Annotated in this window: 45 protein-coding genes and 1 pseudogene (1 of these 46 cut by a window edge); 41 read left to right on the forward strand and 5 right to left on the reverse strand. The window is 46.4% G+C overall.

Annotated features, from left to right (window positions below; all coding sequences use genetic code 11):
* From nrfD to flhB, 32 genes and pseudogenes are all read left to right on the forward strand, one after another.
* On the forward strand, positions 1–796 hold the 3' portion of the coding sequence (gene nrfD / locus ACQEXT_RS11085) for a cytochrome c nitrite reductase subunit NrfD (protein ID WP_426952042.1). The gene continues 176 nt to the left of window position 1, outside the view; 796 of the gene's 972 nt are visible here — the last part of the coding sequence; the start codon falls outside the window, past its left edge; it ends in the stop codon at positions 794–796.
* A gap of 2 nt (positions 797–798) precedes the next feature.
* A complete protein-coding gene (locus ACQEXT_RS11090; RefSeq protein WP_426952043.1) occupies positions 799–2,694 on the forward strand; it encodes a heme lyase CcmF/NrfE family subunit in 1,896 nt (631 codons plus the stop codon).
* The gene (locus ACQEXT_RS11095; RefSeq protein WP_426952044.1) at positions 2,672–3,208 is read left to right on the forward strand and encodes a DsbE family thiol:disulfide interchange protein; all 537 of its coding nucleotides are present in this window, start codon (positions 2,672–2,674) and stop codon (positions 3,206–3,208) included. The genes ACQEXT_RS11090 and ACQEXT_RS11095 overlap by 23 nt, the downstream gene beginning before the upstream one ends.
* Positions 3,209–3,261: 53 nt before the next feature.
* On the forward strand, positions 3,262–3,675 hold the full coding sequence (nrfF, locus tag ACQEXT_RS11100) for a heme lyase NrfEFG subunit NrfF (protein ID WP_426952046.1): 414 nt from the start codon (positions 3,262–3,264) through the stop codon (positions 3,673–3,675).
* Between the two features lie 108 nt (positions 3,676–3,783).
* Entirely contained in the window at positions 3,784–4,242 is a 459-nt protein-coding gene (locus tag ACQEXT_RS11105; RefSeq protein ID WP_426952047.1) for a DUF2919 domain-containing protein, read from the forward strand.
* 82 nt (positions 4,243–4,324) lie between these two features.
* The gene (locus tag ACQEXT_RS11110; protein WP_426952048.1) at positions 4,325–5,227 is read left to right on the forward strand and encodes a Dyp-type peroxidase; all 903 of its coding nucleotides are present in this window, start codon (positions 4,325–4,327) and stop codon (positions 5,225–5,227) included.
* 179 nt (positions 5,228–5,406) lie between these two features.
* A pseudogene (tnpA, locus tag ACQEXT_RS11115) lies at positions 5,407–5,841 on the forward strand (IS200/IS605 family transposase).
* Between the two features lie 128 nt (positions 5,842–5,969).
* Entirely contained in the window at positions 5,970–7,103 is a 1,134-nt protein-coding gene (locus ACQEXT_RS11120; RefSeq protein WP_331427361.1) for a flagellin, read from the forward strand.
* Between the two features lie 251 nt (positions 7,104–7,354).
* The gene (locus tag ACQEXT_RS11125; RefSeq protein WP_426952050.1) at positions 7,355–8,488 is read left to right on the forward strand and encodes a flagellin; all 1,134 of its coding nucleotides are present in this window, start codon (positions 7,355–7,357) and stop codon (positions 8,486–8,488) included.
* 227 nt (positions 8,489–8,715) lie between these two features.
* On the forward strand, positions 8,716–9,849 hold the full coding sequence (locus ACQEXT_RS11130) for a flagellin (RefSeq protein WP_331416432.1): 1,134 nt from the start codon (positions 8,716–8,718) through the stop codon (positions 9,847–9,849).
* 71 nt (positions 9,850–9,920) lie between these two features.
* A complete protein-coding gene (gene flaG, locus ACQEXT_RS11135; protein WP_138973734.1) occupies positions 9,921–10,349 on the forward strand; it encodes a flagellar protein FlaG in 429 nt (142 codons plus the stop codon).
* Between the two features lie 19 nt (positions 10,350–10,368).
* The gene (gene fliD / locus ACQEXT_RS11140) at positions 10,369–12,390 is read left to right on the forward strand and encodes a flagellar filament capping protein FliD (RefSeq protein WP_138973735.1); all 2,022 of its coding nucleotides are present in this window, start codon (positions 10,369–10,371) and stop codon (positions 12,388–12,390) included.
* Positions 12,377–12,700, forward strand: coding sequence for a flagellar protein FliT (locus tag ACQEXT_RS11145; protein ID WP_426952053.1), 324 nt, complete (start codon positions 12,377–12,379; stop codon positions 12,698–12,700). Before fliD ends, ACQEXT_RS11145 begins: the two co-directional genes overlap by 14 nt.
* 16 nt (positions 12,701–12,716) lie before the next feature.
* Complete coding sequence (gene fliS, locus ACQEXT_RS11150) at positions 12,717–13,127, forward strand: flagellar export chaperone FliS (RefSeq protein WP_138973737.1); 411 nt, start codon at positions 12,717–12,719, stop codon at positions 13,125–13,127.
* A gap of 271 nt (positions 13,128–13,398) precedes the next feature.
* Positions 13,399–14,865 (forward strand): sigma-54 dependent transcriptional regulator, encoded by a 1,467-nt coding sequence (locus tag ACQEXT_RS11155; protein ID WP_426952054.1) that lies wholly within the window; start codon positions 13,399–13,401, stop codon positions 14,863–14,865.
* A 122-nt stretch (positions 14,866–14,987) separates the two neighbouring features.
* A complete protein-coding gene (locus tag ACQEXT_RS11160) occupies positions 14,988–16,049 on the forward strand; it encodes a sensor histidine kinase (RefSeq protein ID WP_138973739.1) in 1,062 nt (353 codons plus the stop codon).
* Complete coding sequence (locus ACQEXT_RS11165) at positions 16,049–17,449, forward strand: sigma-54-dependent transcriptional regulator (protein WP_426952055.1); 1,401 nt, start codon at positions 16,049–16,051, stop codon at positions 17,447–17,449. Before ACQEXT_RS11160 ends, ACQEXT_RS11165 begins: the two co-directional genes overlap by 1 nt.
* Before the next feature lie 98 nt (positions 17,450–17,547).
* A complete protein-coding gene (fliE, locus tag ACQEXT_RS11170) occupies positions 17,548–17,859 on the forward strand; it encodes a flagellar hook-basal body complex protein FliE (RefSeq protein WP_269377868.1) in 312 nt (103 codons plus the stop codon).
* Between the two features lie 16 nt (positions 17,860–17,875).
* Positions 17,876–19,621, forward strand: coding sequence for a flagellar basal-body MS-ring/collar protein FliF (gene fliF / locus ACQEXT_RS11175; RefSeq protein WP_426952057.1), 1,746 nt, complete (start codon positions 17,876–17,878; stop codon positions 19,619–19,621).
* Positions 19,614–20,669 carry a flagellar motor switch protein FliG gene (gene fliG / locus ACQEXT_RS11180; protein ID WP_269377866.1) on the forward strand — a complete coding sequence of 352 codons (1,056 nt, stop codon included), beginning with the start codon at positions 19,614–19,616 and terminating at the stop codon, positions 20,667–20,669. The genes fliF and fliG overlap by 8 nt, the downstream gene beginning before the upstream one ends.
* A gap of 20 nt (positions 20,670–20,689) precedes the next feature.
* Positions 20,690–21,490 (forward strand): flagellar assembly protein FliH, encoded by an 801-nt coding sequence (fliH, locus tag ACQEXT_RS11185; protein ID WP_426952059.1) that lies wholly within the window; start codon positions 20,690–20,692, stop codon positions 21,488–21,490.
* Positions 21,490–22,812: a flagellar protein export ATPase FliI gene (gene fliI / locus ACQEXT_RS11190; RefSeq protein WP_138973745.1), complete on the forward strand. Its 1,323-nt coding sequence runs from the start codon at positions 21,490–21,492 to the stop codon at positions 22,810–22,812. The genes fliH and fliI overlap by 1 nt, the downstream gene beginning before the upstream one ends.
* Before the next feature lie 5 nt (positions 22,813–22,817).
* Positions 22,818–23,258: a flagellar export protein FliJ gene (gene fliJ, locus ACQEXT_RS11195; RefSeq protein WP_138973746.1), complete on the forward strand. Its 441-nt coding sequence runs from the start codon at positions 22,818–22,820 to the stop codon at positions 23,256–23,258.
* Between the two features lie 143 nt (positions 23,259–23,401).
* Positions 23,402–25,432: a flagellar hook-length control protein FliK gene (locus ACQEXT_RS11200; RefSeq protein ID WP_426952060.1), complete on the forward strand. Its 2,031-nt coding sequence runs from the start codon at positions 23,402–23,404 to the stop codon at positions 25,430–25,432.
* A gap of 35 nt (positions 25,433–25,467) precedes the next feature.
* Complete coding sequence (gene fliL / locus ACQEXT_RS11205; RefSeq protein ID WP_426952061.1) at positions 25,468–25,965, forward strand: flagellar basal body-associated protein FliL; 498 nt, start codon at positions 25,468–25,470, stop codon at positions 25,963–25,965.
* A gap of 7 nt (positions 25,966–25,972) precedes the next feature.
* Complete coding sequence (gene fliM, locus ACQEXT_RS11210; RefSeq protein ID WP_269377860.1) at positions 25,973–27,022, forward strand: flagellar motor switch protein FliM; 1,050 nt, start codon at positions 25,973–25,975, stop codon at positions 27,020–27,022.
* A gap of 21 nt (positions 27,023–27,043) precedes the next feature.
* On the forward strand, positions 27,044–27,454 hold the full coding sequence (gene fliN / locus ACQEXT_RS11215) for a flagellar motor switch protein FliN (RefSeq protein WP_138973750.1): 411 nt from the start codon (positions 27,044–27,046) through the stop codon (positions 27,452–27,454).
* A 13-nt stretch (positions 27,455–27,467) separates the two neighbouring features.
* A complete protein-coding gene (gene fliO / locus ACQEXT_RS11220; RefSeq protein WP_138973751.1) occupies positions 27,468–27,872 on the forward strand; it encodes a flagellar biosynthetic protein FliO in 405 nt (134 codons plus the stop codon).
* Positions 27,856–28,731: a flagellar type III secretion system pore protein FliP gene (fliP, locus tag ACQEXT_RS11225; RefSeq protein ID WP_331416419.1), complete on the forward strand. Its 876-nt coding sequence runs from the start codon at positions 27,856–27,858 to the stop codon at positions 28,729–28,731. The genes fliO and fliP overlap by 17 nt, the downstream gene beginning before the upstream one ends.
* 13 nt (positions 28,732–28,744) lie before the next feature.
* The gene (gene fliQ / locus ACQEXT_RS11230) at positions 28,745–29,014 is read left to right on the forward strand and encodes a flagellar biosynthesis protein FliQ (RefSeq protein WP_138973753.1); all 270 of its coding nucleotides are present in this window, start codon (positions 28,745–28,747) and stop codon (positions 29,012–29,014) included.
* Between the two features lie 8 nt (positions 29,015–29,022).
* Positions 29,023–29,805 carry a flagellar biosynthetic protein FliR gene (gene fliR / locus ACQEXT_RS11235; protein ID WP_426952062.1) on the forward strand — a complete coding sequence of 261 codons (783 nt, stop codon included), beginning with the start codon at positions 29,023–29,025 and terminating at the stop codon, positions 29,803–29,805.
* An 8-nt stretch (positions 29,806–29,813) separates the two neighbouring features.
* Positions 29,814–30,944, forward strand: coding sequence for a flagellar biosynthesis protein FlhB (flhB, locus tag ACQEXT_RS11240; protein ID WP_426952064.1), 1,131 nt, complete (start codon positions 29,814–29,816; stop codon positions 30,942–30,944).
* 18 nt (positions 30,945–30,962) lie between these two features.
* Here flhB and smrB read toward each other — a convergent pair whose 3' ends face one another.
* The gene (gene smrB / locus ACQEXT_RS11245) at positions 30,963–31,493 is read right to left on the reverse strand and encodes an endonuclease SmrB (protein WP_269377856.1); all 531 of its coding nucleotides are present in this window, start codon (positions 31,491–31,493) and stop codon (positions 30,963–30,965) included.
* A gap of 63 nt (positions 31,494–31,556) precedes the next feature.
* Between smrB and prmB the strand changes: the two genes are divergently transcribed.
* Both prmB and aroC read left to right on the forward strand, forming a co-directional pair.
* Positions 31,557–32,489: a 50S ribosomal protein L3 N(5)-glutamine methyltransferase gene (gene prmB, locus ACQEXT_RS11250; RefSeq protein WP_138973757.1), complete on the forward strand. Its 933-nt coding sequence runs from the start codon at positions 31,557–31,559 to the stop codon at positions 32,487–32,489.
* A 189-nt stretch (positions 32,490–32,678) separates the two neighbouring features.
* Positions 32,679–33,764, forward strand: coding sequence for a chorismate synthase (aroC, locus tag ACQEXT_RS11255; RefSeq protein ID WP_138973758.1), 1,086 nt, complete (start codon positions 32,679–32,681; stop codon positions 33,762–33,764).
* A gap of 108 nt (positions 33,765–33,872) precedes the next feature.
* Here aroC and ACQEXT_RS11260 read toward each other — a convergent pair whose 3' ends face one another.
* Positions 33,873–34,496 (reverse strand): trimeric intracellular cation channel family protein, encoded by a 624-nt coding sequence (locus ACQEXT_RS11260; protein ID WP_269377853.1) that lies wholly within the window; start codon positions 34,494–34,496, stop codon positions 33,873–33,875.
* Positions 34,497–34,716: 220 nt separating this feature from the next.
* Here ACQEXT_RS11260 and ACQEXT_RS11265 point away from each other — a divergent pair, with 220 nt between their 5' ends.
* Complete coding sequence (locus ACQEXT_RS11265) at positions 34,717–35,247, forward strand: elongation factor P hydroxylase (protein ID WP_138973760.1); 531 nt, start codon at positions 34,717–34,719, stop codon at positions 35,245–35,247.
* A gap of 7 nt (positions 35,248–35,254) precedes the next feature.
* On the opposite strand, the gene ACQEXT_RS11270 is transcribed toward ACQEXT_RS11265, so the two are convergent.
* Both ACQEXT_RS11270 and ACQEXT_RS11275 read right to left on the reverse strand, forming a co-directional pair.
* Positions 35,255–35,755: a hypothetical protein gene (locus tag ACQEXT_RS11270; protein WP_426952066.1), complete on the reverse strand. Its 501-nt coding sequence runs from the start codon at positions 35,753–35,755 to the stop codon at positions 35,255–35,257.
* A gap of 13 nt (positions 35,756–35,768) precedes the next feature.
* Complete coding sequence (locus ACQEXT_RS11275) at positions 35,769–37,991, reverse strand: LruC domain-containing protein (protein ID WP_426952067.1); 2,223 nt, start codon at positions 37,989–37,991, stop codon at positions 35,769–35,771.
* A 155-nt stretch (positions 37,992–38,146) separates the two neighbouring features.
* Between ACQEXT_RS11275 and ACQEXT_RS11280 the strand changes: the two genes are divergently transcribed.
* On the forward strand, positions 38,147–38,410 hold the full coding sequence (locus ACQEXT_RS11280) for a YfcL family protein (RefSeq protein WP_138973761.1): 264 nt from the start codon (positions 38,147–38,149) through the stop codon (positions 38,408–38,410).
* 135 nt (positions 38,411–38,545) lie between these two features.
* Complete coding sequence (locus tag ACQEXT_RS11285; protein WP_426952069.1) at positions 38,546–39,070, forward strand: NADPH-dependent FMN reductase; 525 nt, start codon at positions 38,546–38,548, stop codon at positions 39,068–39,070.
* A 66-nt stretch (positions 39,071–39,136) separates the two neighbouring features.
* Here the strand turns inward: ACQEXT_RS11285 and mnmC are convergent, their stop codons facing one another.
* Positions 39,137–41,155 (reverse strand): bifunctional tRNA (5-methylaminomethyl-2-thiouridine)(34)-methyltransferase MnmD/FAD-dependent 5-carboxymethylaminomethyl-2-thiouridine(34) oxidoreductase MnmC, encoded by a 2,019-nt coding sequence (gene mnmC, locus ACQEXT_RS11290; RefSeq protein WP_426952071.1) that lies wholly within the window; start codon positions 41,153–41,155, stop codon positions 39,137–39,139.
* A 129-nt stretch (positions 41,156–41,284) separates the two neighbouring features.
* Between mnmC and fabB the strand changes: the two genes are divergently transcribed.
* The 4 genes from fabB to ACQEXT_RS11310 all read left to right on the forward strand — a co-directional run.
* A complete protein-coding gene (gene fabB, locus ACQEXT_RS11295; protein ID WP_426952072.1) occupies positions 41,285–42,496 on the forward strand; it encodes a beta-ketoacyl-ACP synthase I in 1,212 nt (403 codons plus the stop codon).
* 264 nt (positions 42,497–42,760) lie between these two features.
* Positions 42,761–43,894: a 4-phosphoerythronate dehydrogenase gene (locus ACQEXT_RS11300; RefSeq protein ID WP_426952074.1), complete on the forward strand. Its 1,134-nt coding sequence runs from the start codon at positions 42,761–42,763 to the stop codon at positions 43,892–43,894.
* Positions 43,891–44,904, forward strand: a complete 1,014-nt coding sequence (locus tag ACQEXT_RS11305) for an aspartate-semialdehyde dehydrogenase (protein ID WP_138973766.1) — start codon at positions 43,891–43,893, stop codon at positions 44,902–44,904. The genes ACQEXT_RS11300 and ACQEXT_RS11305 overlap by 4 nt, the downstream gene beginning before the upstream one ends.
* 200 nt (positions 44,905–45,104) lie before the next feature.
* The coding region (locus ACQEXT_RS11310; protein WP_426952076.1) for a FimV/HubP family polar landmark protein at positions 45,105–47,901 on the forward strand (2,797 nt) is incomplete at its 3' end.

The raw sequence follows: 47,901 nt of genomic DNA on the forward strand, positions 1-47,901 counted from the left end.
GCTGGCACCATTTGGCATTATCTCGGGACTGACAATTTTGATTTTCCACTTAACCAAGCCTTTGTCGTTTTGGAAAATCATGATTTTCTACAACCCAAGTTCGGTAATGTCGATGGGTGTAATTCTCTTCCAGGTCTACATGATCGTATTGTTCATTTGGATTGGGATCATATTCCGTCACCAAGTTATCCAATTCTGTGATGGTAAGCTGCCGAGTAAATTGCTTGATTTTGCCGATGGCTTCTTGATTAAATCAGGTAAGTTCTCTAACGCTATTGAGCTATTTTTGGGCTTCCTAGCGATTGTTCTAGCGGCGTATACAGGCTTCCTGTTGTCTGCTCTGAAAACCTATCCAATGCTTAATAACCCTGTGTTGCCGATACTGTTCTTGTTCTCAAGTCTGTCATCTGGTGCTGCGGCGTGTTTGATGTTTGGCATCTTAGTCTTTAAAGAGTCTGCAACAAGCCCAAGTGTTTCGTGGGTACATAGCTTTGAGCGTCCTGTTGTGATGTTTGAGCTTTTTGTACTGGTTACTTTCTTTACTGGCCTAATTTTTAGTGGTGGCCAAAATGAAGTAGCGGCTTGGAATGCAATTGGTGGCGGTTTTTGGTCCAACTGGTTCTGGTTTGGTGTCGTGCTGATTGGTATGGTTCTGCCGCTAACCCTTAATGCGGTGACACCAAAAGAAACACGTCACAATGGTGGTTATATCCTGATGGTAACAACATTGAGTTTGGTTGGCGTACTGATGTTACGTACGTTTATTCTCTATGCTGGTCAAATGACGGTTGTATAAATATGGTAGGAGAGTTGGGCCATTTGGCACTGGTTTTGGTAACGCTTGCCAGTACGGCAGCTAGTGTTCAATATGCATTGCAAAAGTGGCTTCGCCATGGCAACACACTCTCTTTATCATTCCTTGCAAGGTTCAATGGCGTGGCTGCGTCATTGAGCCTTGTTTTGTTAGCTTACTTATTTATTAGCGACCAGTTTCAGTTTCAGTATGTTGCGTCTCACTCAAATACCGCGCTCCCGCAGTTTTTCAAGGTTGCGGCGGTTTGGGGTGGTCATGAAGGGTCAATGCTGTTCTGGGTGTTCACCCTAGCGGTATGGGCTGGCTGTATTTCATTTATTCGTTCTGCACCCCATGCGTATTTACAGGATGTACTGTGGATTATGGGGTTGTTTGTTGCCGCTTTTGGTTGGTTTACTCTGATAGCGTCTAACCCATTTAGCTATGCGGAGAACTGGCTTGAACAGGGCCGAGATTTAAACCCAATGCTGCAAGATGTTGGGCTTATTTTTCATCCTCCTTTGCTCTATTTAGGCTATATCGGATTTTCGACGGTTCTAGCGTTTGCGCTTGCCGCTTTGATGCAGCCAAGCTTTTTCCAAAACTGGGTTGAGTTGGCAAAACCTTGGCTTATCTCGGCGTGGGCATTTTTAACCCTTGGCATTGTGGTCGGCTCTTGGTGGGCTTATAACGAATTGGGGTGGGGCGGCTGGTGGTTCTGGGATCCCGTCGAAAATGCCTCTCTACTGCCATGGTTAACTGGGACTGGATTGCTCCATGCTATGTTAGCGGCGCGTCGTTATGAGCAGCAGAAACGTGCCGCCTTGATTCTTGCGCTTATCACTTTTAGTCTCAGTATCCTCGGAACCTTTATTGTTCGTTCTGGTGTACTGACGTCTGTTCATGCATTCGCTGTCGATCCGAGTAAAGGTATCGCTTTACTGGCTATTTTGGCCGTGACATTAATTTGCTCATTCTCACTGCTGTTTGAACGCGGCGAGGTGGTCAAAAGCAAAACTATCAAAGCGATATTCAGTCGTAGTTACTTGGCTACTGCCTCGGTAGGGTTGTTAGCTGTCGCAAGTTTCACCGTGTTTCTCGGCACCTTTTACCCAATGATTTATGAGTTGACTGGCTTAGGTTCCGTTTCGGTAGGTGCACCTTATTTTAATACTTTATTTCTCCCACTGACGGTCATTGCATTGTTGCTCATGGGTTTTGTTCCGCTTTTGAAATGGCATCATGGTGCCTACTACTCTGTTACTCAGTTGCTGTTAATGCTGACCGGGGCAATGTTGGTTGGCTGTGTGGCGTATTGGGTGCAGGTCGATCAACCTTCACCTTTACTGTTTATTATATGGGGACTTGGCGTTTGGGTCGTATTGAGTCATGTGCTTTTTTGGCTGCAACAATCTCGCAGCCTATTTATGGTACTTGCCCATATCGGACTTGCGATAAGTGCGGTCGGCGCGGTCATGAATGCCGAGCACTCCTATCAAGCGAGTTTTAAGATGGCGGATGGTTCATCAATAACATTTTCCGATTGGAAGGTTGATTACATTGAGACTCGTTGGGCTATTGGCCCCAATTATACGGCGGAGCAAGCATGGTTGCGCTTTTCTAATCAGGACAACAGCTTCGATTTGATTCCGGAGCGTCGCCATTATCCCGTGCGCGTAATGAATATGAGTGAGCCCGCTATTCGATCTTTTTGGTATGGCGACTACTATGTTACGCTCGGTAGCAAAGTAGATTCTCGCGCCTATGCGGTGAAAATTCAGTACAAAGCTTACATTGGTTGGATATGGGGTGGGGCTTTGGTGGCAATGTTGGGGGCGGTTTTCCCACTGTTATCTCTAAGACGCAAAGAGGCAGTACATGGCGTTATCAAGCAGGCATAAAATCGCCGTATTCATTGCAGTTTTAGTTGGTTTTATCGGCTTTCTTATCGCGGGGCTAAACTCGCAACAGCTTGGCTCACAAACCAGCCCTGTTGTACGTGCGTTTCCCAGTATGCCAGTGGAACTGTTAATCAGTGAACAAATCAAACAGAGTCCTGAGCTGTTTAGTGACGAATATCAACTGGTGAATGTCTGGGCTTCATGGTGTGGGATATGTCGTCAAGAACATGACTATCTCAATCAGTTGCAAAAGCAAGGTGTACCGATTGTTGGGCTTAACTATCGAGACAATCGTTCGGGAGCCGTTAACTATCTGGCTCAACTCGGCAATCCATACACTGATGTTATTTTTGATCCAAAGGGAAAGTTATCCTTGGATCTTGGTGTGATAGGCACACCAGAGACGTACCTCGTCACACGCCGCGGTGAGATTGTTTACAAGCATTCCGGACTATTAAGCGAACAAGCTTGGCGCAAACATTTTTCCCCTTATTTCGATCAGAGTAACAGTTAATGCCCGTTCGGTATCTGCCACTATTTCGTCTGTTATGTTTAACGTTGTGCTCAATGCTGAGTTTTCATGCGTCTGCGCAAGAGCAAGCCTTTTTTGTAGCAGCGACTCATGAGCAAAATGTTCAGGTTGAGCTGTTTGAGTTTAAGACACCTCAATTGCAAAAGACCGCCATTGAGCTAGCGAAATCACTGCGCTGTCCACAGTGTCAGAATCAGAATTTGGTAGAGTCTAATTCGCCAATTGCCAAAGATTTAAGGCTGATTGTGTTTCAAAAAATCAACCAAGGCGAGAGTGAGCAGGAAGTAGTGAACTTTATGACCGCCCGGTACGGTGAGTTTGTTTTATATAAACCATCATTCAGTTGGTCGAACGCACTCTTGTGGCTTGCGCCAGTCCTATTGCTGGTTCTATTTCTCGTTGTATCTATGATACGTGTCCGCCGTTCATCAGCGAGTGGTGAGAGTTAAAACGAAGCTCTGGTGTAAGACGACGAGTAAAGATGACAATTTACTGATAGAAAATTCTGCTCATTGGTATAGAGTGGAGTTTGTATTTATAGCAGTAGTTAGATATCAGTGCGTTACGCAATCGAACAATATGACCAACACGGTTTTCTCAAAGCCCCAAGACTTCTTTGGTTAGGCTGGTTGTTTATGGCCAAGGCTTGGGTGGTATTTGTGGTAGCCGGAGCCAGCCGTGACAGTGGCAGTAAGATTCTATCCATCGTTTATCCTGATCACAGCATGCTTTATCTCGGACTTGCGATGGGTGTTCCTAGCATAGCCCTGATGTGGATGATTAGCTTACGTAGTCCAGAGCGGAGTTGGGTCAACCAAATCGTCTCATGGGGAAAAAGTGTGACTTTGGTGACAGCAAGTGCGCAGTTGGCACAAACGTTCTATCACGTCTACCTCACTCACGGGGCCTTCAGCTGGGCTAATGGTGCCGTGATGCTACTCCTGCTATGGTTTATTCTCTACGTAGCGAAAAGCCGTAGTGTAAGAGACTGCTTTCACAACCCTGCTACACGGTGATCGTTCGAAGCGATGATCGTTGTCAATATATTGAAATCAAAACGAAATACACTGAGCAAAAAATATTAGTGAGGAAATAAAAATGTCATACCCTCAAAGTGCTATCCTTCCTGAAGCTGGACCATTCGCACAATACACCTTGCTCAAGGTGACTCAAAATCCACAACACGTTTTAGAGCAGTTAAAAGCGCTCCCAGCATTGGTTGAACAGCTTAACGACCAGCAACCTGGTGCGGAACTGACACTTTCCATTGGTTTCACTAAAGCGTTCTGGAGCAAGCTAGATGTTGCCATGCCAGCGGAACTGATCGATTTCCCACAACTAGGTGAAGGGGATGTCGTCGCACCAAGCTCAGACGTTGATGTGTTGATTCATTGTCACTCAAACCGTCATGATCTGCATTTTTACCTACTTCGTAAGTTCTTCGCTGAAGTGTCTGAACAGGTTTCGGTTGTTGATGAGACCTACGGTTACCGCTATCTAGATTCTCGTGATATGACCGAGTTCGTTGATGGAACCGAAAACCCGAAACAGGCTCAGCGAGAAGAAGTGGCTATCATTCCACAAGGTGAGTTTGCGGGTGGTAGTTACGTAATGGTGCAGCGCTTTATCCATAACCTTCCTTCGTGGAACCGCCTCAATGTGTCGGCACAAGAGAAGGTGATTGGCAGAACTAAGCCTGACTCCGTTGAGTTAGATGATGTGCCAGTGGCATCACACGTTGGTCGTGTCGATATCAAAGAAGAAGGCAAAGGGCTTAAAATTGTTCGCCACAGCTTGCCATACGGTAGTGTTTCTGGTGAGCATGGATTGCTATTTATTGCCTACTGCAACACCTTACACAACTTCAAAGCTATGCTAGAAAGTATGTATGGCGTAACGGATGGCAAAACAGACCAACTGCTGCGCTTTACTCATGCCGTGACAGGTGCTTACTTCTTTGCTCCTTCAGCTCAAATGCTGGCAGATCTCAAGTTAAAGTAGTCAGGCGTAAGCCGTTATTAGTTAATCAGTTAAAGCCGAACCCAAGGGTTCGGCTTTTTATTTTCAGCCCTAAACCACCTACTTCAGTAGGTGGTTATCATTCAGTGAGGCTTTGCCTGTAGTTCTACCCATGTTAAATGCTCCCTTGATTTTTAGCGAAGTCAAAGAGGACAAATAACATGAGTAGATACAATCAAGCTTCCCACGTATTTTGGAGATGTCAATATCACATAGTGTGGACGCCAAAATACAGATTTAGGATCTTGAAGAACAATGTAGGCAAAGAAGTTTATCGGTGTATAAATGTTTACTGTAATCAACTTGGATGCGAAGTTGTTGAGCTGAACGTCCAAGTTGACCACGTGCACTTAGTCGTAAAGGTTCCACCCAAGCTATCAATATCCAAGTTGATGGGCGTATTGAAAGGCAAAATAGCCTTAAAGCTCTTCAGTAAGTTTCCATATTTGAGGAAAAATAAGCTTTGGGGTAATCACTTTTGGCAAAGGGGCTATTTTGTCGATAGTGTATGAATTAATGAAGAAATCATTCGACGTTATGTAAGACATCAGGAGAAGAAAGAGCGCGTGGAACAGCAACAATTAGCGCTGGACTAAACAAAGGCCCCCTTTTAGGGGGCTCACACAAAGCCACCTTCTTTAGAAGGTGGTAATTTACTTTTTTGTTAAAGAAAACCTCAGATTGCCGATAAAGAGAGTAACCAGAAAGAGGACAACGCAACTTTATGACAATCACGGTGAATACGAACGTCTCGGCAATGACAGCGCAACGACACTTGTCGAAGGCGACCGATCTGCTGAATCAATCTCTGGAGAGACTCTCTTCAGGGAATCGTATTAATAGCGCTAAAGATGATGCAGCAGGGTTGCAGATTTCCAATCGCCTTGAGTCACAGATGAGAGGGTTAGATGTCGCTATGCGTAATGCCAATGACGGTATTTCGATTATGCAGACAGCAGAAGGTGCGATGAACGAAACCACCAACTTGCTTCAGCGTATGCGTGACCTCTCCCTTCAATCTGCGAATGGTTCAAACAGTCGAGCTGAGCGAGATGCCTTGCAAGAGGAAATGAGCGCTTTAAACGATGAATTGAACAGAATCGCCGAAACCACCTCTTTTGGTGGTCGAAAATTACTCAATGGTTCGTTTTCGTCTTCTTCTTTTCAAATTGGTGCCAGTTCAGGTGAAGCGGTACAAGTTTCACTCAAAAACATGCGTTCAGACAGTTTGGACATGGGTGGCTTCAGTTACATCGCAGCAGGTAAAGCAGACAGTAACTGGCAAGTGGCTCAGGGCAACAATAAATTGGTAATGCAATACACCAATGCTCAAGGTAAGCAAGAGACCATCAATATTACCGCTAAAGTGGGTGATGATATCGAGGAACTTGCCACTTATATCAATGGGCAAACCGATAAAGTCTCCGCGTCAGTCAATGAAGAAGGCCAACTGCAAATCTTTATGGCAGGTAAGCAAACTTCAGGAACCGTTTCTTTCTCAGGCAGCTTGGCAAACCAACTCAGCATGAATCTGGCTGGTTATGAAGCGGTTGATAATATTGATATCTCACAAGCAGGCGGTGCCCAACGCGCGGTATCGATTATTGATACCGCTTTAAAGTATGTTGATAGTCACCGTGCCGAACTCGGTGCCATGCAGAACCGTTTCAACCATGCGATTAATAATCTTTCCAACGTCAACGAGAATCTATCGGCTTCCAATAGCCGAATAAAAGATACTGACTACGCGAAAGAGACAACTCAAATGGTCAAGCAACAGATTTTACAACAAGTCAGTACGTCAATACTGGCTCAAGCTAAACAGCAGCCAAACTTGGCGCTGACGCTACTAGGCTGATTCTCAAAAAAAGAGAATATTATCGACAGACCTAAATGAAGCTTTAGCGAAAAAATGACTTTTTTTACTCTTTTTATCTCTTAGTCACGTTTTTATTGCCAAATGTATTTTTTTTAAGAAAAAACCAAAAAAATACTCAAGGTTTTCGAAACCGCGCCGTTAATAAAAGTAACTTTTGAGAGAACTACAAACTTTGGTTTTCCGAGACGTCGGAAACCGGATACATCGGAAAATCAAACGGAGAAATCACCATGGCAGTGAATGTAAACACTAACGTAGCAGCAATGACAGCACAGCGTTACCTAAACAGCGCAAACAACGCACAACAAGTTTCAATGGAGCGTTTGTCATCTGGCTCAAAGATCAACAGCGCTAAAGACGACGCAGCGGGTCTACAAATTTCGAACCGCTTAAACGTTCAAAGCCGTGGTCTTGATGTTGCAGTACGTAACGCTAACGACGGTATCTCTATCGCACAAACGGCTGAAGGTGCGATGAACGAGACAACGAACATCCTGCAACGTATGCGTGACCTATCGCTACAATCTGCGAACGGTTCAAACTCGAAATCAGAGCGTGTTGCAATTCAAGAAGAAGTAACAGCACTTAACGATGAACTAAATCGTATCGCTGAAACCACTTCATTCGGTGGTAACAAGCTACTAAACGGCACTTACGCGACTAAGTCATTCCAAATCGGTGCTGACAACGGTGAAGCAGTAATGCTAACTCTGAACGACATGCGCAGTGACAACATCGGCATGGGCGGTACTAGCTACCAAGCGGCGAACAGCAAGGATAAAGATTGGACTGTTCAAGCGGGTGCTAATGACCTAACAATCACACTGACTGAAAAAGACGGTGCTGAGCAGACAATCAACATTTCTGCTAAAGCTGGCGACGACATCGAAGAGCTAGCGACTTACATCAACGGTCAAACTGACATGATTAAAGCGTCAGTAAACGAAGATGGTCAGTTACAAGTGTTCGCTGGTAACAACAAAGTTGAAGGCGCAGTAAGCTTTTCTGGCGGTCTAGCGGGTGAACTAAGCATGGGTGAAGGCAAAGCAGTAACTGTTGATACTATTGACGTAACATCTGTAGGTGGCGCGCAAGAATCTGTAGCGATTGTTGATGCAGCCCTGAAATACGTAGATAGCCACCGTGCAGAACTTGGTGCGTTCCAAAACCGTTTCAACCACGCGATTAACAACTTAGACAACATCAACGAAAACGTGAATGCGTCTAAGAGCCGTATCAAAGATACAGACTTCGCGAAAGAGACAACTGCACTAACCAAGACTCAAATTCTGTCTCAAGCTTCAAGTTCTATCCTTGCACAAGCAAAACAGGCGCCAAACTCGGCACTAAGCCTACTAGGTTAATTGAGACCTTGATCAAAAAATCCAGCTTCGGCTGGATTTTTTTGTTTCTACTAACTCATTGATCTCTAAAGTAAATATTACGCCGTGCGTTAAAAATTAAAAAAAAGCGAAATTTATTACTAAAGGTATTTTTTAGTGGGCCGTTAAAGGATTGAGAGAAATGAGATGTATCAAAGCGAGGTGAGAGACGCTGAGATACATCGCCCTAATGCCTAAGGAGATCAAATATGGCAATTAACGTAAACACGAACGTGTCTGCGATGACTGCTCAGCGCTACCTTAATGGTGCGACTGATGGCATGCAGAAATCGATGGAGCGTCTATCTTCGGGGTACAAAATTAACAGTGCCCGTGATGATGCTGCTGGACTACAAATCTCAAACCGCTTGAACTCGCAAAGCCGTGGCTTAGACATGGCCGTAAAAAATGCTAATGACGGTATCTCTATTGCACAGACAGCTGAAGGTGCGATGAATGAGACAACCAACATTCTGCAACGTATGCGTGATTTGGCACTTCAATCTTCGAATGGTTCTAACTCTCGTTCAGAGCGTATTGCTATTCAAGAAGAAGTAACCGCTCTTAACGACGAATTAAACCGAATTGCAGAAACGACCTCTTTTGGTGGTAATAAACTGCTTAACGGTACATTCGGCAGTCAATCTTTCCAAATTGGTGCGAGCTCAGGTGAAGCTGTTCAACTATCGATGGGGAATATGCGTTCTGACACCATAGATATGGGTGGTAAAGCGTACATTGCTCAAGATGGCAAAGCATCGGATTGGACCGTCTCTTCAGGAGCGACTGATCTTACCCTAGGCTATACTGATGTACATGGTGAGGCAAAAGAGCTCACGATTAATGCTAAAGCTGGCGACGATATGGAGCAGTTGGCAACATACATTAATGGTCAGAGTGAAGATGTAAAAGCTTCGGTAGGTGAAGAAGGTAAACTACAACTGTTTGCTGCTTCGAATAAGGTTGCTACAGATGTCACTATCGGTGGTGGTTTAGGTTCAGAAATCGGTTTCGGTGCTGCTCAAGAGAGAACAGTTGCCGATGTTGACGTTACTTCAGTAGCAGGTTCTCAGCTTGCTGTTTCTGTTATTGATGGCGCTTTGAAAACGGTTGACAGCCAACGTGCTGAACTGGGTGCATTCCAGAACCGTTTTGGACACGCGATCAGTAACCTAGACAACATCAATGAGAACGTTAATGCTTCTCGTAGCCGGATTGTTGATACAGACTATGCGAGAGAAACTACTGCGATGACTAAATCGCAAATTCTTCAGCAAGCGAGTACATCTGTCCTAGCGCAAGCTAAGCAGTCCCCGTCGGCAGCACTTAGCTTATTAGGTTAATCGATAGGTTCGACAGGAGCTTATTGGTACAACATTATGTTGTGACCTGCTAAGGTGGAAGGGAGATCGTTATGGAAATACCATCCTACACATCGAACATCCAGCCTTATGGCTCAGAAAGTGGCACTAAACTTGCTTCTAAGTACGATGGTGTACAGCAAGTTTCCTCGCGAAAGGAGCAGGTCTCTACAACTGAGGTAAGCGAAAAAGCGTCTCAAACTGTTGAAAAAGCCATCGAAGCCTCGCAAGAGAGGGAGAAGCTAAACAGGGCGGAGCGTGAAAGGATTGTTGAGCAGATGAATGATTTCATATCATCTATCAATAAGGGCTTATCCTTTAGGGTGGACGAAGAGTCCGGTAGAGATGTTGTAACGATATATGAAGCGGATACTGGTGATATTATTCGTCAGATACCCGATGAGGAAATGTTAGAGATCTTACGACGCCTAAGGGAACAGACGGCCCGATATTCATCGGGACTTGTTAACCAAACGGTGTAATCGTACTTGAGGTGAGTGAATGAGTTTTGGCCCTATAGGCATGAATTCTGGCATGGATATCAATTCTATGGTCAGCAAAATTGTGGATTCGGAGCGTGTTCCTAAACAGCAACGTATCGACAGTGAGCGGACCCAAATTGATTCCAGTATCAGTGCTTATGGCCGGCTCAGAGAGTCGCTGGATACGATGAAAAACTTGATGGCGAGCTTTCGTCAAGAGAAAGCTTTCGCCGCAAGAACAGTGGCGTCAACAGACGACACTGTTGTATCCGCGACGGCAACCACTGATGCTATCGCTGGTCGATATGCTATCGATGTGTTGCAACTTGCCCAAAGTCACAAAATTGCGTCTGATGTTTTGCCAGAAGATGCGAAATTTGGACCGGGCAAGTTGCAGATTTCACTGGGTGAAAAAAAATTCTCTATTGATGTACAAGAGAATTCTAAGCTCGTTGATATCGTTCGCGGTATCAACGGCAGTAAATCTAATCCAGGTGTCCGTGCGGCAATCATTAACGATGTCGATGGTCCCCGTCTTATTGTTGCCTCGAACGTATCCGGTGGCGACAATGAAATCTCAATGCAAGTGGATGCCCAGCCGGGTAACTCGCTCAAACAACTCGAATACAAAACGCTAGAGCAACGAGTCAAAGATCTTGAACGCGCACGTGCTGCGGCTCAGGAATTGATTGCCCCTCTCACCCCTGCAGAGAAAAAAGTTGCCGATAAAGTCGCTCAAAAAATCATCGACGCGGCAAAACTTGTCGATCAAGAGATTGCCGATACTACAAAGCAAGCGGCAATTAATGCAGATCCCAACGCAGCCAAAGAGGCCACGCCCGATAATGAAATGTCTAAAGCTGCAACGACAGCGGCAGCAAATGCGGGGATTGAGGCAAACAAGTATCTTAAACCAGAAGAGCGTATTCCTGGTTGGAGTGAAACCGCTTCGGGCACTTTGCTCGATTCTTACTGGGAACCAGAACCTCAACTAGATGCGAAAGCGAAAGAGAAAGCGCCAGACGTACCAGGCTGGTCAAACACGGCATCAGGAACCCTAACGGATTCGTACGTCACACCCAAAGAAGCGCAAGCTAAACTGGATGCAGAAAAAGCCCGTATAGAGAAAAAAGTGGCCGATGAACAGTCTGCACTGGCTCAGCGTGTTGCTTCTGGTGAGTTGACGCCTGAACAAGCAAAACAGATGGAACGCGCCAAGTTGCCGCAGGAAGAGCGTGAGTACCTTGAGCGTATCGATCAAGCACAAGCCGATCTCGAGGCAGCGCAACGTTCATTTGATACTTATCGTGGTATGACGGAAGTACAGTCTGCGCAAGATGCAAAAGTGTTACTTGATGGCGTTGCTCAACTTTCCAGCAACAACAACATTATTGAAGATGCAATTGATGGTGTTGACCTGACTCTAAAAGGGCGAACTGAAAAAGGTAAGCCGATTTCCGAAATCGATATTGAGTATGACCGACAAGGCGTACGTGAAGATATTGAACAGTTCGTCGCTGCTTACAATCAGTTCTATCAAGTGACGAAGGAGTTATCGGGTGTTGATCCTCGCACTGGAATGGCAGGGCCGCTGGCCGGCGACAGCATTGTGCGCAGTGCAGATTCGCGTTTGAAAGCCGTATTCTCTTCACGTGTCGAGCCTGCCCCAGAGGATTTAAAAACCCTTACCGAATTTGGTATTACGACGACCAGACAGGGTAATTTGGAAATCAACTACGATATGTTAGATCGTCAGTTGAACAATAACTTTAATAAGCTCGAAGAATTTTTTGGCGGTAATCAGGGATTCGCTAAGAAAGTTGAGGATGCGATTCAAGGTCTGACAGGCGTTACTGGTTCGATTCGTAACCGCGAGCGCAGTATGGTTGAGCGTACTTACCGACTACAAGATGACCAAGCGGCACTTGACCGTCGAATGGATAACTTGGAAAAACGCACTCACGCCAAATTTACGGCAATGCAAGATGCGACCAGTAAGATGCAGTCTCAATTAGCGGGGATGATGAATGCCCTCGGATAGAGACTTTGAGCAACGTCTCAATGAATTATGTGAAGTTGATCAAATAATTAGTGAAGCCCTTACAGCGATTGAACTATCGACTGAAGAAATCGTTAAGCTGGTCGATACAAGGGAACAGATATTGCAAAGTTTATTGGCAGCGATTCATTCGTCTCCAGAACTTGCCAAGTTACAACAGTGGCACGACGCGGTTGAAAGAACGCAAACTGTTGTAGAGTTAATGAGTAGTAAAACTGCTGAACTAGGTGTGGCGCTGCAAAAGTATCGTCACGGTAAACGATCAGTTCAGCAGTATCAAAAATTTTTATAAATTTAAGAGGGTTGTTATGCGTGGTTCACTACAGGCTTACAAGAAGGTATCGGTTGATAGCCAGCTCAGTGCGGCCTCCCCGCATAAAATTGTTCAAATGCTAATGGCTGGCGCTATTGAACGTTTGATTCAAGGCAAAGCGGCGATGCAAGCGGGCAATATTCCTGTCAAAGGCGAGCGCCTAGGTAAAGCGCTGGACATTATTATCAGCCTGCGTAGCTGTCTTTCTATGGATGACGGTGGGGACATTGCTCAAAACTTAGATCAGCTCTATGAGTTTATGATCACTCAGATTACAGATGCGAATCATCGCAATGATCCACAGCCGATTGATGATGTGATTGAAATCATAAGAGAAATTAAGTCCGCATGGGATCAGATTCCAAACGAATATCACAACCTTACCGCGGGTGACGTCGGAATCTAGCGTTAAGCGAATGTTTGCATACGTTTTGTATAGAAATGTGTGATGAATGAAATAATATGACTTATTAGCTTTTGGCTGAACGTCACATCAAGTAATTGCTTGGTTGCCTTATTTTTTTTATCAAATAGAATAGAAGCCACTAACGGACCAGTGGCTTTTTTTGTTGCTGATATTTGTCAATTGTCTGATGTATCTGATCTATAGTTACAAATGGCGTTAGAAATAATTATCCAGCCACAACGTTTTACAATAAAGGCAAACAATCTCACCTATGCAAGGTTTAGCGAAACTACTTGTGATTGAAGATGATGTGCAAGCACGTATCAATCTAAGTAATATTTTAGAATTTGTTGGAGAACAGTGTGAGGCCATCAGTTCTGATCAACTCGATGATCTGGATTGGTCACAAGTGTGGGCCGGCTGTATTCTAGGTTCTCTTAACGACAAAAAGTTATCTACCAAGCTGAGTGACAAGCTATCCAAGGCCAACCATATACCGTTGCTGATTGCAGGAAAGCATTCCTATCCAGTAGAAGATCTGACAAATTATGTCGGCGATCTGGAGTATCCCCTAAATTATCCGCAATTAAGTGAAGCCCTGCGCCACTGTAAAGATTTTCTTGGTCGTAAAGGGGTTAATGTACCTTCTTCGTCACGTAAAAATACACTTTTCCGCAGTTTGGTCGGCCAAAGTCATGGCATCAAAGAGGTTAGACACCTTATCGAGCAAGTCTCAGGGACTGAAGCCAACGTATTGATCCTCGGTGAGTCTGGTACTGGCAAAGAGGTGGTGGCGCGCAATATTCATTACCATTCAGCACGTAGAAACGGACCATTTGTACCGATTAACTGTGGTGCTATTCCGCCAGACTTATTGGAAAGCGAATTATTCGGTCATGAGAAAGGGGCATTTACGGGGGCGATTACATCACGTAAAGGCCGTTTTGAACTTGCTGAAGGCGGAACCCTGTTTTTGGATGAAATTGGCGATATGCCAATGCCTATGCAGGTTAAGCTGTTACGTGTACTTCAAGAGCGTTGTTTCGAGCGCGTTGGCGGTAACACGACAATTCGTGTGGATGTGCGCGTTATTGCTGCAACTCATCGTGATCTCGATACGATGATCAATGATGAGTCTTTCCGTGAAGACCTCTACTACCGACTCAATGTTTTCCCTATTGAGATGCCAGCGTTACGCGACAGAAAAGATGACATTCCGCTGTTGTTGCAAGAGTTGATGACTCGAATGGAGTCTGAAGGTGCTCAGCCTATCTGCTTTACGCCTCGTTCGATTAATTCACTAATGGAACATGAGTGGCCAGGTAACGTACGCGAATTGGCGAATCTGGTTGAACGTATGATTATCCTCTATCCAAATAGTCTGGTTGATGTGAATCATTTACCAACTAAATATCGATACAGCGATATTCCAGAGTTCCAGCCAGAGTACAACAAGATGGATTCGGTTGAAGAGCTAGAACGCGATGCGTTACAGGATATCTTTGCTGAAGATTTTAGCTTTGAATCCAATGACTTATTCCATGACCACGAAAACGCGCCACAAAGTTTACCGCCAGAAGGTGTGAACTTGAAAGAGATGCTTGCAGATCTTGAAGTTAATATGATTAACCAAGCGTTAGAAGCACAAGGTGGTGTGGTGGCACGAGCTGCGGATATGCTCGGCATGCGTCGCACGACTTTGGTTGAGAAAATGAGAAAGTACAATCTACAGCGTTAGTAACGTTTAACTATTGACTGTCAAATTTTCGACCTGACATTAAGGTGTTGAAAAATATATAAAATAGCCTGGCTTGCTTTTTGCATGGCAGGCTATTGTAGTTTTTAAGGCAGAAATACGTCATGCATCCAACTTCTTCAACGGACAATCCAATGCCGTTGGGCACATTAGAACAACAAGTCGAACGCTATCAGCAGGTACTCGATGTTATGCCGGCGGGCGTGATCTTGCTCGATACTCAGGGCGTGGTTCAGGAAGCTAACCCTGAAGCGCAAAGATTGCTAGAGCTTTCACTGGTTGGTGACAAGTGGTTTGAAGTCATTCAACAGGCGTTTGCGCCACGCGAAGATGATGGTCATGAAATATCGCTGCGAAACGGGCGCAAAGTGAGATTAGCGATCTCCGCATCCGCAACGGGGCAGCTCATTCTGATCACTGATTTGACTGAAACGCGTTTATTGCAGGCGCGCGTCAGTGATCTACAACGACTCTCTTCTTTGGGACGTATGGTTGCATCTCTGGCACATCAGGTTCGGACACCACTTTCCAGCGCGATGCTCTATGCCTCTAACCTAGCGGCGCCCAATTTGCCACCAGCAACCAAAGAACGCTTTCAAAGCAAGCTGATGGACAGGCTTCATGACTTAGAAAAACAAGTCAACGATATGTTGCTGTTTGCAAAAGGTGGAGACAATAAGGTTGTTAAACCGTTTACGATTGAACAACTTGTTAGCGAGTTCTCACCTATGGTTGAGACTGCACTTAAAAACAACCAAATCGATTATTATCTTGAAGTCGAGCAAGAGCAGACTCAGTTGCTGGGGAATGCGAACGCGATTGCATCCGCGCTGAGCAATTTGGTCATGAATGCGATTCAGATTGCCGGAAAACAGTCACAGGTCGATGTATTTTTCAGACCAGTGAATGGTGAGCTCAAAATTTCAGTTCAGGACAGTGGACCTGGAGTGCCGAAAGAGCTGCAAAACAAGATAATGGAACCTTTCTTCACTACTCGTTCTCAGGGAACGGGACTTGGGTTAGCTGTCGTACAAATGGTATGTCGTGCTCATGATGGAAGGTTAGAACTCATTTCAGAACAGGGTGACGGGGCGTGTTTTACTATGTGTATCCCGCTTAACGAAAACTCGAATGCTGACCAACAAGCTATGACTGGAGAAAGATAATGGCTCAAAGTAAGGTACTGATTGTAGAAGATGATGAAGGCCTACGCGAAGCACTGGTCGATACGCTAGCTTTAGCTGGCTATGAGTGGCTTGAAGCGGACAGCGCCGAGGATGCCCTAGTTAAGCTCAAATCTAATAATGTCGACATTGTTGTCTCTGATGTTCAAATGGCTGGCATGGGTGGCTTGGCTTTGTTAAGAAGCATTAAGCAGCACTGGCCAAATCTTCCTGTGTTGTTGATGACGGCTTATGCCAACATTGAAGATGCCGTTTCAGCGATGAAAGACGGTGCGATCGACTACATGGCGAAACCTTTTGCGCCAGAGGTACTACTTAATATGGTCAGCCGTTACGCGCCGGTTAAATCCGACGATAACGGTGATGCCGTGGTGGCTGACGAGAAAAGCATCAAGCTGCTGGCATTAGCCGATAAAGTTGCTAAAACCGATGCAAGTGTGATGGTTCTGGGGCCAAGTGGCTCAGGTAAAGAAGTCATGTCACGCTATATTCACAATGCTTCTCTTCGTAAAGATGGCCCTTTTGTCGCAATAAACTGTGCGGCTATTCCAGATAACATGCTGGAAGCGACCCTTTTTGGTTATGAAAAAGGCGCGTTTACTGGGGCGGTACAGGCGTGCCCGGGCAAATTCGAACAGGCGCAAGGTGGAACCATTTTACTTGATGAAATCAGCGAAATGGATCTTAGCCTGCAAGCGAAGCTATTGCGTGTTCTTCAAGAAAGAGAAGTTGAACGTCTGGGTAGCCGCAAGAGCATAAAGCTGGATGTTCGTGTGCTGGCAACCAGTAACCGAGATTTAAAAAGCTACGTCCAAGAAGGCAACTTCCGTGAAGATTTATACTACCGTCTTAACGTGTTCCCAATCGCATGGCCAGCACTGTGCGAACGTCCGGGAGATATCGAGCCGTTGTCAAAGCATCTGATTGAGCGACATTGCCAGAAATTGGGTATGCCAGTACCGACTTTGACTGCAAGCGCGACGGATAAATTGATGTCTTATTCATGGCCAGGGAATGTTCGTGAACTGGATAACGTGATGCAGCGAGCTTTGATATTAAGCGACAACGCTGTCATCGACAGTGAACAAATTCTGTTAGAAGGGCTTGATTGGCAAGATGCGTCGAGTCTGCAAGTGGCCGTTGAAACAGGTGTGTGTCAAGTTCCAGATGTTAAACCGGTTGCAGAAGCGACCAGCAGTTTGGCGTCTGGCTCTGGTTTAGGTGGCGAACTGCGTGATCAGGAATATGCGATTATTCTTGAGGTATTAGAAGAGTGTAACGGCCGTCGAAAAGAAATGGCTGAAAAATTAGGCATTAGTCCACGAACTTTGCGCTACAAGTTAGCAAAAATGCGTGATGCCGGGATTGATATTCCGAACTAACGTGCTATTTTTTGTCAGTCGAATTGACGTGGCACGAGGATTGCAGCGTCATAAGTCCAGCACTATGTTTAGTCAAAGAGTTGACTACTGAGGTTTTGATGAGAATTGATGGTTTTCAAAGCGAAATGCAAGCGATGATGTTTGAAGCGGGCGGCACAAAGCCAGCGGCGACAGGGCAAACTGTAAGCGCAGACTTTGGGCAAATGCTGAATAGTGCCATCAATAACGTCAATGGCCTTTCTAAGACATCTAGTGATTTGCAAATGCGATTTGATCGCGGTGACGCAGATGTGTCTTTGTCTGATGTAATGATCGCTAGAAACAAATCTAGCGTTGCATTCGATGCGACAATTCAAGTACGCAACAAGCTGGTTGAAGCGTACAAAGAATTGATGAATATGCCGGTTTAAGTTTTAGGTAAAGTCTGTGGCAGAGCAAAATCAATCAACCGATCTGGCGTTATCTGATAGCAGTGCTGACAGCACTATGTTAAGTACGTCTGATCTCGATACGGGCATTCAAAACCCCGATTTGGATGAGAAAAGCAGTTCTAAATTTGACATGGCTGTCGGTGATTTAGACCTGCTTCGTCAAGTTGTTCTCGTTCTGTCGATATCGATCTGTGTCGCTTTGATTGTGATGCTGTTTTTCTGGGTTAAAGAGCCAGAAATGCGTCCATTAGGCGTTTATGAAACGGAAGAACTGATCCCAATTCTTGACTACCTAGATCAGCAGAAACTCGATTACCAATTAGATGGCAACACCATTTTAGTTCCTACGAGTGATTTTAACTCGCTTAAACTGGGTATGGTCAGAGCCGGTCTTAACCAAGAGAAACATGCAGGCGATGATATCCTACTGCAAGACATGGGTTTTGGGGTTTCTCAGCGCTTAGAACAAGAACGCTTAAAGCTAAGCCGTGAACGTCAGCTATCTAAGGCGATAGAAGAGATGAAACAAGTGCGTAAAGCACGAGTTCTATTGGCATTACCGAAACAAAGCGTATTTGTTCGACACAATCAAGAAGCGTCAGCTTCAGTATTCCTTACTCTCAAAACCGGAGCTAACCTCAAGCAAGAAGAGGTAGATTCTGTGGTAGACATGGTTTCAAGTGCCGTTCCTGGTATGAAACCGAACCGCATTACGGTTACCGATCAACATGGCCGCCTGCTAAGTTCGGGTAGCCAAGACCCTGCCTCGTCTGCGCGTCGCAAAGAACATGAACTTGAGCGTAAACAAGAACAGGCTCTGCGCGATAAAATTGATTCGATTCTTATCCCAATTCTTGGTTTTGGTAACTATACCGCCCAAGTGGATATCGAGCTGGATTTCAGTGCTGTAGAGCAGACTCGTAAGAGCTTTGACCCTAATACCCCATCGACTCGTAGCGAGTACACACTTGAAGACTACAATAATGGCAACGTCGTCGCGGGTGTGCCTGGTGCTTTAAGTAATCAGCCGCCAGCGGATGCATCAATTCCTCAAGATGTAGCCCAGATGAAAGATGGCACAACACTTGGTCAAGGGTCAGTCCACAAAGAAGCAACTCGTAACTTTGAACTGGATACCACCATAAGTCATGAACGTCGTCAGACTGGAGTGGTCAATCGTCAGACAGTTGCTGTGGCGGTTAAAAATCGCTCAGTGGTCAATCCTGAAACAGGGGAAACCAGTTACCAACCAATCTCAGAGGCTGAGCTAAACTCTATTAGACAGATGCTGATAGGTACGGTTGGCTATAGCGAGGCTCGTGGAGACTTGTTAAATGTCTTGAGTATGCAGTTTGCTGAACCAGAAACAGAAACCATCGCAGATGTGCCAATTTGGGAACATCCTAACTTTAATGACTGGATTCGTTGGTTCGCAAGTGCGTTGGTTATCATTGTGGTGGTGTTAGTCCTTGTCCGCCCGGCAATGAAAAAACTGCTCAACCCTGCGTCTGATGATGACGATCAACTGTACGGACCGGATGGTCTACCTATTGGGGTTGATGGCGAAACCAGCTTAATCGGCGGTGACTTAGATGGTGGTGAGTTGTTTGAGTTTGGCTCAAGCATAGACTTACCTAACCTACACAAAGATGAAGATGTGCTGAAAGCGGTACGTGCTCTAGTAGCAAACGAGCCTGAGCTAGCGGCACAAGTAGTGAAGAATTGGATGCAGGATGCCTAACGAAATAGTTCCACAGGAAGCGGGCGGTGAGGTAGCAGAAAACACCGTGGATATATCAACCATCCCGGGCGAAGAGCGCGCGGCGATTCTATTACTCAGTCTCAATGAGGAAGACGCTGCGGGTATTATTCGCCATCTAGAACCAAAGCAAGTTCAACGAGTGGGTAGCGCTATGGCGCGAGCTTCCGACCTAAGTCAAGAGAAGGTGGGTGCCGTTCACCGCGCTTTCTTGGAAGACATTCAGAAGTACACCAACATTGGTATGGGCAGCGAAGACTTCATGCGTAATGCATTAGTGGCCGCCTTAGGTGAAGACAAAGCGAATAACCTTGTTGACCAAATCCTGTTGGGTACCGGTTCTAAAGGTCTTGATTCATTGAAATGGATGGACCCACGTCAGGTGGCGAGCATTATTATCAATGAGCACCCTCAGATTCAAACGATTGTACTTTCATATCTTGAGCCAGATCAGTCCGCTGAAATTCTTTCTCAGTTTGCAGAGCGTGACCGCCTAGACCTAATGATGCGTATCGCCAACCTTGAAGAAGTTCAGCCTTCCGCACTAGCAGAACTGAACGAAATCATGGAGAAACAGTTCGCAGGTCAAGCGGGTGCTCAAGCTGCCAAGATTGGCGGCCTGAAGGCAGCTGCCGAAATCATGAACTACATGGACAACAACATCGAAGGTATCTTGATGGAGCAAATTCGCGATCAAGACGAAGATATGGCGACTCAGATTCAAGATCTGATGTTTGTCTTCGAAAACCTTATCGAAGTCGACGACCAAGGTATTCAGAAACTATTGCGCGACGTTCCACAGGATGCGCTTCAGCGTGCGCTTAAAGGTGCCGATGATGCATTGCGTGAGAAGATCTTCAAGAACATGTCTAAGCGTGCTGCTGAGATGATGCGTGATGACCTTGAAGCCATGCCACCAATTAAAGTGTCTGACGTTGAAGCAGCGCAGAAAGAAGTTCTGGCTATCGCCCGACGCATGGCTGACTCTGGTGAGATCATGCTGGGTGGTGGTGCCGACGAGTTCTTATAATTTAAGTAAGTAGGGTGCCTATGTCTGGGGAACGAAAACGCGGCTTTTTACGTCTTGATAACGACGATTTGGTAGAAAAACCAGAGCGATGGGGTATGCCTGATTACACGGCGCAAACCCATAAACAGGCGAAAAAGACAGCGATGAATTACGATCCTAGCTGGATGCCTATTGCTGAGCCTGTTGCCGAAGAGACGCCGAAAGCGCTAACCGAAGAAGAGATCGAACTGATCAAGCAGCAAGCTTATCAGGAAGGTCTGCACCAAGGCCAAGAAGCGGGCTTTAAGCAAGGCTACGATAAAGGCAAGGAGCAGGGCTTACAGGAAGGTCATCAGGAAGGTCTTGAAGCCGGAAAAATTGAAGGTGTTGCCGCTGGACAAGAGTTTATTCAGCAGCAAGTGGAAACCTTTATTGGCTTAGCCAACCAGTTTGCTCAACCATTGGAGCTGATGAATGCTCAGGTGGAAAAGCAATTGGTCGACATGGTACTTACGCTTGTCAAAGAAGTGGTTCACGTTGAAGTTCAGACAAATCCTCAGGTCATCCTTGATACCATCAAGCAGTCGGTAGAATCTCTACCGATATCTGGCCATGCCATCACCTTAAAACTCCACCCAGATGATGTCGATATCATTCGTTCTTCTTACGGAGAGGAACAACTGAGTTTTCGCAATTGGACTTTAATGAGCGAACCTGCCCTCAATCGTGGTGATGTTCAGATTGAGGCTGGGGAGTCGAGTGTTAATTATCGTCTTGAAGATCGTATTCGCAGCGTAATTCAAAGCTTCTGTGGGGTTAATCGCCACCAAGGTGGTGAGTAGTGCTGGCTCTTGCAGAACGCTTATCTCAATACAAAACCAAAGGCCTGACTTGCCGTCCGGTTGCATCAGGTAAGTTGGTGCGAGTGGTTGGCCTGACGCTGGAAGCTACCGGATGTAGAGCGCCAATTGGGAGCTTATGTAAAGTTGAGACCATGCACGGCGAAATGGAAGCCGAGGTAGTGGGCTTCTCAGGTGACAATCTCTTCTTGATGCCTAGTGAGCAGATCACAGGTGTGCTCCCTGGTGCTAAAGTGACACCGATGACGAGCGAAACGGGCCTGCCAGTTGGGATGGAGTTGCTCGGTCGGGTTATTGACGGCGTAGGTAACCCACTGGATGGTTTAGGGCCGATCTACACCGAAAAACGCGCCTCCTTCAATGCGGATCCGATTAACCCATTAGCACGTAAACCGATTTCTGAACCTCTTGATGTCGGCATCAAAGCCATTAATGGATTACTCACCGTTGGTAAAGGCCAGCGTATCGGTCTATTTGCAGGTTCCGGTGTCGGTAAGTCGGTGACACTAGGCATGATGACGCGAGGCACAACGGCTCAAGTTGTCGTCGTGGGCTTGATTGGTGAGCGTGGACGAGAAGTTAAAGAATTCATCGAAGAAATCCTCGGTGTCGATGGTCGACAGCGCTCTGTTGTTGTCGCTGCGCCAGCCGACTCGTCTCCACTAATGCGTTTGAAAGGGTGTCAGACTGCGCTAACCATTGCTGAGTATTTTCGTGATCAGGGCTTAGACGTCCTGTTACTGATGGACTCACTAACCCGTTTCGCGCAGGCACAACGTGAAATCGCTTTATCGGTAGGAGAACCTCCGGCAACCAAAGGTTATCCACCTTCCGTGTTTGCCAAATTACCTGCTTTGGTAGAGCGAGCGGGTAACGGTAGTCCGGAGCAAGGCTCGATTACCGCATTCTTTACCGTTCTGACCGAAGGGGACGACTTGCAAGATCCAATCGCAGACGCCTCACGAGCCATTTTGGATGGTCACGTGGTGTTGTCGCGTGAGATGGCGGATGCAGGGCACTACCCAGCGATTGATGTTGAAAAATCGGTCAGTCGTGTAATGCCACAGATCACCTCCGAAGAACATGTCCTAATGTCGAAAGCGGTGCGCCAAGTTCTCTCTATCTGTCGTAAGAATCAAGACCTAGTATCGATTGGTGCATACAAGCCGGGTACCGATCCGGCGATTGATGGTGCGTTCACTCTCAAGCCTAAGCTTGATATCTACTTGCAACAAACAATGAAAGAGACCGTACCTTATGACATGTGTATCAATATGCTACGTGGTTTGCTGCAGGGTGATTAACGCTTATGGATAATGCACTGGAGTTTTTGTTAGAGCAGGCCAAAGAGCGCGAAAACCAAGCAGTATTGGCGTTAAACCAAGCTCGCAATGAGCTTGAAAGCTACTATCAGCAGCTCGAGCAAATTGAAAAGTATCGCCTTGATTACTGTCAGCAGTTGGTTGACCGTGGACAACAAGGTTTGACCGCTAGTCAGTACTCGCATTTAAACCGTTTTTTAACCACTTTAGATGAGACCTTGTCTAAGCAGAAGCAAGCCGAATCGCATTTCAAAGGCCAGGTTAATAACTGCGAGCATAACTGGTTAGAGAGCCGAAAGCAGCGTCGTTCATACGAGTGGCTTATTGAGAAAAAACAAACCGAAAAGCAGCGTCTGCAAAATATCAGGGAGCAAAAGCAGATGGATGAATTTTCTACCCTTCAGTACTCACGTCGAATTTCGAACTAACCTCTCACTTCTGTGAGCGAAGTCATTCTTTGATTATCGTTGGCGTGTTTCTTGCAGATATCTATTCCAACTTGTATGCAATGAATCGGCGTCTTTGCCGCGTAGAGCCTTCTCGGCGTGAAGCAACTGAGAGTGAACCTGGTATGAATATCAATTTATCATCGGTATCGGAAAGTCCAAAAGTGACTAAGACCACCACTGACGGTGGTGACGCGAGTGTCGAAAGCTCCGAGTCTGGCGGTTTCTTTGCCAAATTAGCGGCGTTAATAAAAGGTGAGACTAGCACCAAAGAGAGCGCAGGTAAGGTAGAGGGCGCAGAGGCCAGTGCCGAGCAAGCATCGGTATCTAAAGGTGAGTCGGGCGTTAGCGACGTAAAAGCGCAAGCGACAGAGAGCCAAAGTGTCGATGAACTTCTCGTATCTGATGAAAGTGAGGCGGAAGACGCTGACACAGCTAGGGTCACGAAAGATGTTGCTCAAAGTGCCAAGCCTGAGATCTCACAACAAGACGAAAACTCTCATTCAGCGGCGAAAATTGTCTCTGAAAATGACGAAGTATTGCAGCGACTTGATACCGCGAATAAAGCGCTACAACCGGCTGACGGCAAAGAGTTGCCACAGGATCAGATTGATACTCAACACCATGTCTCACAAAAAATCTCGACTGCAGAAGAGCAAAAAAACGTCTCTTCTGACGCCACTAAAGTGACTGCAACTGACAGCCAGTCTAGACAAGAGATGGCCCCGAGTGGTGAACCAACCTCAAAAGTCAGTGACAGTGATAGCCTAAAGCAGCAAGTTGTTATGAAGGCGGATGGGGAAGACGTTATCGTACCCGCTTCAGCACAAAAATTTATTCAGCAAGACAGTCAAGTAGTTGCTGACGAAGAGAACAGCAGTCAGTTGGCGCAACAAGCCGCAGTGTTAAGTGCCTCTGTTGCAAAGGTTAACAAAGACAACGCGTTACCACAGGAAACGGCAGAACTGTCCGCGGTTGCCCTTGATGAGACAGCGATTAGCGCAGAAGTCACGCTGAAACAGAGCCCAGCAGACGGCTCTGAAGAAGAAAATGATGCCTCAACTAATGATGTGGGGCTAGCGGCAGGGGCTATTGCCGCTAGCACAGTGGCGGCGACCAAGGTGACAGATAAGCCAAGTAAATCTTTAGCCACCGCACTAGACAGTGCACAGCCAAGCAACCAAGTGATGATGTCTGCGAGTGATGTGGCCAGCGAAGCACCGGCGGATGTAACCATTGCTGCCGCGGCTGTTACGGCAGGGGCGATTCCTTGGGCTTCCACCAATGAACCCGCGTTAACTGATGAAGTGTCGATCAAGCCAGAAACGCCACCAAAAGCGCAACAAGCGGCGGTGGCTCAGTCGGTTCATCAGGCACTTACCACACAGCAAGCTCAAGCCCAAATGGCCCAGACAGCGGCACAAATGTCGCAACAACAATCCGCTGTTTCTGCCATGCCAACGGACTTGATGGCAAGCCAGATGCAACAAGTGGCAGCAACGCCTCACGCGGCGCTTACACAGGATCAGGCAGTGCTTAAAGCGGCACTGGGTGCAAAAGCGGCAGGTTCGCTCGGTAAGCTAGTCGGCGGTAAAGATGGTGGTCAGCCCGCCTCGGAGTCGAGTTCGGCTTTTGCTCAGCAACTCGCGCAGGCATCGGGGCAGCAAGGCCCTAACTCGTTAGGTCAGATACGCGCAGAGCAAGCGGCGGCACAAGTGCCATTGCAACTGACGCGAGAAATGGCTGGAGAACAAGTGGCAGAGCGAGTTCAGATGATGATGTCGAAAAACCTAAAGAACATCGACATTCGCTTAGATCCTCCTGAGTTGGGTCGTATGCAAATTCGTATGAATATGAATGGAGATGCGGCCACGGTTCATTTTACCGTCGCCAATCAGCAAGCTCGCGATGTGATTGAACAATCAATGCCAAGATTACGTGAGATGCTTGCCCAGCAGGGTGTACAATTAGGTGACAGCTCAGTTCAGCAGCAGGCTTCCGGTCAGCAGCAGAGACGCTATGCAGATAACGGACAGGGTAATTCTGGTCAGGGAAGCAGCGGTCAGGGCTTGTTTGGTGAAGAAAACCTTGAACCAGACATCAATCTTGATTTGAATGTCGCTGCAAAGCGTGATGGAATTAGCTATTACGCTTAAACTGTAAAAAACAAAGAGATAGAGAACGTTAAGTTATGGCAGTTGAAGAAATCGAAACGGAAGCGCCCAAAGGCAAAGGTAAGCTGATCATTATCATCATTGCTGCCGTGGTGTTACTCGCGGGTGGCGGTGGTGCTGCATTTTTCTTGATGGGTTCGGATGATTCTGCGGAAGCCGCTCAGACCACCCAGCCGCAAGTGGCTGCGCCTGTCGATCCTGTCGCTTACGTTAATATTCCCCAACCGTTTTTATTTAATGTCACAGGCGACAAAAAAGATCGCTTAGTACAGATTAAGGTACAGTTGATGGTTCGTGGTTCAGAGAACGAAAATCTCGCCCGCTACCACTCTCCTCTGATTGAAAGTTCATTATTGAGTACGTTTGCCTCGGCGACCGTTGAACAATTGCGTACTGCCAATGGCCGTATCGAACTGCGAGAAAAAGCGACTGACGACATTAAAGCAAGCTTGAATCGCGCGGTAGGTCAACCAGTGATTGAGCGTGTGCTATTTACCGATTTTGTAATGCAGTAGGTGATGCGTGACTGATCTATTAAGCCAAGACGAAATTGATGCCCTGCTCCACGGAGTCGATGACGTTGATGATATAGAAGACGAATCGCCCGAGTCAGATGCCAGTGCTGTAGACTTCGATTTCTCCTCGCAAGACCGCATTGTTCGTGGTCGTATGCCAACGCTCGAATTGATCAATGAGCGTTTTGCCCGCCATTTGCGGATTAGTCTGTTTAATATGCTAAGGAAGACGGCAGAAGTCTCTATCAACGGCGTTCAGATGATGAAGTTTGGTGAGTACCAAAATACGCTGTATGTGCCTACCAGTCTTAATATGGTGCGGTTTAGACCGTTGAAAGGTACGGCGCTGATTACCATGGAAGCACGTCTAGTCTTCATTTTAGTAGAAAACTTTTTTGGTGGTGATGGTCGCTTCCATGCCCGTATCGAAGGTCGAGAGTTTACACCGACCGAGCGTCGAATTGTGCAGCTATTGCTGAAGATCGTTTTTGAAGATTACAAAGAAGCTTGGTCTCCAGTCATGGGGGTCGAGTTTGAGTACCTCGATTCGGAAGTGAACCCGAGTATGGCTAACATTGTTAGCCCGACAGAGGTGATCGTCGTCAGTTCATTCCATATTGAGGTTGACGGTGGTGGCGGTGATTTCCACGTGGTTATGCCGTACTCGATGGTTGAGCCAATTCGTGAGTTGCTCGATGCCGGTGTTCAATCTGACAAAATGGAAACAGACGTTCGTTGGAGTACGGCGCTTCGTGAGGAAATCATGGATGTGCCAGTCAACTTCCGTGTCGATTTACTAGAGCAAGATATCTCATTGCGTGACTTGATGGAGCTACAACCGGGTGACATCATCCCGATCAATATGCCAGAACACGCTGTGATGTTTGTTGAAGAGCTGCCAACATTCCGAGTGAAAATGGGGCGCTCAGGTGAGAAATTAGCAGTTCAGGTATCAGAGAAAATTAAACGCCCTGATGTGGTTAAAACGGATATCGCCTTCCTCGGAAAAGATGTTATTTCTGAGTTAGAAGAAGACGATGGCGAAATCGAAGATTAAGAGAATAAATAGGTAACAGGTATGGAACCGAGTGACGACCAAAAACTGGCGGACGAATGGGCTGCGGCATTAGGTGAAGATCCGAATGCACCAGATATTGATGTAGATGAAGTGATGTCCGCTCAGCTTGATGAGTTAAAGGACACTTCTTCGCCAATCTCAGACGATGAGCGTCGCAAGCTGGATACGATCTTAGATATACCAGTGACGATTTCCATGGAAGTGGGTCGCTCTCAAATCAGTATTCGTAACTTACTCCAGTTAAACCAAGGTTCGGTTGTTGAGCTAGAGCGCTTGGCGGGTGAGTCATTAGATGTACTGGTGAATGGCACCCTAATTGCGCACGGTGAAGTGGTTGTGGTTAACGATAAGTTTGGTATTCGTTTGACCGACGTAATCAGCCAGACAGAGCGCATCAAGAAACTGCGATAATGTTAGGTAACGTATGACTTTCAAAGTTAGAGAGTACTTACTTTACTCTCTCAGTGTACTTTCTCCTTCCGCACTGGCTGCCGCTCCAGGCAGCCAACTAGACTGGGCGACCACTTTTGGGTCGCTCGTGTTCGTTGTGGCCTTTATTTTGTTGCTAGCTTGGCTATTGAAACGCATGCGAGTCCCCGCATTGATCAATCAGAAAGGTCTGAGCGTTGTGCGCCAAATTGCGGTTGGGCATCGAGAAAGGATTGTGATTGTTCAAGCGGGTGAAGAGCAGTTTTTAGTGGGGGTGACGCCTCAATCGATTCAACTTATCTCAAAGCTGGATAAACCTTTGTCTCAGGAGGAGATGGCTAACGGTCCGTTTGCAAGTCAACTGACTCAGCTGTTGAAGAAGAATGATAAAAACAACTAATTTGGCGACCATTGTTCTGACGTTTGTACTGGCCCTTTTTTCTGGGTTAGCGTTAGCGCAGCAAGAGATAGATACCTCGATTCCTGCCAATATCGCTCCGAGTGACTCGGTGACCGTAACGGCAATGGAGAAAGAGCAGGGCGCGTCTAAAACCATCTCAACCGGAAGTTTTACAGGCGGTGGTGGCGGAATTCCAGCCTTTACCATGACCACTAATGCGGACGGCAGTGAAGACTACTCAATCAACTTGCAAATCTTAGCCTTGATGACCATGCTCGGCTTCCTGCCAGCCATGGTTATTTTGATGACGTCGTTCACGCGTATTGTTGTGGTGATGTCTATTTTGCGTCAGGCCATGGGTTTGCAACAGACACCCTCGAACCAAGTGATCATAGGTATCGCCATCTTCCTAACCTTCTTCATTATGTCGCCAGTACTGAGCAAGATTAATGATGATGCGATTCAGCCTTACATCAATGAGCAGATAACCGCGCGACAAGCGTTTGACTTAGCTCAAACGCCAATGAAAGACTTTATGCTCAAGCAGACTCGGGTAAAGGACTTAGAAACCTTCGTCAATATCTCTGGTTCGACAGCGACAGCACCGGAAGATGTGTCAATGGCGGTATTAATCCCAGCTTTCATCACCTCAGAACTCAAAACTGCATTCCAAATTGGTTTTATGCTGTTCTTACCGTTCTTAATCATTGACCTTGTGGTGGCTTCGGTTCTGATGGCAATGGGTATGATGATGCTATCGCCAATGATTGTCTCGTTACCTTTTAAATTGATGCTGTTCGTGTTGGTCGACGGCTGGAACCTGATATTGTCGACGTTAGCCGGCAGTTTCGCTTTGTGACGGGAGGAAGCCAATGACTCCTGAAATGTTTGTCGAGCTGTTTCGTGAATCGCTATGGATGGTTCTCATCATGGTGTGTGCGATCATTATTCCCAGTCTACTGATTGGTTTAGTGGTCGCTATCTTTCAAGCCGCAACGTCCATTAACGAACAAACACTGAGCTTCTTGCCACGTTTGATTGTGACACTACTGGCTTTGATGCTGTTTGCTCACTGGATGACGCAGATGCTGATGGAGTTTTTCTTTAGCATGATCGAGCGTTTACCCCAGGTTCTCTACTAGGTTTGACTATGGAGTATCCGACTAGCCTAGTTTTAGATTGGATCGCCAATTACTTTTGGCCCTATACCCGCATTGCTGCCATGCTGATGGTGATGTCGGTGACGGGAGCGCGATTCGTGTCTACTCGGGTACGTCTCTATCTAGGTTTAGCGATCACTTTTGCGGTGATGCCAGCCATCCCCGCGGTACCAGACAATATTGAACTAGTCTCTTTTGCGGGTTTTATGACTTTGCTAGAACAGATCATTATCGGTGTCGCGATGGGGACTGTGACCCAATTTATGATTCAAACCTTTGTTATTCTTGGTCAGATCCTCGGTATGCAGGCGAGTTTGGGTTTTGCCTCAATGGTTGACCCAGCGAACGGTCAAAACACCCCATTGCTTGGTCAATTGTTTATGTTCCTTGCAACCATGTTTTTCCTCGCGACCGATGGTCATCTCAAAATGATAATGCTAGTGGTGATGAGTTTTAAATCCATCCCAATTGGAACGGGTTCATTAACGACTGTGGATTTTAGAGAACTGGCGTTATGGCTTGGAATCATGTTTAAAGTCGCGCTGAGTATGTCATTGTCTGGAATTATTGCGCTGCTAACGATCAACTTATCCTTCGGCGTGATGACACGTGCTGCCCCGCAGTTGAATATTTTCTCGCTCGGCTTCGCTTTTGCTTTGATGGTGGGTCTATTGATTTGTTGGTACATCATCGCCGGACTCTACAACCACTATGAGCTATTCTGGTTACAAGGTGAACAACAGATCTGTTCCTTTATCAGGCTGAATTGTTAGGAGGCTGAATGGCAGAGTCAGACGGTCAAGAACGCACAGAAGACGCCACGCCCAGGCGCTTGCAACAGGCTCGAGAAAAAGGGCAGGTTGCAAGGTCTAAAGAATTGGCGTCGGTTTCAGTACTGGTAATTGGTTCAGTTGCACTGATGTGGTTTGGAGAGAGCTTAGCTCGCGCTCTATTTACCGCTATGGGGCGGTTGTTTACGTTGTCACGTGAAGAGATATTTGATCAGGTTAAGCTGTTCGATATTGCGCTCGGATCATTATCGAATCTGATTCTTCCCCTTCTGTTGATCCTGATAACACTATTTGTGGCTGCGCTGGCTGGAGCCGCAGGGGTCGGTGGCATCAACTTTTCAGTTGAAGCGGCGATGCCGAAGTGGTCGAAGATGAATCCACTGAGTGGCCTCAAACGAATGGTCGGCCTGCAAAGCTGGGTAGAACTGATTAAGTCTATTCTCAAAGTAGCTTTAGTGTCTGGGATGGCCTTTTATCTCATTAATGCCGCCAAACAAGATTTGTTCCAACTCAGTATGGATGTTTACCCACAGAACATCTTTCACGCGCTCGATATCCTGCTTAATTTTATATTGCTGATTAGCTGTACCTTGTTGCTGGTGGTAGCGATCGATATCCCATTTCAGATTTGGCAACACGCCAACCAACTTAAAATGACCAAGCAAGAGGTTAAAGACGAGTACAAGGAAACAGAGGGTAAGCCGGAAGTGAAAGGCCGTATTCGTATGCTCCAGCGTGAAGCTGCTCAACGACGTATGATGGCCGAAGTGCCTCAGGCTGATGTAATCATCACCAACCCGGAGCATTTCTCTGTGGCATTGCGATATAAACAAGATAGTGACCGAGCGCCAATCGTTGTGGCGAAAGGTACGGATCACATGGCGCTCAAGATTCGTGAAGTGGCACGTGAACACGATATCTACGTGATTCCAGCGCCGCCTCTTGCACGTGCTCTATACCATTCAACCGAATTAGAGCAGGAAATACCGGATGGCTTGTTTACTGCGGTGGCACAAATTCTTGCCTACGTATTCCAATTGAAACAGTATCGAAAACGCGGCGGACAAAGGCCAAATCTTAAAACCTCCGAGCTACCTATTCCTCCAGAACTGAGAAAATAGCAGGTTAGAAGCAACGGGCTATTTTTCGGGTATAGAAAGGAGTACCAACAGAGCGCCATCTCCACCGAACTCGAGTGGAGCCTGATGGAAAGCCATCACATCTGGGTGCTGAGCGAGCCATAGTGGTGCTTTTTGTTTGAGTATGTGTTTACCGATGCCGTGTTGAACACACGCACAGGAAATTTCGTTCTTTATACAGTAGGCGATCATCGCCCCCAGTTCGCGTTTGGCTTCCTGTTGATTCATTCCGTGCATATCGAGAAAAACGTCAGGGACATAAACGCCTCGACGTAGTCTTTTTACTTCATACTGCGACACGTCATCGCGAGCATAACGCGTTGGTCCTTCTTCATTCAAAAGTGGAACAAACTCGTCAGAGAAATAGAACTCAGCATCGCTCGCTTCTCTAGAAGTTCGCTTAATTTCTTTTTGCTTAGTATTTTTTTTTGGCTGCTGGACTATGGTATCCTGTGACAACTTTTTTACGCCTTGTACTGCATCCCTAAAAAGGGCGAAGTCATCATCCATATCGGTGTCTTTTTTGCTCATGGGATTATTCATTAATACTTTAAAATGTAATGAGCAGTATTGTAGCGCTTTTCGGAGGCAATTTTGGATAAGATTTTTGTAGAAGAAGCGGTGTCAGAACTTCATACGCTTCAAGATATGATTCGTTGGACCGTCAGTCGTTTCAACGCCGCAAACCTATTTTATGGTCACGGTACTGATAACGCATGGGATGAAGCGGTACAGCTAATCCTGCCAACATTGTACCTGCCAATCGATGTGCCTCCGCATGTATTGAACTCGCGCCTGACCACCAGTGAGCGTATGCGTATCGTTGAGCGCGTGGTGAAGCGTATCAATGAGCGTACGCCTACAGCCTACCTAACTAACCGTGCTTGGTTCTGTGGCTTAGAGTTTTTCGTTGATGAACGTGTACTTGTACCTCGTTCGCCAATCGGTGAGTTGATTCAAGCTGAATTCCAACCTTGGTTGATCGAAGAACCGACACGTATCATGGATCTTTGTACCGGTAGCGGCTGTATCGCCATCGCCTGTGCACATGCGTTCCCTGAAGCGGAAGTTGATGCGATAGACATCTCTACTGACGCACTACAAGTTGCTGAGCTTAACGTTCAGGATCACGGTATGGAGCAGCAAGTTTTTCCAATCCGTTCAGATCTGTTCCGTGATCTACCAAAAGAGAAGTACAACCTGATTGTCTCCAACCCACCGTACGTTGACCAAGAAGACATGAACAGTCTGCCTGAAGAGTTTACTCATGAGCCTGAGTTAGGCTTAGCTGCGGGTACTGATGGACTTAAAATTGTTCGCCGTATCCTAGCGAATGCGCCAGATTACTTAACGGATAACGGTATTCTTATTTGTGAAGTGGGTAACTCTATGGTTCACATGATGGAACAGTACCCACATATTCCATTTACTTGGATTGAGTTCGAGAACGGTGGTCACGGGGTATTTATGCTAACTCGCGATCAGATGCTAGCCGTCAAAGATGAGTTCTCAATCTATCGAGATTAATGCTTAAAGTTTGAGCAAAACTTCAATAGCGCCAAGTGGTTTGATCTTTGATTCGCGACTTGGCGTTTTTTTATGCGCGTAAAATGGTCTTTAGGGGTTTACATCAAACCGCAATAAGGCGACTATGAAATAACTAATAATTGAAGTGTAAAGCTCTGTATACAAGGGCGAAACAAATTTGAGGAAGTAATGGCAGGAAACAGTATCGGGCAACATTTTCGAGTGACAACATTCGGAGAAAGTCATGGTATCGCACTAGGATGTATTGTCGACGGATGCCCTCCGGGTCTTGAAATCACCGAAGCAGATATTCAAATCGATTTGGACCGCCGTCGACCAGGCACTTCTCGTTATACCACCGCTCGTCGTGAACCAGACGAGGTGAAAATTTTGTCTGGCGTATTTGAAGGTCAAACCACAGGGACTTCTATCGGTCTTTTGATCGAAAATACCGACCAGCGTTCGAAAGATTATTCGGAAATCAAAGATAAGTTTCGTCCAGGGCATGCAGACTACACTTACCATCAGAAATATGGTGTTCGTGATTATCGTGGTGGTGGCCGTTCATCTGCCCGCGAAACAGCGATGCGTGTTGCGGCGGGATCAATCGCTAAGAAATACCTGAAACAAGAATTTGGGGTAGAGATCCGTGCTTATCTATCGCAAATGGGCGATGTGGCGATTGATAAAGTGGATTGGGATGAAATTGAAAACAATCCATTTTTCTGTCCTGATGTCGATAAAGTTGAAGCGTTTGATCAACTGATCCGTGACCTCAAGAAACAAGGTGATTCAATCGGTGCAAAACTGCAAGTTGTCGCAACAAATGTTCCCGTTGGTCTGGGTGAACCGGTATTCGACCGCCTAGATGCGGACATTGCGCATGCACTTATGAGCATTAACGCGGTGAAAGGCGTAGAGATTGGTGATGGCTTTGATGTTGTTCGTCAAAAAGGCAGCCAGCACCGTGATGAACTGACGCCAAGTGGCTTTGCGAGTAACCACGCTGGCGGTATCTTAGGTGGCATCTCAACAGGGCAAGATATTGTAGCCAACATTGCGCTTAAGCCGACCTCAAGCATCACTGTTCCTGGTGAGACGATTACTAAGCAGGGTGAATCGACTCAACTGATTACCAAAGGTCGTCACGACCCATGTGTTGGTATCCGCGCTGTTCCGATTGCTGAAGCTATGCTCGCAATCGTAGTACTGGATCATCTGCTGCGTCACCGTGGTCAAAACCATGGTGTGACCACAGAAACACCGCAGATATAAGCTCTGATTGATAAAAGCCCCGACATGTGAGTCGGGGCTTTTTTATGCGATAAGGAAATTGTAAAAATCGAGCCGGTTACCGTTGTGGTTATCGAATTGCTGGCGTGATCAGTGCAATGAGCCTTCAGCTTCAAGGTTGAATGAAGGTAAGCGCCATTTGAAACGCACCGCAGCCATACGAAGTACATAACCAACAACGAGAGTTGAAATGGTCGCAGTCACATCATCAATGCCGAGCTCTAAAAGTCCTAAATACAAACCAGAAGCCACGAGAGCGACAGATGCGTACAGTTCCTCATGCAATACAAGTGGTGTTTGACGACAGATTAGGTCACGCAGTAGGCCACCAAACACGCCAGTTACGAGTGCTGATACCATACAAATCAAGGCATGATGCCCCATACCCATTGCCACTTTGGTTCCAATGATACTAAAAACGATCAGTCCTAGCGCATCCAATCGAATGAACAGGCCTTTAAGTTTAATGACCCACTTAGCTAGCCCCGTTGTCAGTACGCCTGCGATACAAGTGATCGCAAGAAACTCGGGATTCTTTACCCAGCCTAATGGGTAATGACCGAGAAGAATATCGCGCACTGTGCCGCCACCGATGGCCGTGGCACTTGCAACCAGCATGACTCCAAACCAATCCATTTTTCGACGACCCGCACTTAGTGCTCCCGTCATCGCTTCCGCTGTGATACCAATAATATATAAAACACTGAGCAGCATAATGAATTCTCAACAAGTGGCCGTAAATGCTCGGCAATGAAGATGAAATTTAAGGCGTGAGTGTAGTGGGAAATGTGATCTATGACGAATGAGTTTTTATGAATACGAAAACGTTTTTCAGATTACTATTTCTAATATCAATGCCCTAAGTAGGGTTTTGCATTTTTCAGCAAAAATGAGAGAATGCAGACCGCGATAGTACCAGCCCGTTAATTTAGCTATGACCCACGAGTATCAAGACTTAATCAATATCTTTAACACAACTTTTTTTCACTCATACAACACCAAGTTGGAGTTAGGGGGAGATGAGCCAATCTATCTTCCTGCTGACAATGACTACCCCTATCATCGCATTATTTTTGCTCGTGGTTTCTATGCGTCAGGAATGCATGAGATTGCCCATTGGTGCGTGGCTGGGCCAGAGCGTCGCTTAGTGGAAGATTTTGGTTATTGGTATGAGCCTGATGGACGCACTCAAGCCGTGCAAGCTGAATTCGAAAAAGTAGAAATCCGCCCGCAAGCATACGAATGGATATTATCCGCCAGTGCAGGCTTTCCGTTCACTGTCAGTTGTGACAATCTCAATGGTAGCTTTGAACCGGATCGTTTGGCGTTTATGGCCAAAGTTCACGCTGAGGTGATGTCAATTCTTCAGGTGGGATTACCGCTCAGAGTTCAAATGTTGTCTGATGCGCTACGTGAATTCTACAGTATCGCGGAACTCACGCCTGCGCAGTTTGAAGTTAAGTAGCCTAACGCTACTGAATAAGCCAAGTATTCTCTTTCTGGCCGCTGTAGTCGAACGTGTAGACGAGTGGAGTCTGATCCGGCTCCATCACCCAAATGACGGCAATCAGTGAGTCGCAATGATTGACTACTCTTAAATCGAATTCTGCCAGCCCCGCAGTCAACGATGATTTGACCAAACAGCTCTCGTAGTCGACGAGGTCAGCATCACCCTTAGCGGAGCTATTGTCGCATATCGATATATAGGCCTGCTTGTCAGCCAGTTGGCTCAGAATGACATCGACATCAACGCTGTAGACAGATTCGAGACTGTTGTCGTAACTAATGTTTAAGTCTTCAAGGGTTTGTACTTGGGCAGAAGCCGCCGCTGTTGTCGGGGTTGATGTAACGCCGCTTGAACCTGTGCTCCCTGATCCACCTTCATCGCCACCGCCTCCGCCCCCACAACCTGTTAAAAGAGTCAAGCAAGCGAGAGTAGATCCGATAAACTGTGTTACTGATTTGATGTGCATAGTCTTATCCTCGCTAGTCGACGTAAATTTTGTTGTTGTTAGCTTCCACATACCAATTGGCTTCAGTTAACCCTTGTGGGTCTTGGGCGAAGTCCCCGAATCTTGGATAGGCGTCGAGTATGGTGATCTGTTCCAATGGGTGCTGCCAGTTGAGCGGGATTTCAATCGCCCATGGTAGACCATTGCTGGTGTGGTAATGGGTGTTCCCACTGGAGGCGTCCTCGCCGAGAGCAAGGTAGCGGCTGTCAAATTTTGCCGTAGGCGGGTTGTTTTTAAGGTGGATTTCGAGTCCACGTCCGGGATAGCCCCCTGTCAGTTGATAACCAATATCTCCATAGTAGTGACCTGGTGCTGCAAAGATGAAAGGGTCATATGGAAACTCCGGCATAACGCTTGTTGCTGGTGCGTTAGCAAAGGAGAACTGTAAGCGCCAACTTGGGCGATATGCTGTGCCACAGTTCAACTGTGTACGGAACATGGTGCAGTTTTCTGCTTCACCCGCTTCGGTGATGTCCCACAAGTCTTGCTGGATGATAAATACGGCATCGGTTGTGCCTAGTTCCAAAACCTCTGAGGCTTGGCTTTGACCATTAACAGTCAGAACAACAGAATCAGACTTGATATCTTCTCTTGCAATGTTAGGTAAGCGAATGGCAAAACCAGAGTGATTATCTCCACCAAGAGCCGCAATTTGACCCTCAATTTTGACTCGAATTACCTGACTATTGAGATGATATTCCGTGTATTTTACATTCATCAAAACATCATTCATGTCATAGTCACCTTGAAGCGGGTACTGATCTTCATAGGCAAATGTGGTGTAGTTCCCACCTAGAGGGTAGATCTCGGTTGATACGCCACTTTCGGTAATGTCGATAGGATAATCCTCAACCTCACCCTGTGGTACACCACCACTAGGTCCAATCCCTGAGGTGTTGCTGATACGGAATCTTGCCCAACTCTCACCACTGACAGCCCAAGTAGGTACAGTGAAAAATAGTGACTGTGTTCCATCACTGACCGAGAGATCAGTGATGATGATTTCCTCACTATCGAAGGTGCCATCGCGGTCAAAATCCATCCAAGCATTTAGCACACTTTCCGAAGTGGCACCATTAACTGTGATTTGGACCATAGAAGTACTACCAACTTGAATTGGCACAGGAAACTCGACACCGTCGTCATCGTCAATATTGTCTGAAATATCATCGCTATAAGGCGGTGGATTACCTTCGGTTTCACCATCGACAATTGCGCCAAGTCGCAAGCTAGAAGTGTCTTCTAGAGCTCCTATGCCGTGTCGTGCACCAGACTGAGCATAGGTCGTCTGATAGCTGTCTGGTGCGTCGCCAAAGTCGGTCAACTCTGCGGCTTCGACAGGCGCTGACGCACATCGAGCACCATCATTCGAATTACTTGATGGACCGTAAGCCGTCAGGACCGCACTAGGCTGCCATGACGAGTAGTCTGACGTCCCTGGTGTATGAGGATTGTTTAGGGTGACTTTGAAAATATAGCCATTGCTGTTATTGCTGGCGTAGAGGTATCCATCCACATCAAAGTAAATCGCACCGAAGGTAAAGTTGAAACCAAGTTGAGCTTCATTGAGCACCTGATTCATACGCGTGGCAGTGCCTTGTGTAACATCCACGACCCAGAGATAACCGTCGGCGTCTAGGCTATAGGCAAGGTTATTGTTGGCGTCTGGTTGAAAGGCGAAGTCATGAATGTTGGGTTTAGAAAATTGAGAAGGCGGCGCGACAAGCGTCATCTCTAGCGTGTCTAGGTCGACTCTATACAACCCGCTGTTTGGTCGGTAACCATACCAAGCGTTTTCGTTGAGTGACACGTCGCCGACATAGAAACGATCGGGAGTACCCGCAGGCATGATAAGCTCGAGTCGCGTTTTATCGAAGTTGGCGTCGATGCGAGCGAGCGTACCGAGTTCGCCATTAACACCATAGTCCCAGCCATAAATGAATCGGTCATGTTCACTAAAACCTATCCCATTTAGATTGGCTAAACCCAGAGTAGAGGGCATGACGCGATAACTGCCTAAATCGATGTTCACACCAAACGCGACAGGAGTTCCTGTGGGGTTTTGGATAAGGAATGCCTCAGTGGGACATTCACCAAAGCTGACGTCTCCAGCGTGGCTGGATGGCGCGTAATAAATGCTGTAGCTACAACATGCAAAGAGTAGTAGGAAGCGCTGATTTATACGTTTTAATTTCATTGTCATTCCCTGTTTTGGCTGAGCGATATAAGGGAAACTGCATTGTCCATGCCACACTATCAGGCCTTGCTGTATATAGGGTTTGCGTTGAAATTCTCAATGTGAGAAGCTTGGCGTTCTTTTTGAGAAGCAAACTGATTAGGCGACATCGCAAAATGATTATTGAATTTGAAGAGCAGCTACTTGAGCTAATAGATGCACGTATTTCGACGGCGTCAGATGATGAACTTTTTGCTGGTGGTTATCTGCGTGGTCATATTTCGCTTTCTGCCGCTTCGTGCGAAGAAGATGGCATTAATGATGTGGAAACATTAAAGAGTCGTATTCAGGAAAGTTTGGATGCAGCACGTTCGGAGCTGACGCCGGCGGACCGTATTATCGTCAATGATTTGTGGTTAGAGCTGGTAAACAACGCTTAACCAACGGCGACGTCAATCTATCGTCTAAGAGGTTGTTCGAATTTTTCGAACAACCTCTTTGTATTTTTGCGCTTGTTGCGTGATTGGCTGCTCGATATTCTAATGCTCATACTGAGACACAACAGGATAGCAGTTATGAAGATCATAGCATTTGGGGCATCAAACAGTTCAACATCAATCAACAAAGCGTTAGCAACCTATGCCGCTCAACAAGTGGAAGGTGCGCAGGTACAAGTCTTAGACATCAACAATTATTCAGTTCCGATGTTTAGTGAAGACAAAGAAAAAGAAATTGGACAAGCTGAAGGCGCAAGAGAGTTTCTCGCTGATCTTGCTGAAGCGGATGCCATTGTTGTCTCTTATGCTGAACATAATGGCTACTACCCAGCGGCATACAAAAACCTATTTGACTGGGCGACTCGCATTGAACGCAGTGTGTTCCAAAACAAGCCCGTTGTTTACTTGGCGACATCTCCTGGCCCTGGCGGTGCACAAACGGTTCTTGCTGCCGCCACAGCTTCCGCTCCTTACTTTGGTGCTGATGTGAAGGCGTCGGTATCCGTCCCAAGTTTCTATGATAACTTTGACTTTGAAACTGCGGCGATTACCAACCAAGACATTGCAGATGAAATCAAAGCCGCTGTTGCTAAGCTAGCCTAACCAAGCTCAGTGACTACAGATAAAAAACGCAGTGTAAGAGACTGCGTTTTTTTGTTCTGAGGCTAATTACAGTTCCGTAATGGCTTTCCCTTTTCTCAATTTGCGAACCCACATTCGACTAGGGTGTAAGCTTTCCAAAACATCCACAGGTAGAGGCAGCGGATCACCACAGATCTGAGAGGCGAGCGTTTCCGCTAGCAGCGGCGCTGAACTTAGCCCTCGTGAGCCTAAACCTAATAGGCAGAACAAGTTTGGATATTGTGGTACTTGTTCAGCACTATCAATCGTTGTTTGTTGAAGGTTTTGATAGCAAGCTTTGATTTTTTCAAACTGACCAAGGTTGCCAACAAATGGCAGATGGTCTCGACTTACACAGCGTATGCCCTGACGCGACTGATTCGATGACGTATCAACTTGGAGTGGCCAAGCTTGGTTTGGTACGCATTTGCGCAGTTTGTCACCATTGTCTTGCTGCGCCACAGGGTCAAACTCATTGTCGAGATGAGAGCGATCATAGCTAGCGCCAATGCAGTGATGGCGGTTATTCGGGTTCACGGGGGTCATGTAGCCGTCATAGCACAATACCGTCTTGAGTTTCTCCAGCGTCTCTGTTGTTGGAATGTGACTGACTTGACCTTTGACCTTCCCTAATGGGACATGCGCAGCTTGAGTAAATTGGTCAAACAGATGGCCGTTGGCAATGACGACGGTATCGTGTTGGAACGACGCGTTATGACTTACCAAAGTCCAGCTCTGGGAATCTTCCTGCCAGTCTAGCTGTTCAATTTTGCAGTTGAAGTAAGAGGCAAATAAAGGGTTTTCCGCGAGTTTATCCAGTAACCCTTTGGTTAGCTGAGCAGGGCTTAACCAACCACCAAGCGGGTAGTGAACGCTTTCCATATCGAGAGGAAGGCCAACAACGTCATTGGTCTGTTGAGCATCGAGTTTATGAATGAGCTGACTATCAAAGTTACCTTCAAGCATTTTGTTAAGCTTAACGTTGGTTGCTTGATCCCACATTAGCTGCGTTACACCACACCACTGGTGGTCAAACTCTATCTGCTGTGCAGCTTGTTCAACAAATTGACGGGCAAACAAGAATGCTGGCGCAAATACTCGCGACACGCCTTCGTGTGTCCCATTCAGTAAAGGATAGACTGCGCCTTGTCGATTTCCTGAAGCGCCTTCAGCAGGTGCACTATCTTGACAGTAGAGCGTGACTTTTTTTCCACGGCGGACAAGGGTAGTGGCAAGTGTGGCACTGGCGATGCCGCCACCAATAATAGCGACGGATTCAACACTCTGACTTGGCTGACGAGCAAACCAAGGTATCATGTTCGTGTGTGGCTGCTTCTCTAAAAGTGCGCCCGCGATCATCTCTCGTTTGGTGCCAAAGCCTTTGACTTTCTTCATTGCGAAGCCCGCTTCAATGAGACCTCGACGTACAAAACCCGCAGCCGTGAATGTCGCGCAAGTACAATCACGTTTCGCTAATTTTGCCATACCGTTAAATAAGTCTTGGTTCCACATTTCTGGGTTTTTGCTTGGTGCGAACCCATCTAAGAACCAAGCGTCGACTAGACCTTGCTCAGAAACAGGCACTTTTGGCATGCAATCTTTAATGTCACCAAACCATAAATCAAGCGTTATAGCTCCATCGTCTAGTACAATTCGATGACATTCTGGTACCGCGATAGGGTAGTGTTTTTGCAGCTTTTCCGCATACTCTGCCAGTTCAGGCCACGATTGGTGAGCCTTGATGAGATCGTTTTTACTCAACGGATATTTTTCAAAGCTCACGAAATGCAGCTCTTGTAATGGCGAAGTTGGATTTTGTTGCCTAAATTGAGCAAACCATTGCCAAACGGCTAAGAAATTAAGGCCAGTTCCGAAGCCAGTCTCTGCGATGACAAATCTACGTTGGTCACATTCTTGCCATCTTTGTGGCAGATGATTCTGGTGTAAGAACACGTAGCGAGTCTCTTCTAGTCCATTGACGTTGGAGAAATAGACATCATCAAACTGGTCAGAAACAGGGGTTCCAGCTTCGTTCCAGCCTAGTTGGGCATTAGTAATCGAGGTCATAGTGTCGGAAATAATGTGAATAAAGACGATAATATGATTGCAATTGTACGGTTTTAGAGGAAAGCTGACCACTTTTCCCCGCTATCTTAGTTATTATCAGGCGGATTTTTGAATTATAGGAATGTCATAATGAAACGAGTCGTAATCACCGGTATGGGTATTGTTTCAAGTATCGGTAACAACGTCGAAGAAGTTTTAGCGTCTCTTAAAGCAGGTAAATCTGGTATTACTGCCTCTGAGCAGTTTAAAGAACACGGCCTACGTTCTCAGGTTTGGGGTGACTTAAAGATTAACCCAGCAGAACACATTGACCGTAAACAGATGCGCTTTATGGGTGATGCGGCTGCTTATGCATACCTATCAATGCAGCAAGCAATTGAAGATGCAGGTTTAACCGACGAACAGGTATCTAACGACCGTACTGGTATTGTTGCAGGTTCTGGCGGTGCATCGGCACTAAACCAAACTGTCGCAACGGACACTATGCGTGAAAAAGGCGTGAAACGTGTTGGCCCATATATGGTGCCTCGTACTATGTCTTCAACCGTATCTGCGTGTTTGGCGACACCATTTAAAATCCGTGGCGTGAACTACTCTATGAGTTCTGCGTGTGCGACGTCAGCACACTGTATTGGTCATGCGATGGAGCTTATCCAACTAGGCAAACAAGACATCGTTTTTGCTGGTGGTGGTGAAGAACTAGATTGGTCTCAAACTATGATGTTTGATGCTATGGGAGCACTATCGACTAAGTACAACGAGACTCCAGACCAAGCTTCTCGTACTTACGATGCTGACCGTGACGGTTTTGTTATCTCTGGCGGCGGTGGCATGATGGTGATCGAAGAACTCGAACACGCATTAGCACGCGGCGCGAAAATCTACGGTGAAATCGTAGGCTATGGCGCGACTTCAGACGGTTATGACATGGTTGCTCCTTCTGGTGAAGGCGCAGTGCGTTGTATGAAGATGGCGATGCAAGATGTGGATGTTATTGACTACGTCAACACACACGGCACATCAACACCAGTTGGTGACGTTAAAGAACTGGGTGCAATCCAAGAGCTATTCGGCAACAACAGCCCAGCTATTTCTGCAACCAAAGCAATGACAGGTCACGCACTAGGTGCTGCTGGTGTGCACGAAGCAATTTACTCAACGCTAATGCTGACCAATGATTTCATCGCTCCAAGCATTAACATTGCTAATTTAGATGAAGCGGCTAAGGGCCTAGATATCGTGACTGAAAAGCGTGATGTCGAGCTAACGACCGTGATGTCAAACAGTTTTGGCTTTGGTGGTACGAACGCAACATTAGTGATCAAGAAGTACCAAGGCTAACTGAATTTGCTGAGCAGATGATGCTTCGCAATCCAGTTTCCAGAGCTGGTTAATCTTTATTAGTAAAGATTAACCTAACAGACGCAGACTTTAGCCCATGGAGAGCGGGTTAAGATCCTTTTGTTCTGGACTATTGCCCGGCTATTTAGCCGGGCATTTTTCTCTTTACCCTTTATCGCTACCTGAGTGCATTATTACCTCGACACTGAGGAGCCTTTTCTGCACAATCAATCTCATTGCAATTCAACCCCACTCTACAGACAGATGAAAATCCTTATTGATGAAAATATGCCTTATGCAGAGCAGCTTTTTAGCCAGCTTGGCAAAGTGGTTCTAAAATCTGGTCGTACACTAACTGAAGATGACCTTGTCGATGTCGACGCCTTGATGATTCGTTCTGTTACTAAGGTCAACGCAAAACTGCTATCAAAAGCGAACAAACTCAAATTTGTCGGGACGGCAACCGCGGGGATGGACCATGTTGATCAGGATTTACTTCGAGAGCGAGGAATATTTTTCACCGCGGCACCAGGTTGTAACAAAGTAGGGGTCGCAGAATACGCGTTCAGTGTCATGATGGTACTGGCTCAACAACACGGTTTTTCTGTTTTTGATAAAACGGTTGGTATCATTGGTGCCGGACAGGTTGGCAGTTACTTGCAACAATGTTTGCAAGGTGTAGGAATCAAGGTATTGATTAACGATCCACCTAAGCAAGATGCGGGGGATTCGCGTCAGTTTACACCTCTTGAGGCGCTGTTGAGTCAAGCCGATATCATTACTCTCCACACACCGATTACTCGGGGTGGTAAGCATCCTACTCATAATTTGATCGATGAAGAAGTCCTCAATACGTTACGCGGTGACCAAATTTTAATCAATGCCGCTCGTGGTCCAGTCGTTGACAATTCGGCTCTAAAAGCACGTTTACAGCGCAACGATGGCTTTATTGCAGCGTTAGATGTGTTTGAATTTGAGCCAGAGGTTGATATGGAGCTTCTGCCTCTGCTAGCATTCGCAACCCCTCATGTCGCTGGGTATGGTCTAGAGGGCAAAGCTCGCGGAACGACGATGATTTTCAATAGCTACTGTGAGTTCTTAGATAACGAATTACGTGCGCACGCCAGTGACTTGCTGCCAACCGCTCCTGTACCTAAGCTGGTATTGGATCGTGATTGGGATGAAGCTACGCTGCATAACATCACTCAGCTCGTCTACGATGTGCGTAAAGATGACGCCTTATTCCGTCGCGAGATCAGTCAGCCAGGTGCATTCGACCTGATGCGTAAGAACTACTGGGATCGTCGAGAATACAGTGCCGTCACATTGGTCGGTGATGACAGTTGTCGTTTATCACCCCTAAAAAAATTAGGTTTTCAGGTTGAGGTAAGTCAATGAGCCAACAATATAACGTTGCCGTATTAGGTGCGACCGGTGCGGTCGGTGAAACTATTTTAGAAGTGCTACAAGAGCGCAAGTTTCCAGTCGGTGAGCTATATCTGCTAGCCAGTGAACGCAGTGAAGGAAAGACTTACCGTTTTAACGGTAAAACCGTACGTGTGCAAAACGTCGAAGAATTTGACTGGTCACAAGCTCATATCGCTTTATTCTCTGCCGGTGGTGAACTGTCGGCAAAATGGGCTCCGATTGCAGCGGACGAAGGCGTAATTGTGATCGATAATACGTCACAGTTCCGTTATGAGTACGATATCCCACTTGTTGTACCTGAAGTGAACCCTGAAGCCATTGCAGAGTTTCGCAATCGCAATATTATCGCCAACCCAAATTGCTCAACGATTCAAATGCTGGTAGCTCTGAAGCCAATTCATGATGCGGTTGGTATTGAGCGTATTAACGTATCGACTTATCAGTCAGTTTCTGGTGCGGGTAAAGCTGGCATTGATGAACTCGCTGGTCAAACGGCAAAACTGCTTAACGGTATGCCAGCTGAGAACAGTGAATTTTCACAGCAAATCGCATTCAACTGTATCCCACAGATTGATCAGTTCATGGAAAATGGTTACACCCGTGAAGAGATGAAGATGGTGTGGGAAACGCAGAAAATCTTCAATGACCCAGCGATTACCGTGAACCCAACTTGTGTTCGTGTACCTGTCTTTTACGGTCACGCGGAAGCCATTCACGTTGAAACTTGTGCGCCAATTGATGCTCAAGAGGTGATTAACCTATTGGAACAAACGGAAGGCGTAGAAGTATTCCAAGGTGAAGATTTCCCGACTCAAGTTCGCGACGCTGGTGGTAAAGATCACGTCATGGTTGGCCGTATCCGTAACGACATTAGCCACCACAGTGGTGTAAACCTATGGGTTGTTGCTGACAATGTTAGAAAAGGTGCAGCGACCAATGCTGTTCAGATTGCTGAAGTCTTGATTCGCGATTACTACTAATCTCGAAATTAGATTGTTATTGAAGCCTCGCTTTCAAGTGGGGCTTTTTTAATCGAATCGAGAAAATTTATGTGAGATTAATGCGAATATGGCGTTGGACACACATTTTTTACCTCTATACCTATAGTTTTGGTGGGTTTATCCGATATATTTAACAGATCATTGTATTTTATTTAATTGAGCACATAGCTGAGCCTTATATGCGTCGACTACTACAGCGTCTATTATTGCCATTAGCAATAGTTGCCGTGACTCAAACATCATTAGTAAGCGCGGAGAGCATTCGCCTTAAAGGGCCTAACGGCGAGATCCAGTCATCTCCCCAATTCTCAGAGCCTCTTTCACGTAATTCACGCGCTACAACTGAGCCTTCTCGTTTTTATGGCCCCACTTCTGAGCAGGAAACACTTTGGAGTATTGCTACGCAGTTGCGTCCTTCTCCGTCGGTGACTGTGCAACAAACGCTATACGCCATTTTTCAATTAAACCCTCAAGCGTTTGACAATCAGAATATCCATGAGCTTATTCCAAGCAGTACCATTCGTATCCCATCTTTAGAACAGGTTCGCGCTGTAAGCACGCAAGAAGCCATTAATGTCATGGCTTCTCATCAAGCACGTTTGGGCAAAAACGTTACCCCAACCACTGTTGAGAAGGTAAAACCTACGGTTACTGCTCGCCCACCTGTGACAGAAACGACCACTGAGCCATCTGCGACGAAGCCTGAACAAATAGAAACCGGCAGTGAACTAAAAGTTATCGCAGAGCAAGAAAAGCAAAAACAGGTCAGTTCTCTAGAAAACCAGCTTGAAAGCTCTGAAACTGAGCTACTTGCACTGGAAGAAAAAAATCACAAATTGCGCCTAATGCTTGCTGAAGTTCAGTCAGAAGTCGATGTACTAAAAGATGAACTGGGCGACGAAAACCGTATTCGCAATGAAGTAGAGAAACTGCTTGAAGCGGAACGTCAACGAGTGGCTGAAGAGCAGAAAATGGCGCCTTCAGCGATGGACCAGTTATTCTCGAATACTTGGTTGGTTGCGGCGTTAGCGATCATTCCAGGTTTATTAATTGGTTTGTTTGTGGTGATGTTACTTGGACGTCGTAAGAAAGAAGACGCTCAACAAACCGTAGCTGAACAGCAACCAGTTCAGCCTGTGGCACCGATTGTCCCAGAAACCCTTAACGATGATATTGATGATGATTTGTTGCTTGATGACGATCTCTTCGGTGACTCGGATAGCGAGCAGCTATTTGGTGACGACAGTGACATTGATGGCAAACAGGCTGATGAAGACAACGTATTTGCTGACTTAGATGACAGCGACCTCGATTTCAACTTAGAAGGCGAGGATGGAGATGATCCATTTGCCGGAATTGGTGATGATGGTGATCTTGACGAGTCGTTAGCTGATGTAGACATGAGCTCAAATGGCATCAGCGTGAATGGCGATGAAAAAGCGCTTGGTCTCGAAGAGATGGAACGTGCTTTAGATGAAGTCATTATTGATGACCCAGACGATGATGAAGGGTTTGACTTATCCGACGATGGTGAATTCTCACAAGACGAGTTTGACTCTTTACTGGCCGGAGATGGTGATAGCGAAGATCTCGGCTCAACGGAACTGGATCAATCTCTTCTTGATGACCTATTTAGTGAGGTGCAGGGCGAGAGTAGCGATGATCTTGATTTCGATAGCTTACTTGACGAAGGTGCCGAATCGTTCGATTTGAGTGATGAATCGAGTAAAGACCTGAGTGAGCCAAATTTCGCGTCTGATGATGAAATTGATGACATATTTGCGCAGATGGAAGCGCAGGCCGATCTAGAGGCGCTAGAAGCAAATTCCATTGATGAGACAGCACTTCTTGATGAGTTATTAGACGAGGAAAGTGTTGAAATAAGCTCGGAAAGCACCGAGTTGCTCGATGAGCTTGTTGAAGATAGCTTGAATGAAGCACCGCAACCGAGCACTCAATCCGATGTATTTGATCAACTGATTGGCGCGGATGAAGAGTTTACGCAAGACAGCACGGATTTACTGGATGACATCGTCGACGGTGCTGAGGGTGAAGATGAGTTTGACCTAGATGCTGAGCTTGATGAACTGATTGGCGGAGACCTAGATACGGAAGAGGTGAATCTTTCACAAAGCACCGAACTGATTGAGGAGCTTGTCGAATCAGATTCATCCAAGACTGAATACGAACTGGGTGACGACGCGACTGACCTGTTTGAGCAGCTACTTGAAATTGAGAGCACCGAGGTTGAGGCGCAATCAGACGTACTGCCAGAAGAGACAGTTGTAGAGCCACAAGTTGAAAAAGTCTTCTCTAGCAATGATTTTATTGATGACATGATCAACTCTGCCCCTGAAGCGGATCCGTTACTTGATGAGTTAGACCTAGATGACTTGCAAGAACCTCAGCTGGTGGATGATGTCGCTATTGACACTGAACAGCAGATATCTGAGCCTGAAGAGCCAGAGCCAGAGCCAGAGCCAGAGCCAGAGCCAGAGCCAGAGCCAGAGCCAGAGCCAGAGCCAGAGCCAGAGCCAGAGGATGAAGATGATTGGTTAACGTCAGCCATTGAGGAAGTCGAAAACCCACAATTTGATATCGACGAACTTGAAGATGAAGCGCTGGAATCCGAACTGGATCCTGTTGGTGAATCTGCGGTTACTGACGCGGCGGAAGTGGCGTCTGATGAACAAGACTCTGATGAAGAAGATGATTGGCTGACGTCTGCGATTGACGAAGTTGAAGGTCACACGCCAGAACAAGAGACCGTCAGCGTTGAGCAACAACCTAGGGTTGAACTCGATGAGTTTGAGTCTGAAGCGGGATCAGAACAGCCGCAAATTGAGCAAGAAGATGTACTTGCGCAGCAGGAGCTTAACGAAACACTAAAAGAGACTTCAGAGACTTCAGAGACTTCAGAGACTTCAGAGACTTCAGAGACTTCAGAGACTTCAGAGACTTCAGAGACTTCAGAGA

The organism is Vibrio sp. TRT 29B02, assembly GCF_050113655.1.
In the GTDB taxonomy this organism is placed as follows: domain Bacteria; phylum Pseudomonadota; class Gammaproteobacteria; order Enterobacterales; family Vibrionaceae; genus Vibrio.

What these genes read in the sequence shown, in the direction of transcription:
- ACQEXT_RS11090 (WP_426952043.1), top strand. Translation starts at nt 799, where the DNA reads ATGGTAGGAGAGTTGGGCCATTTGGCACTGGTTTTGGTAACGCTTGCC.
- ACQEXT_RS11095 (WP_426952044.1), top strand. Translation starts at nt 2,672, where the DNA reads ATGGCGTTATCAAGCAGGCATAAAATCGCCGTATTCATTGCAGTTTTA.
- nrfF (WP_426952046.1), top strand. Translation starts at nt 3,262, where the DNA reads ATGCTGAGTTTTCATGCGTCTGCGCAAGAGCAAGCCTTTTTTGTAGCA.
- ACQEXT_RS11110 (WP_426952048.1), top strand. Translation starts at nt 4,325, where the DNA reads ATGTCATACCCTCAAAGTGCTATCCTTCCTGAAGCTGGACCATTCGCA.
- ACQEXT_RS11120 (WP_331427361.1), top strand. Translation starts at nt 5,970, where the DNA reads ATGACAATCACGGTGAATACGAACGTCTCGGCAATGACAGCGCAACGA.
- ACQEXT_RS11125 (WP_426952050.1), top strand. Translation starts at nt 7,355, where the DNA reads ATGGCAGTGAATGTAAACACTAACGTAGCAGCAATGACAGCACAGCGT.
- ACQEXT_RS11130 (WP_331416432.1), top strand. Translation starts at nt 8,716, where the DNA reads ATGGCAATTAACGTAAACACGAACGTGTCTGCGATGACTGCTCAGCGC.
- flaG (WP_138973734.1), top strand. Translation starts at nt 9,921, where the DNA reads ATGGAAATACCATCCTACACATCGAACATCCAGCCTTATGGCTCAGAA.
- fliD (WP_138973735.1), top strand. Translation starts at nt 10,369, where the DNA reads ATGAGTTTTGGCCCTATAGGCATGAATTCTGGCATGGATATCAATTCT.
- ACQEXT_RS11145 (WP_426952053.1), top strand. Translation starts at nt 12,377, where the DNA reads ATGCCCTCGGATAGAGACTTTGAGCAACGTCTCAATGAATTATGTGAA.
- fliS (WP_138973737.1), top strand. Translation starts at nt 12,717, where the DNA reads ATGCGTGGTTCACTACAGGCTTACAAGAAGGTATCGGTTGATAGCCAG.
- ACQEXT_RS11155 (WP_426952054.1), top strand. Translation starts at nt 13,399, where the DNA reads ATGCAAGGTTTAGCGAAACTACTTGTGATTGAAGATGATGTGCAAGCA.
- ACQEXT_RS11160 (WP_138973739.1), top strand. Translation starts at nt 14,988, where the DNA reads ATGCATCCAACTTCTTCAACGGACAATCCAATGCCGTTGGGCACATTA.
- ACQEXT_RS11165 (WP_426952055.1), top strand. Translation starts at nt 16,049, where the DNA reads ATGGCTCAAAGTAAGGTACTGATTGTAGAAGATGATGAAGGCCTACGC.
- fliE (WP_269377868.1), top strand. Translation starts at nt 17,548, where the DNA reads ATGAGAATTGATGGTTTTCAAAGCGAAATGCAAGCGATGATGTTTGAA.
- fliG (WP_269377866.1), top strand. Translation starts at nt 19,614, where the DNA reads ATGCCTAACGAAATAGTTCCACAGGAAGCGGGCGGTGAGGTAGCAGAA.
- fliH (WP_426952059.1), top strand. Translation starts at nt 20,690, where the DNA reads ATGTCTGGGGAACGAAAACGCGGCTTTTTACGTCTTGATAACGACGAT.
- fliJ (WP_138973746.1), top strand. Translation starts at nt 22,818, where the DNA reads ATGGATAATGCACTGGAGTTTTTGTTAGAGCAGGCCAAAGAGCGCGAA.
- ACQEXT_RS11200 (WP_426952060.1), top strand. Translation starts at nt 23,402, where the DNA reads ATGAATATCAATTTATCATCGGTATCGGAAAGTCCAAAAGTGACTAAG.
- fliL (WP_426952061.1), top strand. Translation starts at nt 25,468, where the DNA reads ATGGCAGTTGAAGAAATCGAAACGGAAGCGCCCAAAGGCAAAGGTAAG.
- fliN (WP_138973750.1), top strand. Translation starts at nt 27,044, where the DNA reads ATGGAACCGAGTGACGACCAAAAACTGGCGGACGAATGGGCTGCGGCA.
- fliO (WP_138973751.1), top strand. Translation starts at nt 27,468, where the DNA reads ATGACTTTCAAAGTTAGAGAGTACTTACTTTACTCTCTCAGTGTACTT.
- fliP (WP_331416419.1), top strand. Translation starts at nt 27,856, where the DNA reads ATGATAAAAACAACTAATTTGGCGACCATTGTTCTGACGTTTGTACTG.
- fliQ (WP_138973753.1), top strand. Translation starts at nt 28,745, where the DNA reads ATGACTCCTGAAATGTTTGTCGAGCTGTTTCGTGAATCGCTATGGATG.
- fliR (WP_426952062.1), top strand. Translation starts at nt 29,023, where the DNA reads ATGGAGTATCCGACTAGCCTAGTTTTAGATTGGATCGCCAATTACTTT.
- flhB (WP_426952064.1), top strand. Translation starts at nt 29,814, where the DNA reads ATGGCAGAGTCAGACGGTCAAGAACGCACAGAAGACGCCACGCCCAGG.
- smrB (WP_269377856.1), bottom strand. Translation starts at nt 31,493, where the DNA reads ATGAGCAAAAAAGACACCGATATGGATGATGACTTCGCCCTTTTTAGG.
- aroC (WP_138973758.1), top strand. Translation starts at nt 32,679, where the DNA reads ATGGCAGGAAACAGTATCGGGCAACATTTTCGAGTGACAACATTCGGA.
- ACQEXT_RS11260 (WP_269377853.1), bottom strand. Translation starts at nt 34,496, where the DNA reads ATGCTGCTCAGTGTTTTATATATTATTGGTATCACAGCGGAAGCGATG.
- ACQEXT_RS11265 (WP_138973760.1), top strand. Translation starts at nt 34,717, where the DNA reads ATGACCCACGAGTATCAAGACTTAATCAATATCTTTAACACAACTTTT.
- ACQEXT_RS11270 (WP_426952066.1), bottom strand. Translation starts at nt 35,755, where the DNA reads ATGCACATCAAATCAGTAACACAGTTTATCGGATCTACTCTCGCTTGC.
- ACQEXT_RS11275 (WP_426952067.1), bottom strand. Translation starts at nt 37,991, where the DNA reads ATGAAATTAAAACGTATAAATCAGCGCTTCCTACTACTCTTTGCATGT.
- ACQEXT_RS11280 (WP_138973761.1), top strand. Translation starts at nt 38,147, where the DNA reads ATGATTATTGAATTTGAAGAGCAGCTACTTGAGCTAATAGATGCACGT.
- ACQEXT_RS11285 (WP_426952069.1), top strand. Translation starts at nt 38,546, where the DNA reads ATGAAGATCATAGCATTTGGGGCATCAAACAGTTCAACATCAATCAAC.
- mnmC (WP_426952071.1), bottom strand. Translation starts at nt 41,155, where the DNA reads ATGACCTCGATTACTAATGCCCAACTAGGCTGGAACGAAGCTGGAACC.
- fabB (WP_426952072.1), top strand. Translation starts at nt 41,285, where the DNA reads ATGAAACGAGTCGTAATCACCGGTATGGGTATTGTTTCAAGTATCGGT.
- ACQEXT_RS11300 (WP_426952074.1), top strand. Translation starts at nt 42,761, where the DNA reads ATGAAAATCCTTATTGATGAAAATATGCCTTATGCAGAGCAGCTTTTT.
- ACQEXT_RS11305 (WP_138973766.1), top strand. Translation starts at nt 43,891, where the DNA reads ATGAGCCAACAATATAACGTTGCCGTATTAGGTGCGACCGGTGCGGTC.